We start from the raw sequence: 57671 nt of genomic DNA on the forward strand, positions 1-57671 counted from the left end.
CGATTCTTGATTTAGAATGACTAGATCTTTAAATCGCCGCCGCGTCTACAAACCAAGTCATTCTCGCTGAACCTAGCATCTTGAGGTTACTTGGGTATAAAAGCTCGTCACTACGAGGCTTGGAAGACGGAAGTCGTCAAGATTGATACGGCAACAGACAGTATCGAAACGTCGTTTGCCAAATTGGTCGAAAAGCTTGGTATTTGAATTTAGCATTCCTTTTATGATGGAGATTTGCCATGCACAAGCGAGATAATGGTCTCGATGCCCAGGGCTTTATCCGCAATGACTGTTCACCAGAAAATATTCAAATAGAGTTCCAACCAGTTGTTGAGGTCGTTGTTGGTGAGTTGATAACGCAACTTCCAAAACAAATAGATGGTATCTACTTGTACGGCAGCGTTCCCAGAGGCACAGCAATGCTGGGGCACTCAGATCTCGATGTTTCCGTAATACTGACCGCACCGGTGAGTCAAAATGAACTGGGCATATTCAACAAACTGTCTTCAAGCATCCCCAAAGCTTATCCGCAAATAAGCAAACTTGATATTGACCCAGGTGAGCGTCATCGTGTTCTAGACCCAAAAGAAAAATACCATTGGCAATTTTGGCTCAAACACTGTTGCTGCTGCATTTGGGGAAATGATTTATCAAAAGAGCTTGTGTCACATAAACCCAGCTTTGAAATCGCTGAAGCTCTCAATGGTGACCTCGCGGTTTTTTTGGAGCAAATGAGTGGTCGTTTTGCGCAAATGAGTGACAAAGCGGTAGCAAAAGTGATTGGTAAGAAGTTGATAAGAGCTGCCTACTATTTTGTCGCTGAGAAGGACGGCAGTTGGTACATCAACTTGCCTGAATGTGTCGAAGTAGCGAGAAAATACTACCCAAATCAACATCAAGATATTGATCTTGCTTACCAATGTGCAATAGGCAACATAGCGTCCAAAATAGATGCCATCGCACTTTATCAGCGGTTAAGTCAACACATCAATGCTAGGGCTTTGCGAAGTTGATTGTTTATCAAGAACGCTCAGAATAAAAAAACGCCCACAATATCGAGTATTGTGGGCGCTGAATTTTATCTGTTGTACCTAATCGACGACTTATTGTGTAAGCGGCTTAAGGTCTGCAGGGCGGTAGTAAACCGATTTTAGAACTTTGCCTTTACGTACCGTTTTGCCTTCAGATACAAAATCTTCTGCGCATTTCGCAATGATGTATTCGCCTTTTTGAACCGCCATCAGCTTGATGCCTTGTTCAGCGTAGAACGCTTCTGTTTCTGCGTATTCTTGCTCGTTACGGCACACTTTGCTCATGTTGCTTGAGTGTACTTCGTCCCAGCAAGGGATAAAGTCGATACCACGGTTCACCGCTACGTTAAGCAGTAGATCAATCAGGTAGCTGATCGCTAGGTTATCTTCAACTTTGCTGTCACCAAGGTGTACTAGACGACCCATTAGAACGTAAACGCTGTCAATGATTGCGTCTGCTTGCTCTGTTTTGCAATCCGCTTCCGCTAGTTCAGTAAGCTCTTCGATCGCAAGAGAAGTGTGTAGCGTATCTGCTTGTGCGTCTAGGCTTGCAACATCCGCCACTGGTAGGTCGAAAGTGCTACGGAACTCGGTGATGTCACGGTATAGGTGATCAAAAATCTCTTGGGTTAGCTTTGACAGTTGCATTCTAATGTCCATTGAATCGATTGAAGTCGCAATCATATCAAACCGATCTTTAATCCCCAAGCGATCCCATTCCAACTGGTTAGAATTCTGTCTCTCGGGGAGTAAGTCTTTAACGGAATAGGTAAGGAAAGAGCTTCTTACGTTCTTCTTCTGAAAGCGCTGAGACACGTGCGATATTGGTATCTGGAATGGACTCTGGATCAGGGTAGTGCTTAAGTACCTTTTCCATGCTCTCTTCACGGATCAGATGAAATACTGGGTATGGAGAACGATTAGTCAGGTTTTCATCATCTTCTGGTTCTGCACCGCCAAAGCAGTAATCAGGATGGAAGGTGGCAACTTGGAAAATACCTTCCCAATCTTGCTGTTTGATCAAGCCTTCAACCCAATCAATGAAGAAGTTGTAATCCCAGAAATCTTGCAGCATGTTTGGAACCACAACCAAGGTTGTCTCCAGTTTTTCTGGCTCGGTATTACTGAGCTCGATCAGTTGCAGCAAAATGTCTTCAAGTAGAGCTTCTTCTTGCGAGGCTTCACTAACGAAGATTTTGATTTGTTTATTGCGCTGTGGCTTAGCGGCGAACGGGCAGAGATTTAACCCGATCACGACATCATTGAGCCATTGATCGACTTGCTCTGTGATCGCATTGATATCGGTGTTTGGTGATTCTTGTGTTGAGCGCGTTGGCATACGACTTTCTTGCTTTTATGAATGTGGCGCAAGCATAGCAGACCAACGCCACAACATAAAATCAATAGGGCTTAACGCCTTGCTAAGCAGTTATATCTGCGTTATCGCCAGCGTCAATTCGCTCTGTAATGTGTTTTAAGAATGCGATAGCAGCGAACATGGCAATGTACAGTGTGCTACCGCCAATTAGTACACTCGACCAACCGCCGTTTTGCCAGCAATAGAGCAATAGGAATCCACCTAAACTGCCGCCAATATAGTAATGCACGAGATACAATGCGGTCGCCGTTGCTTTTGCTTGTGTTGCGTTTTGTCCAACCCAGCCGTAAGCAAGTGTGTGAGTGAAGAACGCGCCGAAGCTGATCAATAACAAACCTGTCAACATTGCAGGTATGCTTTCAATTACTGCGATCCACATGCCAGCCATACTGACGATAGAGCCTAAAAACATGCCAAGTATCGGTGAAAAGCGTTTACTCCAATGTCCGGCACAACGGGAAGAAAACGTACCACCCAGGTAGCAAACAAAGATGAGAGAAGCTAACCCGACAGGCACATTATGTGGCGCACTGACTAAGCGGAATCCCATTACCGAATAAAGATTAACGAACAACGCAAAGTTCAAACCGCCAATCAGCATGGCAAACCACACACGTTGATTTTTGAAGTGTCCGATAATAGCTCGATTGTGATGCCTTAAACTGCTCGAAGAAGGGGTGAAGTTTTTCTGTTTTGGCAGCAAGTAATGCACGCTGACCACACCGATAAGGGTGAATAGCATCATGACTTCGATGGCGACATCGATGCTGAAGTTGTCTGCCAACAAACCTCCGCTGATACGCCCTGCGATCCCTCCCAATGAATTGGCTGCGATATAAGTACCGATCGCCATTGAAAATGCGTGTTTATCTAGCTCTTCCGCCATATAAGCAACGGCAACAGCAGCAAACGCGGCAAGCGCAACACCGATCAAAGCGCGACAAACCACTAAGAACAAAAACGAATCGCCAAGCAGCATTAATGCAGAAATTGCAGGGATCGAAAACAGACCAAACATCATTACAGGTTTGCGCCCAATCGATTCAGAGAGCACAGCCATCGGGACCAAGCTAAAGGAGAGAGCCAGTGTGGTGGCGGCGAATAGCCAGTTGACCTGCGTTTCCGAGATCTGAAAGTGCGCCGCAAAGCTTGGCAGCATCGGCTGAAGGAGATATAGGTTCGAGAAAACTAAAAACGAGCCGAGTGCCAGAGATAGCGTAATGCGTTTGTATTCCGGAGTACCGAAACTAACCATGAGTCCTGCCTAATGCGAGCGAGCAAATATAAAGAAACTGTGATCAATCTATCAGTTAGTTGTGGATTGAAAAAATATATTAAAAATATGGTTGGTATATATTTTTGATCTAATGGAATCGAAACAACTCAAACACTTTTTGGCGGTCGCGGAACACGGCAACATTACTCATGCAGCTAAGGCTTTGCACATTGCTCAGCCAGCGTTAAGTATTTCAATTAAGAAGTTCGAACAGTCTCTTGGCGTGACGCTGTTTCGCCGAGAAGAAAAGAAAATCAGCTTAACCAAAGAAGGGGAAACCCTGTTGGTTCACGCTAAGCGAGTAATTCAGCAGTTACACGATGCGCAGTTAGCAATTGATGAACTCAAAGGTTTAGCCAAAGGGGAAGTGCGCCTTGGTACGCCTTCAATGATGGGCAGCTATTTTTTCCCTCGAATTGTCATGGCGTTTAAGAGCCAGTATCCAGATTTAAAGCTGACGCTGGTGGAGGCGGGTACTCAGTCTATCCGCCGAATGTTACTTAATGGACAGCTCGATATTGGCGTGATCAGTTGTGACGATGTACCAGAAGACTTAGAAACTGACCATTTGTTTACTAGCCAAATGGTCGCCGTTGTGGCTCCGGAACATGACTTAGCTCAGCGCAGTGCCATCACATTTGATCAGTTTTTCGAGCATGATTTGGTGATGTTCCAACATGGCTACTTCCACCGAGAATTCTTAGACCACGTCAGCGAAGAGCATGGCTTTACAATGAAGTCCTCATTTGAAACCAACTTGTTGCCGCTCATTCTGAGTATCGTTAAACAAGAATTTGCTATTACCGCGCTTCTAGAACTGGTGACACAACATGAACAGGGTGTGGTGGGTATTCCATTTGAACCGAGCGTTAAGCTCGACCTTGCACTCGCGTGGCGAAAACAAGGCTATCTATCCATTGCCGACCGTACTTTCATTGACTTTGTGAAGCGGTATGTTTGATTTGCATCCAATTAAAACCAAACTGTTCAATGGAAAGCCTCCCTTTAATTGGGAGGCTTTTCTTTTTTATGCAGTTATCTCTTTCTCATTAAGTGGTATCAATACCCCAAGAGCCACCATGGCAGCGCCCCCGATTACGGTGAACAATACCCGCTGCGAAAAGATCAATTCTGCCATTTCCGGATTAAAAGGACCTACCGATACAGTAAGAATAAGCAGCATGATACAAGCCGTGGCAATGGTGTAGTTGTGTTCGAGATACACAAGGATGCCGTAAAGCGAAGCGATGACCAAAACCCACATGGTTATTGTCATTGCGATGTCGGAGTTGAACGAGCCCAATAGCAATCCCACAGGCAAATAAACTAATGCGCCAAGCAAGGTTCCGTTCAAACGTTGCCAAGCTTTCGGTGCTAAGTCTTTGCTGAACGGGCTGTGGATCATCATAAATAGGTAAGCGCCTAAAACGGCTCCTGTGCCACCCCATATACCTAACGACAGCACCAAGCCAATCCCTAGTGCTTTGCGGCTGGAGTACTTGAGATCAACGCGACCTATTTTATGTGTAGTGTTCGTCGAGCCGCTCTGGGCGTTGGTGTTTCTCCAAACCAACGTACTAGCAATGATCGCCACAGTGATGCCAAGCACAACCGATACTGAACGTTGAAGCATAAGTTCTGTGGCAGGGATATCTACTGGCATCATCATCGATAACAACATAAACGTCAGCGGCAGAATGTACTTTGGTACTCCTTGGTGGTGTTTATCGCGCTCTGTTATGACGAGTAAGAAGGCAAACAGCGCACTAGTAAAAGGTGCATAAGTGATAGGCACCGTGGAAAGTGGTACCGCAACTAATGTCATGACCAAAGGATGAAGGCTACCTAGTAGGTTGTCTTTTGTCGTACTGAATTTGAGATTGTATAGGTAGTGGATGATTCCCACTTCCACCGCCACAAAAGCTTCTCCGACATCATAAATATACGCACTGATGATAAGCAGCACGATAGAAAGCAAAAACATGCGGTTGCCCAACACAAGGTAAGGCTTTGGTGGGATGAATTTTTGAGCGAGTGAATCGAGCATGGCGTATTTCCCATCCTTCAGTGAATAACAATATGGAAGGTATGAGATTACCAGTTTGATGAAATATTCATTGCCAGTTTGCGACAATAGTGATGAAAGCTTGAGCAGCATAAAGTGCCCAAGCTTAATGCGACTACGCGGTCTTCTTGTCGCGAGATTCGAAGAAATAGGTCACAAATACCATGTAGGCAACGACCAACACTAACTGCCATATCCGAACGTAAAACTTATCGTCTAGCGCACCGCTGCTCATAGAGGTACCCATTAACACCATAAAGCCCGTAAATGCAGTGGCGTAGACTGGGGCTTTGGCGGGCTCGGTGTAAATCTTGGTCCCAAGTAACGTAATAACCACCAACATCACAAGCATGTAGATATACATATTTGGCACCAGAGAAATGGTAACGAAGGCAGCGAAAGCGAGTAGTCCTCCTAACACATTACTGATAACAAAAAACAATGATGTCTTGCCCGCTTTGTCGCTGGTTGCCATCAGAGAAAGCAGCATGACAAACGCAACCGTGAGCAATATTTGTGACAGTTGGAAATAGAAATAAAAGCAAACCAAGGGAAACGACATCATCCAAGCTCGAATCGCAGCATTCCAACGCACTTCTTTGCTTAAGGGTGAAGGAGGGAAGCCAGCAAATTCAGTCGCATCCTCTTCTGGGAAGTAAACATGCGACACCCCGTAAAGCGCTACGGCGACGATACCAGAAAACGCAAAACCGATGCCCACGTCTAACGCGGCTTGCTTGTCTATAATGGTAACCGATGGAATCAAAATCAGGGCAATCATCAAGAAAGTGGCAAACATTACCCATTTTGGATCGGTAAATAGGTAATAGCTCCACAACATGCCCAACGACAGTACAGCCAGAAAACCTATTTTGTACTCTGGCAAGCCGCTCGATACCAAAAAGCCAATGACCGCGGTGGAGATCAACGCATAGCCAAGTTGTTTGACATGCAGGATATGAAACTGGGGTTTATCGACGATGAATTTTGCCGTCAAAAGAGGCGTACAAAATGCCAAAGGCCAGTTAAACCATAACGCGATAAAAGTAGCCAAACCTACGGTGACAACATAGCGCAGTATTCGACGTTCTTGTGCTTGAGTCAGACTATCTAACATAAGAGAACACGCTCACTAGATTGATCCAAACCTTACCCAGAAAGTTAAATAGAGCGTTGCTCTCTGTGTAGATCACCACATCTGCTTGTCCACCGATGCGCATGAAGTCAGCCGCATGTTTATCATCGAGCTTAATGGTCACGGGCATACGTTGTGTATCGCGCAGCCAACCATTTTGATTTTTCACGGTGGCTAAGGTGCCTGGCTGATTATTCGCGCCCCATGCAACCCCTAAATCTACTGAAGATACTGTGCCAGAGAAGGTTTGTCCGGGAGCATAATCGAGTGCAATTTCAACTTTATCTCCGGCGTTAATGTTGCCCATGCTGTTTTCGCGGAAGAAGGCTTCAAGCCATAAACCGTCGCTTTCAACAAACGTCATCAAGGGAGAACCTGCCGTGGCATAAGCACCTTGCGACAAATTAAAATTGGTCACAGCGCCATCAGAAGGTGCTCGCATTGTCGTGCGTGATAAGTTCAGTTGCGCTTGTTGCAGTTCCAGTAAAGCCGATTGGATCTGAGCGTTCTCTTCACCTGCCGCTCCCACCTGAGCTTTTGCTTTTTCTAGGTTCGCTTTGGCGTTAACGACATCGGCATTTGCTCTATCAATGGCTGCGCGAGTTGTGTCTGCATCTGATTTTGAAACCACGCCTTTTTCTGCCATGGCTAAAACTCGTTGCCCTTGGCGTTTAGCATTTTCTTGTGCCACGAGCGCGGTGGTCAATTGAGCTTGTGCTGACATCACACCTGCCATTTGCGAGCCAACATTCTGTCCTGCGATCTTGAGCTTTGCTTCTGCTTGCTTGACCGCAATCTGGTGATCGGTGGTATTGATTTGCAGTAGCACATCGCCTTTTTTGACTTCGGTATTTGGTTTAATGCTGATGCTGTCTACTTGGCCAGAAACTTGTGGGATCAATGAGACGACATTGCCTTCCACACGGACATTATCGGTTGTCGGAATGATGCGATCTGCCACTATCGCTGTACCAATGGACACCATAGTGAGTGCCAATAATGCATTGGTTGTGCGCTTGACCTTATTAACCGGTTGCGGCGTCTGGCTTACTTGGTTTTCTGCTGCTGTCTCTGACATATAAACACTCACTAATGATGAAGAAAGATGGTCAGAGTTCTCCATCGACGCCAGCTAGGCGCGAATTAAACTGAGACCAGTTCGTTTGAGCGTTAAAATACAATGTGTAAGGAAGTAAAAATTGCCATTATGCGACATTCTGAGAATTTGATGGGGAGAGAAGGTTATAGAGATATGTGTGAGAGGCTCTTATAAATTTGAATTAGCATTCTGAAAATGCAAAGGGCAACAACAAAATTAAGATCCTAAAGCAGAGGTAAAAAGGACAATCGAAAACTAATTGTTTTGAAAGGTGATTCATCCTAGCAATCCGAAAAGAAGTAGTATTCGGTTGACACGAACATGGTTTAGACTTGCGGTTGTAGATAGAAAAGTCATATCTACATGTGGTTGTATAGTTTACTCGTTTAATACTATATGTAGTGTTTTTAGTTTTTTTGACTACTAACAGAAAAACGTGCCAAAAAGAAATGTTCAGTTTTGTGAACCTAGTCACTGCTGTGGGGCTAAGTTACTGATTTATATGGATGTCTAAAGCACTAAGGTGGTTAGTTGTAGACCGGAAAATGAGTAAAAACCTACGTATTTTAAGTAACTTACAACATATGATGGAGTGGGGTCATTTGGCGTGAGAAAACAATACGCTGTATAATGGCTGCGTTCTGATGAAGAACAGAAGAAAGGTTGCCTCAGTAAGTTCTAGTTACTGAGGCATAGATAGAAATCTATATAGGAGAATGGTTATAAGTGAATTAGTTAATCTAGTAAATCTGATTGTTGCTGCAACAGCCCTGATCAGAGCACTAGTCCAATTCGTTGAAGTACTCAAGTCGCTATTCAAGCGATAACCATCCAAACCCGAAAAGCACTGCAATGCTTAGTAGGGTTTTATCAAACTGACATAAAACATGTCATTATTACGTCTGATGCGCACATAGTAACTTAACAAGGAGTCAATTTCATTAAAAACAAGTGGGTCGCAACGTGACTAATCTCACACTTATACCGTTGAGGTAACAAAATGTTTGACTTTTACTAAAAAGTTAATGTTGATAAGTGCTGGTTTATCTGTGGATTGTTTTGTGGATAACGTTTGTTTGTTATTGATTTTTAGGGTTTTTATATTATTTGGCTTTATACATGCGCTCAAAGTTCTTTTGATTCCATCCGATCATTACCTGATCGCCAATCTTTAACACTGGCACTGAACGAGCACCGATAGCGTCCAATTCCTTACGACCTCTTTGCATCTTCGCATTCGTCAATCTGTACTTGTAACCCTTAGAGTCAAGGTAGCGTTGAGCGTCTTTACAGTGAGGGCACTTGTCAGAAACATATAGCACTAGTCTTTTCATATCTAATCTACCTTTCTACCTTTCTACCTTTCGACGTTTACGCATTTGCGTTGCACAAGCGGTAGTTAATATTTTTCGAATCAAGATAGCGTTGAGCATCTTTGCAGTGCGGGCATATGTCTTTGACGTAAAGAACGACACGTTTCATTCAATTTCTCTCCATTATCGTCGGGAGGCGAAGTTTAGCGAGGTTTCGCAACAAAGGAAAGCTCGAAACCTAAGATGAAACTCTTGCTCATCTCAGGTATATTTAGCGCCTTTCTTTTGTCATAGCAGACTTAATACGCATGCATCCGTCACTTCGATATATTCAAGGTTATCCGCAGAACATTGTCGAGCAAGTCAGTTCACTCGTCGACAGTGGTAAACTGGTACCTTGGTTCGAAAAACGCTACCCAGATAGACACCAAATCAAAAGCGAAAAGGCACTCTACGAATACGCAATAGCGATCAAAAACCGCTATATGAAGAAAGCCGCGCCAATTAGCAAAGTGGTCTACGATAAGAAAATTCACGCTGTAAACAATGCGCTTGGTTTGCATAGCGTGATAAGTCGTAACCATGGCGGCAAGCTGAAATCGAAAAATGAGATTCGCATTGCGAACGTGTTTAAAGATGCACCTGAAGCGTTATTACGCATGCTGGTGGTACATGAGCTGGCACACACGCGTGAGAAAAACCACGACAAAGCCTTTTACCAACTGTGCTGTTATATGGAGCCTGAGTATCACCAACTCGAATTTGATGCTCGTCTGTTTATGATTTACCTCGATTTAAAAGCGAATTCGAATGAAGACCAATAATCACAACGCGAAACAAGCTCAGCCAAAAACGGCGAAGTCTAAGCCGAGCAGAGAAGTCACCAAGATCAAACCAAAGCGTGTGAAAAATAAACCAACAGCAAAAGCTGCGAGTGCGGCAAAAAGCACTGGTCTGAAAACTAACGCCGCGAACAAAAGCAGCGATGTGGAAATGATCAAAACTGCCAAAAGTGGATTGCATGAACGTAATGCACATCGAGGTCGCTACGATTTCAAAAAGCTAATCACAGCAGAGCCTCAGCTCAAATCATTTGTGATAAAGAATCCGAAAGGGGAAGACTCAATCAACTTCTCTGATCCAAAAGCCGTCAAGATGCTCAATAAAGCATTGCTGGCGGCGCATTATGATATTGAATACTGGGATATTCCTGATACTTACTTATGTCCGCCCATTCCTGGGCGTGCGGATTACGTTCATCGCGTAGCAGAGTTGCTTGATAGTGAAGTAAAAGGCAAATACGCACACCATAAGGTGCGAGCACTTGATGTGGGTGTAGGGGCAAACTGTATTTACCCAATCGTAGGTGTGACTCAATATGGATGGCATTACACTGGTAGCGATGTTGACGCAACATCGATTGAATCAGCACGAGCAATCACAGAGCGTAATGCCTCGTTAAACGGTAAGATCGAACTGGTACAACAAACCAGTGAGTCCAATATTTACCGTGGTATTATCCAACCAAACGATCGCTACGATATTACGAGTTGTAACCCACCATTCCACCGTTCAGCTGAAGAAGCCGCAATGGGCAGTCAGCGTAAGCTGGATAATTTAAAAGCGAATCAGCGTAAGAAGGGTGTGAAGGTTCAAGCTAATCAAGCGAAAACGCCTCAAGTAAAAGCCAATAAACCCGCGCTTAACTTTGGTGGGCAAAATGCTGAGTTATGGTGTGAAGGTGGTGAAGTTGCTTTCATCCGTAAGATGGCGAACGAAAGCCAAGCATTCAGTGCACAAGTGCTCTGGTTTACCACGTTAATCTCAAAGAAAGACAATGTTCGTCCGATGCGCAAACAACTTGAAAAGTTGGGTGTAAAAGCGATCCGAATCGTGGAAATGAGCCAAGGACAAAAAGTCAGCCGTTTTATCGCTTGGTCCTACATGGACAAATCGCAGCGTAAAGCGTGGATTGAATTAAAGTAGTTATCCAGCAAAGCTGTTCAAATAATTAAAAAATAGCACCACTTTGTTGGTGCTATTTTTTAACAAGAAATTCATTAATTTAATAATTATAACAAGTTTATTTTCTCTTTATGTCAAATTATATGGTAGGGCTATCAAGTTAAAATAACATGGGGTACTATCCAGTAAAGAAATAATATTTATATATGCCCAGCGATGTCCGATAACGAACTGATCATCTTCCCTTGGAATCACAATTTTGAGACAGGGATGAAAAAGATTGATGAACAACATTACCATCTATTTTTATTGGTGAATAAATTAGCTAATACGTTGATTTATGATGACCAGATTGAAGTAGACGGTGTATTTAGTGAGTTAAAAGACTATGCTCAATATCACTTTTCATATGAAGAAAGTGTATGGAATGAATACTTTTCTGATGATATTTGGAATGATGAGCATAAGAAGAGCCATGCCTCTTTTGTTGATGAAGTCATAAAAATCCAAGCGGAGTCGAAAGATCTCAACTGGCAAGAATCTATTGAGCATATCCTACAGTTCTTAGTGCGTTGGCTCGTGTTCCATATTATTGGTGACGATAAAAAAATGAGCGTGGCAGTAAGAGAGTTAGAGTCGAGTGACTCTTTAGAGGCGGCGAAAGTGAATGCTGTCGACACTTTGCAAGGTATCAATGGCTTGGTCGCCGATACTGTACTTAAAATGTATTTTGAGGTATCAAGTCAATCTATTGAATTAGTGAGAGAAAAGCATCGTCGCTTTGTTGCTGAGAAAGAATTGAGATGTCTCAATAAAAAGCTGCAAGAACTCGCTATTACTGATGAATTATCGGGTCTGTACAATCGCCGATACTTCAATATCATGACGCCAGATATTCTTAATAAAGCACAAGACACTAACCAACTCGTCAGCTTTGTATCCATTGATTTAGATTACTTTAAACAACTAAATGATCAGTTTGGTCATCTAAAAGGGGATGAAGCGATCACCAAAGTAGGCGCATTGTTGTCTGCTCACTTTAATGACCTCGATGACATCGTGTTTAGAATTGGTGGGGAAGAGTTTCTAGTTGTGATTGTGGGGTCTGAACATAAAACCTCAATCAACCGCGCAGAGGCTTTTAGAAAAGCCACAGCCGAGCTTTCTATTATTTGTGAAACCAGTGCTCAAAGTCACATATTAACCAGTTCAATTGGTGTGTTCACTCAGTGTCCAGAACCGAATTTGGATATTCGTTATTACTTAGATAAAGCAGACCAGTGCTTATATAAAGCAAAACTCAATGGTCGAAATATTGTCATCGCAGACGAGATATAAACGATATTAACTGCGGTGAATTAAAAGTAGCTAGTTGTCGATTTTAAATTCGATAATTAATATTAAATTGAAAATCAATATAAAATCGATTGAAGTTCAATAACAATCATATTAATTTTTTTTATTGGTGAGTTGTGCGACATATTTTAATAGGTCGCCGTCAATGTCAGGCAGTCCGTCAGAGAAGAAAATTTGTGCTCCAGGAGTACAACGCATTAATACGTTGGTGAGTTCACCATCATCATTAGAAGTATTGATCGCATTGAGCTTAACCAGCTTGTTGTAAACTTCTTCTTCTAGTTGTTGGCGTTGTGCGTTGGTCAAACGAATACGACCGACACAAATCCCCGGACTTACCTCGTGAGATAAGGATTCTTTTTGGAAGCGTTCACGGAATAATGAGTCGAGTTCAGAGCCTTCTTCCATCAAAAAGCGTCGCCCAGAACGGTAGAACAGCCCATCACCAAAATCTTCAACATAACCTAGCATTTCCGCGATCCGCAGATAAAAACGCAGACTGGTTTCTGATAACTGATAGGTTTTCGCAATGTCTTGCGGGTCGAGGTTACGAGACGTCACCATATAGATAAAGTCGAGAAGGTAGGGGTGTTCAAGAAATAACGCGCTTTGCTCTTCAGTCAGCATTTGTTCGTTCTCATGCTGAAGCTGATTGGCGAGGTTGGCTAGTTCAATAAGATCGGTGTTTAAATAGTTGAGATAGACAAGGATTTTATCCAAGCCCAAAGAAGGATTATGAAGGTGGCGTTTGATGCTCGACAAGGGAATACCGCTTTTCTCCGACAAAGAGCTGTAGCACAGCCCCTCATCTTTGATCTTTTGTCGCAGCGCCGCTAATAGAAATTTAGGTCCGACATTCATTTCTTAACACCACCTTAGCTGCTGAGCTTATTTTGATGTGTTTTGTTGTTCCAACAACAAGTTACGAATGGCGGTGCCAGCTTCCAAAATGTGTTTTTTCAGCAGATACTTAGCGCCGTCCACATCGCGGTTTTGACACATTTCGAACAAGGTCAAATGCTCTTGCTCTGCCTTTTGAATGCCCGTAGTGAACAGCAGTTGCATGCGAATGTAGCGGTCGCACTTAGTGTTGAGGCTGTAAATCACATCCATGGTTTCTGGCATGTTTGCTGGGGCATACAGCGCTTTATGGAATTCGTAGTTGTAGTTGCTCCATTCTTCTACTTCATCGCCGCTGTTGACTACCGCTTCAAAACGTTCACGGACTTTACGTGCGCGTTCGAGATCTTCGTCAGTCATGTTCTGAATCGCACGCTCTAAAATGTGGCATTCCACTACGGCGCGCAGTTCGAACAACTCGTCGATTTTATCTGGAGAGAGCTCGGTTACTGTTGCCCCTTTATGAGGCTCAAAACTCACTAATCCTTGTGCTTCCAATTGCACTAACGCTTCACGAACGGGAATGCGGCTAACATTAAACTCTTTTGCCAACGCGTCCTGACGTAAAGGTTGACCAGTTTTTAACTCGCCCTTAAGGATCTGAGTTCGAATCGCTTCCTCAACCAGTTGAGTGCGGGTCTTAAAAACAGGTTTTTGTGACATTGAAGTCTCCCGTCAAAAATAAATATTGTATCCAATTTCTTTAGTTTATTGTTTTTCTGGATTAAGCCAACTGCAAGCGAAGGTTTTGAGATGTGGCGTGAAATAAAAGGCACCAACTGGTGCCTTTTTGAGCCAATGACTTAACTGTGAGCTGCTTTGCCATCTGCTGCGCGCGCGATCTCCAATGGATTTTCTGCTTTTAACGAATCGGGCAGTAAGCTTTCTGGTAACGCTTGATAAGCCACCGGACGTAGCCAGCGGTGAATGGCTTCTGCACCAACAGAAGTCGAAGCCGAATGGGTCGATGCGGGATAAGGGCCGCCATGCACCATGGCATAACCGACTTCTACGCCTGTCGGCCAGCCATTAAATACCAGTCGTCCGGCAATCTCTTCCAAACAAGGGATGAGCTGCGATACTTGTGGGTAATCTTCTTCTGTTGCATGAATTGTCGCGGTTAGCGAGCCTGCCAGCGTTTCACTGAGCGAAAGCATATCTGCCACATCTTCACAAACGACGATCAACGATTGTGGACCAAAAATCTCTTCTTCCCACGCAGGATGTTTGCGCCAGTTTTTACTGCTTGTAACAAAGAGAGCCGAGGCAACACAAGGGGACTCCGCTTGAGAAAAAGTGACGTCAATTCCGTCGTCAGAGCCTCGGCTGATGACCTGTGATTGGTAACTATCACGGATTCCGGGAGTAAGTAGAGTAGAAGGGGATTGTTGGCGAATGAGGGATTGCGCGGTTTCAATAAACGCTTGTGTTTCCGGTGTGTTCAGCGCGAACACTACGCCAGGTTTTGTACAAAATTGCCCACATCCCATGGTCATTGAGGCAACAAATTGATCCGCTAAATCTGCTTTGGCTCTCATTGCAGAAGGGAAAATAAACGTCGGGTTAATCGCACCAAGTTCACCATAGAACGGGATTGGCTCAGGTCGCTGCTGCGCTAGGTTGAACAGGGCGCGTCCACCACCAACCGATCCAGTAAAGCCCACCGCTTTTATTTCAGGATGGCTGACTAGAGCTTGTCCTAAAGCACGCTGATTTCCTTGCAGCAAGGTGAAAATCGCTTGTGGTAGTTGCTCTTGTTTCAGCGCTTGCTCGATACACTCTGCAACGATTTGGCTTGTACCTGGGTGCGCAGTATGACCTTTTACAATCACCGGGCAACCCGCTGCGAGGGCAGAAGCAGTATCTCCACCAGCAGCAGAGAAAGCCAACGGAAAGTTGGATGCTCCAAATACCGCGACAGGACCCAGCGCAATTTGTTGGCGACGAATATCTGGCTTAGGTAGTGGGGCGCGAGTTGGGTTTGGCGTATCAAGAATGGCTTGGTGATAACTGCCAGAATTGACTACGTCAGCGAATAAGCGAAGTTGATTCGCTGTACGAGCGATTTCTCCTGTCAGGCGTACTTCGGGAAGCGCCGTTTCTAAATGGGCTCGGGCGATAATGTCATCACTTCTTGCCTCTAATTCACTGGCAATCGTGCGAAGCAGACTAGCGCGCTTACTGTTATTTAAGCGGCGAAAATCGCGTGCGACTTTTGCCGCTGCAGTAGCGGCTTGATTGACCTCAACTTCCGTATGAACAGGAAAAGCTAAAGGGAGCGCCTCACCGGTAAAGGCGTTGGTCGCGTAAAAAACGTTGTCGGTTTGCGGGTTCATTGTGATTCCTTACTGTCCTTATTTCACTTCAAATCCATACGCGTATGGGTCTTCGTCATCCACCCAAATGGTGTTGTGTCCATACACTTGCGCCCAACCTTCGATGCTAGGCAGAATGGCTGCTCGCCCGTTCACTTCAGTGACGCCTTCAATACGTCCGTTAAACAGGCTGCCGATAATACTTTCGTGGACAAAGCCCTCACCTTGTTTGAGTTTGCCTTTGGCATGCCACTGCGCCATACGGGCACTGGTGCCTGTGCCGCAAGGGGAGCGGTCGAGGGCTTTGTCGCCATAAAACACCGCGTTGCGAGCGGTTGCGTTTTCATGAGTAGGGCTACCTGTCCAAAGCACGTGAGAGACGCCACACACGGTTGGATCATCTGGATGCACACATTCCACCGATTTTGAAACGGCTTCACGAACTCGGGGGGAGAGCATCAAAATCTCATCAGGTGAGTAGTGCTCAAGACCGGCATAGTTGGTTTGTGGGTCGACAATCACGTAGTAGTTGCCTCCATAAGAAACATCGACAGTGATTTCTCCCAGTCCTTCTACTTCAACGGTGACATCTTGGTGAGCAAGGTAAGCAGGAACGTTAAAGATCTTAACTGATGTGACCCTGTCACCTTTTGTTTGGTAATGCACTTCGATTTGTCCAGCAGGAACGTCAAGGATCAAACGACCTTCTTCCTTTGGTGTGATCAGCCGATTCTCAATTGCTGTGGTGACGGTACCTATTGTGCCGTGCCCACACATTGGTAAGCAGCCGCTGGTTTCGATAAACAAAATCGAGGCATCAGCATTGTCACTACAAGGCGGTAAAACAACAGAACCTGACATCATGGAGTGACCACGAGGTTCAAACATCAATGCCTGACGAATCCAATCATAGTGTTCCAAGAAATATTGGCGCTTCTCACTCATGGTATTGCCCTTAAGCGGAGGAACACCGCCTGCCACTAATCGGACAGGGTTGCCACAGGTGTGGGCATCGATACAGAAAAAGGTTCCTTGTCTCATTTTTCGCTCCTTGCTGAAAAAATGGGTTGAATCGAACGGGCTTAATGTTATCGTGATGTAAAATATATTGTATACAATCTGCTTTTTCAAATGTGACTTGGAGCATATTCATGTTGGTCAAGGAAGAAACTGGAAATCAAAATATAGCGATAGTAGGCGCGGGGATCATCGGCTTGGCAATTGGCTTAAAATTGCAGCAACAAGGGCATCAGGTGACGCTATTCGACCCGAATGGCGTGGGAAATGGTTGCTCGAAAGGGAACGCAGGACACATTGCCACTGAGCAAGTTTTTCCTCTCGCAACACCGGGTCTTATTCCTCAGTTACCTAAGATGCTATTGAACCCAAAAAGTCCGGTTTCTATCCGATGGCAAGATCTCCCTTCCACTATGGGTTGGATGCTTCGATTCTTATCAAAAGCCAAACCATCGTCGACAGAGCCTTCGACCAACGCCATCAAAAGTCTCAATTCAAGAGCAGTAAAAAGCTGGCAACAGTTACTCGATTCCATCGAGAAAAAAGACCGGATCAAAATGGATGGCTCGTTATTGACCTTTGAAAGTGAACGGCTGTTCGAACGTTATCAAAGTACGCTGGAAGAGCTAAAAAAACACGGCGTGAAGTATCAAGTGTGGACGCAGAAAACCATCCGTGAACAGCTTCCAGAGATCACTCACCAGGTTCGCCATGGTGTGTTTTTTCCTGAAACGGGACATACGTTAGACCCTTATTCCATCTGCATTGAGCTCTATGATGCATTTGAGAAGCAGGGTGGAACCATTGTTAATAAAACGATTGATGCTCTAAGTAAATTCGGGCAAGTGTCGGTGGAATCAAGTCAATATTCATTCGACCGTATCATCGTTGCTGCCGGGGTACATTCCAAGCTTTTAGTGAAGCAATTAACTGGTATCGCAGTGCCCATTCAAGCCGAGCGAGGGTACCACTTAATGATGGATGATAAACGGCAAGCGTTGCCGTTTCCGATCAGCTCTGCCGACCGAAAATTCATCATGACGCCGATGGCGAGTGGGCTGCGTTTAGCGGGAACAGTGGAGTATGCGCATGTAGAATCTCCCCCGAATATGAAGCGTGCCGAGATGCTGTATCAGCAAGGCGATGCAATGTTCGAAAGTGGATTAAACCCTCTCAAACAACAAGAAAAGTGGATGGGAAACCGACCTTCAACAGTGGATTCGTTACCTGTGATTGACCAGATTTGTGAAGGAAAAGTGCTGCTGGCATTTGGACATCAGCACCTTGGATTAACCCAAGCTGCAATTACCGCCGATCTCATTTTGGAGCTTGTCGAAGGCAAAAAACCATCGGTTGATCTTTCACCATTTACGCTCAAGCGATTCGCTTAAAAAATTTAAGATTGAATATTGTATAAAATATATTTAATGCTAATGTTAACGAAAATTTAACAACAAGGTGTCCAGCAGCCGTATCCGGATACCTCCAGAAAACGACCAAAGGAGTAAAACATGTCACGAATGACGAAAGCACCACTGGCGATGTTGATTTCAGGAATGCTGTTGGGGACCTCTGCACACGCAGAAGAGAAATTAACGATTGTGTCTTGGGGCGGTGCGTTTACCAAGAGCCAGGTTGAGGCGTACCACAAACCTTTTATCAAAAAGACGGGCGTTGAGATTGTCTCAGAAGACTTCAGTGGTGGTTTAGCCGAAATCAAAGCACAAGTAGAAGCCAATAATGTGCGCTGGGATCTGGTATCACTAGACAAGCCAGACATTGTACGCGGCTGTGCAGAAGGGCTGTTGGAGCCTGTTAATCCAAGTATTTTGCCGCCGGGTGCGGATGGCACGCCAGCAGAACAAGACTTCATTGAAGGAGCGATTCACGAATGCGCAATCAACTCGATTGTGGTTTCGACGGTACTCGCGGTAAATGAAGAGGCATTTAAAGGTAAAGCCGCACCAAGCAAGTTGACCGACCTTTTTGATTTGCAGAACTTTCCTGGTCGACGTGCGCTACAAAAGCAGCCTCAAGGTAACTTAGAGTGGGCGCTGTTAGCGGATGGCGTGAAGCCTGAAGAGGTTTATGCCTTGCTAGAGACCGAACAAGGGCGCGAGCGAGCATTTGCCAAGCTCGATACCATCAAATCACAAGTGTTGTGGTGGACCACAGGTGCTCAGCCACCACAAATGCTCGCCGACAAAGAAGTGGTAATAGCCTCGGCATTTAACGGTCGTATCCATAATGCCAGACAAGATGAAGGTCAGCCATTTCGCATCATTTGGGATCACCAAATGGGATACATGAACGGCTGGGCGATTCCAAAAGGCAGTGCGCACACCAAGTTAGCGCTCGATTTCATCGCCTTTTCGTCGGGTACCAAGCCTTTAGCTGACCAAGCAAAATACGTTGCTTATGGTCCAACCCGCAAGTCGTCTTCGGCACAAGTAAGTCCTGAGATTTTGGCAAACCTGCCTACCGCACCGCAGAACTTTAAAACAGCCTTTTTGATTGATGACGAGTGGTGGTCGGATTATGCCGATGAACTCAATGAAGAGTTTAATACGTGGCTGCTTAATTAGGCGTTAACTAAGCGCTAACTCAGTTGAGTGTTACCTCTGAAGGGGCGGGCTTGATAATCAAAAGTTCCGCCTCTGATGTCCCCCCCTTATTTGCTTTGGAGAAGCCATGAACGTTATCGATGCGCAGCAAGTTGCCACGTGTTTGAGCATGAAGTCATTGATTGAAACCATGCGAGAAACTTATGCCCAGCCAGCTGCTATTCCCCAACGAAGAGTGATGCCTTTGGAAGAAGGTAAGTATGAGGCATTCGCTTTGCTGCCCGCATGGAACCAAAACTTAATCGCGGTTAAAGCTTTTACCTATTTTCCGCAAAACCCAGCAGATGGCAAAGATACGCTGGCTTCCAAAATCTTGGTGTTTAAAAGAGAAGACGGTCAACCCGTCGCATTGGTCGATGGAAAAGTGCTGACTTTTTGGCGTACAGCGGCGGCGTCTGCATTAGCTGCGGATTACCTAGCGCGTGAAAACGCCTCTCGGTTGCTGATATGCGGAACTGGCAATCTGGCACCATATTTTGCGTGGGCGTATGCTGCGGTTCGCCCCCTTATACAGGTTTATGTTTGGGGACGCAACTTGGACAAAGCGATGGCTACCGTCGATCGCATTGTCTCTTCGCCAGAGTATCAATCCTTGCCAATCGAGCGTCAGTTTGCGGTATCGGTGGTTGAGAGCGTCGATGAGACTCTTGAACACGTTGATATCATTAGTTGTGTAACCGCTTCCGCTACACCACTGTTTGATGGTGCAAAGGTTCTACCCGGCACACATATCGACTTAGTGGGTAATCATGATTCGGATAAACGAGAGTGTGACTCGACAGTTGTCCAACGCGCACAGGTGTATGTTGATAGCCGTATTAATGTGTTAGCGGAAGCAGGGGATTTACTGCTCCCAATCCAAGAGGGCGTGTTTAACGTCGAGCAGATTAAAGGAGAGTTGCCACAGCTTTGCGCCAAAGAAGTAAGAGGGCGTCAGAGTGATGAGGCGATCACCTTATACAAATCGGTGGGCAGTGCCTTAGCCGATTTAGCCGCCGTACAAGCGGTATTGAAAGAAAGCGGCATCAGCCTAGTTTGAGCGTTTTCGCTCGCCTTCTAAAATTGCATACAATATACATATAGGGAAGAAAGTTAATGAAAGTAGAATGGAAAGGTGTCTATCCAGCGGTCAGTACTCAGTTTCGTCACGATCAGTCAATTGATTTAGATGCAACACAAACCGTTATCGATAACCAAATTAAGGATGGCGTCAACGGCATCATCTGTTTGGGTACAGTAGGAGAAAACTGCGCCTTGTATCCAGAAGAAAAACGTCAGGTATTGCAGGCAGCACAAGAAGTGGTCAATGGTCGTGTACCTTTGATTGCTGGTACGGCAGAGTCCATTACCACTGCAGCGATTGACTATATGAAAGACGCTCAAAAAATCGGTATTGATGGCTGTATGGTGATGCCTGCAATGGTGTACCGCACGTCAGAAAGCGAGACCTTTGATTACTACCGCACTTTGGCGCAAGCAACGCCAGAAATGCCAATCATGATTTACAACAACCCAGTTTCTTACGGTGTGGATGTCAATCTCAACATCATGGCGAAGTTGGCTGAATTTGAAAGCATTGTGGCGGTGAAAGAGTCCACTACCGATACGCGCCGCATTACAGAACTCTACAATCAATTTGACGACCGCTTTACCGTATTCAGCGGCGTAGATGACATTGCGCTTGAATCACTAATGCTAGGTGCAACAGGCTGGATCTCCGGCTTAACCAACGCATTCCCTGAAGAGTCAGTAGCGATTTACAAGTTGGCAAGTCAAGGTCGTTACGCAGAAGCGTTGGAGATTTACCGCTGGTTCCTACCATTGCTGCGTTTAGACACCATCCCAACTTTGGTTCAGTGCATCAAGTTGGCAGAGCAAGTGTGTGGACGCGGCTCTGAGCAAGTTCGTGCCCCTCGTCAAATCTTGCAAGGCGCAGAGCGTGAACAGGTGATTCAATTGGTCGAGCATGCGCTTGCTACTCGTCTAGATCTAACTAAATACAATCTATAACTAAGCTGCTTAGCAGGGCGTTAAGTGACGCTCTGCTTATTCTTGATGTTCAAAAAAGTGAGAGGAGGGAAGCCATGAATTCGGCGAACAAGGACTATGTCAGCTTTCAACACGTTAAGAAAACTTACGATGGCACCAACTTGGTTGTAAAAGATTTTAACTTAGATATTGCCCCTGGCGAGTTTGTCACCATGCTTGGACCTTCCGGTTCGGGCAAAACCACGTGCTTAATGATGCTGGCAGGGTTTGAAACTGCCACTGGCGGCGAAATTTATATTGATGGCGTGCCGGTGAACAACCTTGCTCCGCATAAGCGAGACATCGGCATGGTATTTCAAAACTATGCGCTCTTTCCCCATATGACCATTGCTGAAAACCTTGCCTTCCCGCTGAAGGTTCGCAAGCTCGACAGGGAAACCATTGAAAGTAAAGTGCAAAGCGCATTAGACATGGTGGAGCTAGGGCACGTTGCCAGTCGTTATCCCAAGCAGTTATCTGGCGGTCAGCAACAGCGCGTCGCCCTCGCCAGAGCCTTGGTGTTCGAGCCAAAACTTGTGTTGATGGATGAGCCGTTGGGTGCGTTGGATAAGCAGCTTCGCGAGCAAATGCAGATGGAAATAAAGCATCTTCACGAAAAGCTCGGCATCACCATTTTGTACGTGACGCACGATCAAGATGAAGCGCTGACGATGTCTGATCGCATTGCGGTATTTAACCATGGCGAAGTGCAGCAATTGGCGCCGCCAACTGAGTTGTACGAATCGCCAAGCAATGCGTTTGTGGCGCAGTTTATTGGTGAGAACAACCAACTTACCGGTATTGTAAACACGCTAGATGATGCTCGCTGCCAAGTGCAGGTCGGGAAAGCGGCATTCAATGCGAAACCTGTAAGAGTCAAAGAGCGAGGGCAGCGCACCACACTTTCTATTCGACCGGAGAAAATCATCCTTCAGTCTGATGGCGATCAGTGTGATAACCAAGTTTCCGGTATCTTGCGTGAGCTCATTTACCATGGTGATCATTATCGTTTAGTGGTTGACGTCGAGACAGTCGGCAAACTCGTCGTCAAAGTACCAAATGACAATCGCACCCATCTCTCACTTACTCCCGGCGCACAATGCCGCATCGGCTGGCAAAGTGAAGATTGCCATGCGCTTGATTGCTCACAACCTCAATCTCAACCGCAAACGGAATGCAATGAGGAGGCAGCATGAGTCGAGAGCTAACCTCGTTGGACTCGGTATTGGAAATCGAGCGCCAAGTTCATGAGCAAGAACACGATCTCAAAGCTCAGCTGCAAAAAGCAGAACGGAGAAAAACCATCCGTTCGATCATGCTTACTGTGCCCTTGGTGTGTTTCATTTTACTCACCTTTGCATTTCCCATCTTAGAAATGCTGTATCGCAGTGTCGACAATCGAGCCATACCTCAAGCATTACCAGACACTATTCAAGCGCTGGAAAGCTGGGACTATCGAGGTCAGCCGCACCCAGAAGTGATCACTGCGTTTTCTAATGAGCTATTGGCTTTGTATCAGAGCAAAACGCTGCCAAAAATCGCCAATCGCATGAATATTGAAGTTTCCGGAATGCGCAGCTTAATGATGAAAACCGGAAGAAAGTTATCTCGCCTTGAGTCATTGCCAGCATCGATGACTGAGTTATCCAAGCTCGATAAACGCTGGACAGAAACTAAGTATTGGGCGGCGTTTAAGAACCTCAGCGGTGCCATTACATTGAGCCACTACTTAGCGGCATTAGACATGCAAGTGAATGAGTTTGGTGAAATTGAAGCGCAACCAGAAAAACGCCAGATCTACGTCGACCTTTTCTTTAAAACCTTTTGGATGTCGGTCTTAATCACGCTCATTTGCTTGGTAATGGCATACCCCGTAGCGTACTTGTTAGCAAACTTACCAGACAAGCGCGCAAACCTATTGTTGATCGTTGTTCTTTTGCCATTTTGGACTTCGCTACTTGTTCGGACTACGTCTTGGATTGTGTTGTTGCAAAACCAAGGTGTGATTAACGACTTACTGATTTGGTCTGGCTTAACGTCGGAACGGATTCAAATGATCCACAATACGTTTGGCACCGTGGTATCGATGGTTCACATCCTTTTGCCGTTTATGATTTTACCGCTTTATAGCGTGATGAAGGGCATTAGTCCGACATACTTCCGCGCAGCTCGTTCACTCGGTGCCACGCCTTTAGTCGCATTTACCAAAGTTTATATGCCGCTGACGCTACCCGGTATTGGCGCAGGCGCGCTGTTGACCTTCATTCTTTCCATCGGCTTTTACATCACGCCAGCATTGGTAGGTGGGCGAAGCGGACAGATGATTTCCAACATGATTGCTTATCACATGCAAACCTCACTGAACTGGGGCATGGCAGGGGCTTTAGGCGGATTATTGTTGTTTGTGGTGTTAGCGCTGTTTTATGTGTTCAACCGCGTCGTGGGCATTAATAATATCAAGGTAGGGGGGTAATTATGGGTTTGCCGAATTATGCATCCAAAGGCGAGAGAGTTGCGTACGCTTGGTATTTGGTTTTTTGCGGTTTAGTGCTGTTTTTCCTTATTGCACCGATTTTAACCATCATTCCTTTATCGTTTAATGCCACACCTTATTTTACCTTTACTGAGGACATGCTTAATCTCGATCCCGAGGCATATTCAGTGCGTTGGTACCACGAGATGTTCACCAACGAGCAGTGGTTGTTAGCGCTCAAAAACAGCACTTTTATCGCTTTGATGGCAACTTTGATTGCCACAGCGCTTGGCACATTAGCGGCACTAGGATTAGCCAGCAGTAATTTGCCGTTTCGCAATGCTATTATGGCGCTACTGATCTCGCCAATGATTGTTCCGGTGATCATCTCGGCGGCAGCTATGTATTTCTTCTATACGCGCTTAGGACTTTCCCAGACTTACATCGGCATCATTTTGGCTCACGCTGCACTTGGTACACCGTTTGTGGTGATCACGGTAACGGCAACACTGAGTGGTTTTGACCACAGCTTAGTTAAAGCCGCTGCTAGCCTTGGAGCTAATCCGGTGTATACCTTTAGGCACGTGACGTTTCCTCTAATACGCCCGGGTATGATCTCCGGCGGCTTGTTTGCTTTCGGCACTTCGTTTGATGAAGTGGTGGTCGCGCTGTTCTTAACGGGGGCGGAGCAAAAAACCGTACCAAGACAAATGTGGTCTGGCATTCGCGAGCAAATCAGTCCGACGATACTTGCCGTCGCGACACTGTTGATTTTTATGTCGGTGTGTCTGCTCGTCACGCTAGAAATACTGCGCAGACGAAACGTGCGCATCCGCGGCATTCAAGAATAAATCTAGTTAAAGCAACAAGCCATTTTGCGGTTACCCTGAGCTTTCTCTGCAAAGAATTACTCACTTTTTTGACCGAATGCGCCTCCTTGTGGGCGCTTTTTTCGTTGAATACTGACGCTTTGCTCAGTTATGAGAGCTCGTACTTTCAAACCGGACTTTTGTCCTGAAACTTTGTCCTGCTTCCTCATTATGATTGCGCCATCAGAACGAACGAGGAAAACATTATGACTGCTCATATCGCAGGTTCTGCAGAAGATTTTGCTTCAACTGTTATCATGCCGGGCGATCCGCTACGCGCGAAATACATCGCTGAAACCTACCTAGATGACGCCAAACTGGTTACGGACATTCGTAACATGTTGGGCTACACCGGTTATTACAAAGGTCAGCGCATTTCAGTGATGGGGCACGGCATGGGCATTCCATCAATGGTGCTTTACGGTCACGAGCTGATTAATGACTTTGGTGTGAAACGCATCATCCGAATCGGCAGCATCGGCGCGACGCAAAAAGACGTTCACATGCGTGACGTTATCCTAGCCCAAGCGGCAGGCACAGATTCACCGACGAATGCTAAGCGCAGCAGTGGCTACCATATGGCAACGTCTGCAACGTTTGAACTGCTGCACAACGCTTACATGTCTGCGAAAGAGAAGGGCATTGATGTAAAAGTGGGTAACATCTTCACTGGCGATCTTTACTACGATCCGGATGAAGACATGATCCCAGCCCTAGAGCGCTTTGGGGTGCTTGGTGTGGATATGGAAGTGGCGGGCTTGTACGGCTTAGCACACCAATTCGGCATTGAATCGCTGGCGATTTTGACCGTGTCTGATCACTGCATTACTGGCGAAGAAACCACAGCAGAAGAGCGTCAGCTTTCTTTCAACAACATGATTGAAATTGCGCTAGAAACTGCGATTAAAGCTTAACCCTACAATTAAGTTTTCTTTGAGAGCTGGTTAGTCGGCTCTCTCTAATACTAAGAACATCTATCTCATGAGCCCTTGGAGTGAATTATGAAAAATAAAATAACACTCACCGCAATTAGCTTTCTCGCCAACTTCATCATGGCGGGTTTTGCGACCCAATTTGGTATGTTGGTTGAACCGCTTGCCAACACCTTTGATGCGAACGTTAACGAAGTCGCATCGATTTTCTCGCTATTAAACGGCGGCGCACTTGCCGGTACTATCGCGGCTTTCTTTTTGATTGAAAAAGTCGGCATCAAACGCATGACCGTATTGTGTTACGGTGCGATTGCCGCAGCAGCACTGAGTCTATACGTCGCGCCATCTCTGTTTATCGTGATGCTTGGCATGACTGTGATTGGCTTCTGTGGTGGTGTCGGTCTTTGTATCGCGGGTACTATCGTTGTATCGGTATGGAAAGACAAAATTCAAAGCACCATGCTGGTGGTTCAAGACGCGACCTTTAACATTGCTGGCGTCGTCTTCCCATTGATCACCACTTACGCGCTGACGAACGCAATGAACTGGAGCATCAGTTACCTAAGCGTGGGCGTTGTGGCGTTGGCAACCATGTTTGTTGCTTTGCTGACTAACTTTAACCAATGTGGTGGTGAAAGCGGCTCTGAACAAGAAGCAAAATCTGAATGGAACTTCGGCATCATCAGCGGTGGCGTAGGTTTGTTCCTAGGTATGCTTGCGTTGTACACCTTCTTAACTTGGGCGCCAATGTTCGTGAAAGAGAAGTTTGATATCCCATTTGAGCAAGCGGGCAACATCATCACTCAATACTGGTCTGCGGCTCTGGTTGGCGCATTAGTTTCTACCGTGATTGTTTCACGTATGAAGATTCAAACTTTCTTACTGACCATCATCTCTGTTGCTATGGTGATCACCAGCGTTATCGTTACTACGGATAAACTAGAATGGCTCTCATACCTGACTTATGGTTACGGCTTTGCTTGTGCAGCGCTTTACAATGCTTTCATCGCTTATGGAGTATCGTTTGTGCGCAATGCAACTAGTAAAAACGTGTCTTACATCTTAATCAGCGGCAGTGCGGGCGCGATGTTCAGCCCAGCTATCAGTTCGGTAATGGAAAGCGTGGTTGGTCTGCAAACCGTGATGTACGCTATCCCAGTTATTTACGCAGTGGTCGTCGCAATGCTGGTGGTTTCAATGAAGTTTAAGACAGTAGAGCAAACGCAAATCGCTTAAATGAAATTAAGTAAGAGAACAAAAAGGTCTGCACCATGCAGACCTTTTCTCATTTACGATTGAAGAACTTAGCTATTCTTCAACAAAATTACGCAGTCCTTCTAAGTTGAGAATACGTAATCCTTTCTTTTCTTTAGCGATAAAGCCTTTGTTCTCTAGTTCTTTCACCGCGCGACGATACACACGATCTGAGGTGGCAAATCGCTCCGCTTCCAAATAGTTCTTTTGGAACCCATCCACTGGCAGGTCATTTAGATACTGATGATAAATGTCGTACGCTACGTTATAGGTGATTGGGTAGAGTAATCGGCGAGAAAGAATCTCCACCGTATCTTGGTAATCAATCGCGATGGCGCTGGCAAAGTAAAGCGACAGTCGAGGCTGTTCTAACAAGCATTTTTGCAGCTTTTGCGCGTCAATAATCGCAACTTCAACCGGTTCTACCGGAACGATGTCCATTTGGCAGCGGTAGCCAGTAAAGAACTCCATCTCACCAAAGACTTGTTGTTCACACTCAAGCGTACCAAGCAGAAAGGTTTTGCCGTTTCTTGCTGTAACGCCCATAGAGATGCGTCCTGAATCGACCAGATATAAGTTTTCGACATGCTCACCTTGGGTGAGGAGCTTTTCGTTTTCATCAAAAATTCGGCGCGTACAGATGCAATCTCGGATCGTTTTTTCGATGAGATGTTTATCGTCACTCCATTGCGCCTCAAAGCGTCCTTTACCTAGGGTTTGTAATTGCATCGACGTACCTTAAATGACAATACCCGCGAGTTCAAAACGAGCCATTAATGGCTTGTTCTCTAGCTGATACCAACTTGCCGGCATGTTGGGTTTAAGCTGGGCTTTTTCTTGTTTGCTGATCACAACATAGCGCAAAAATGTGTCGAGTGTGCTCGCCATTATTTCAAAGCTCATGTCGCCATCTTTACTGATGGTTTTTAATAGTCCAAGGACCGTATCTTCCGGTATCAATGGTTCGATAACCGCATGTTTGCGCTCGGTAATCGTTTTAGAACAAGGTAGTGATGCACGGGCAGTTTCCCAACACACTTTATTGGTTTTACTCACGAGGTTGTGTTTGTAGCAGTAATAGCTAAACAAAAAGCGTGACAGGTTCTGCCAGCGCTCAGCTTGGACTTCCAACCAAAGGTGTTGCAGCTCGATATCAGCGTCAGTCATGGGAATGAATCGGAAAAAGAAAAGAGTGCGTAGTGTAACTGCGTTTAAGGTATTCGAAAAGTCACACGCATGTCGCCCTCTTTACGTTATTGCCTGATATTGCTTGGTCTCTTAACCCTGTCTTAACCAAGCCGCTGCTAGTTTCCGTTCTCACACTGCTCCATCCTTGGGAGCGAATTCAAGTTAAGTGACGAAAACGTGTCATCTGATTGTGAGAAAGAAACATGTACAGAAAGTCTTTGGTTGCGGTGATGATTGCCGCCGCTCTTATAACTACAGGGTGCAATCCATCTTCCGCTTCTGAAGAAGCCAGTCAAGAAGGTCCGGCAGCATTTGCTCAGGTTGTAAAACTCTCTACTGTTGTTGCCAAATCCACGACGACGGCGTTGTATGAGCAAGTGCAAGGGCGCGTAAATCCCATCAAAATTGCGCAAATACGCCCTCAAGTCGAGGGGATCATCGAAGCAAGGTTATTCACCCAAGGGGACTTTGTGAAGAAAGGCACACCCTTATATCAAATCGATGCTGACTCCTACCAAATTGAAGTCGAAACCCAGCGTGCTAACGTGGTTGAAGCTGAAAACGCTTATAAAAAAGCACAAGCGCAATATGAGCGATTGAAAAAGCTCAGTGAGACCGATTTTGCCAGTCAGCAGAACTTAGATGATGCGCGTTTTAGTGTTGGTACAACGAAAGGGCAATGGATGAGCCGCAAAGCGCAGCTTAATAAAGCCAAACTCGATTTAGAGCGTACCGTCGTAACCGCTCCAATTGACGGTGTGATAGGTGAAGAGCTGATCACTGAAGGTGCGTTGGTCAAGCCGAGTGACTCGTCGCCGCTAGCGGTGATTCGTAAGGTTGATCAAGTGTATCTCGATGTTCAAGTGCCGGCGTCTATGGCTTCTCGCTTAACCGATGACATCCATCAATCCGATCGCAGCTTAAAAGTGATATCGCCCAGCGGTCAGATCCTCTCCGGTAAGGTGGTCTATTCCGCTGTGTATGTGGATGAAGAAACCAGCAACGTGACATTACGTGCCGTCGTAGATAACACATCACGCGGATTATTGGTTGGGCAATTTGTACGAGCACAGATCCCCGTTGGCGAAGTTGAGGCTTTTGCTATTCCCAATTTAGCCGTGAAACACAAATCGACGGGCGAGGCTTACTTGTTGGTGGTGAAAAATGGGCAATTGGAAGAACGGCTTGTTACGACCGATGGTAATACTGGCGGCATGACCTTAGTGACCAGTGGTGTCAATGAGGGAGAGCAAGTGGTGGTCGTTGGTGGTGAGAACGCTTTTCCCGGTACCAGTATCGAAACAATGGAATGGCATGACAATACTAAGCAGTTGAATGGGTAATCACTATGTCGCACTTTTTTATTCGCCGCCCCATCTTTGCGTGGGTGATCGGCATCCTTATTACGCTTTTGGGTTTAGTGTCGATTACTCAACTCGCAGTGGAGCGATTTCCGTCAGTGAGTCAGCCTCAGGTTGACGTCTTTTTTAGCTACCAAGGAGCCTCGCCGGAAACCATCAATGACACCGTTATTTCGATCATCGAACGTGAGTTGTTTGGTACTGATGGCATTGAATCGTTTACATCCAGCTCTGATTCGACTGGGAATGGGCAGATCAGCGTGAAGTTTGCCTACGGGACTGACCCTGAACTGGCGCAAATTGCGGTGCAGAACAAAATAAAAACCGTTGAGCCTCGTTTACCTCAAGACGTAAGACAAAGTGGTTTGAATGTTGAGTCGAGTTCAAGCTCCGATCTGATGTATTTAAGCGTGTACTCCAAATCAGGCAAGATGACAGAAGGGGCTCTGAGTGACTTTTTAGCGCGTAATGTGACCGATGAAATCAAGCGTATACCTGGGGTTGGTAAAGTGACGGTTTACTCTGCCGAGCACGCGATGCGTATATGGGTTGATCCACAAAAGCTAGTTTCTTATGACCTTACCATGTCTGACGTGACGGGCGCCATCAGCGCGCAAAACGTACAAATCGCTTCGGGGCAAGTAGGGCAAGAGCCTGCAAAAGTAGGGCAGAAAACCGTAACGCCGTTGACCGCGTCGGGACAGCTCAAAAACGTCAAAGAGTTTGAGAACATCATTTTGCGCTCTTCGACTGATGGTAAACAACTGCGACTTAAAGATGTGGCGCGCGTTGAATTGGGGCAAGAAAGCTATAACTTTGGCAGTCGCATCAATAGCAAATCGTCGGCAAGTATCGGGATTAAGATGATGTCAGGCGCGAATGCGGTGGCGACGTCGAACCGCATTCATGCGCGGATGAAGGAGCTCAAGAAAACCTTTCCTGAAGACATCGACTACATGGCGTCGGGTGATGCAGCACCATTTGCGAAAATCTCCATTCAGAAAGTGGTTAAGACGTTGGTTGAAGCGATGATCTTGGTGTTTATCGTGATGTACCTATTTTTGCAGCGATTTACTTACACCTTTATCCCCGCCATTGTCGCACCGATAGCCTTGTGCGGTGCGTTCGTGATCATGAAGTTGATGGGCTTTTCGATTAATGTTTTCACTATGTTCGGGATTGTTCTATCGATCGGTATCATTGTGGATGATGCGATCATTGTGGTGGAAAACGTCGAACGCTTGATGGCAAAAGAAGGACTATCACCTTTAGAAGCGACTAAAAAAGCGATGAAAGAAATCTCCGGTGCCGTAATTGGGGTAACGGCGGTCATGGTGGCGGTGTTTGTGCCAATCTCTTTCGCTTCGGGGACGTCTGGGCAAATCTATCAGCAGTTTGCACTGTCGATCGCTGTTGCGATTTTGTTCTCTGCATTTTTGGCGCTAACCCTGACGCCAGCGCTGTGTGCGACCATGTTAAAACCCATTAAGGAAGATGCGCACAAGCGTACGGGTTTATTGGGTTGGTTTAACCGCGCGATTGAATCCTCCACCCAGCGTTATGGCTCGTTGGTGGCGAAGACAACCAATAAAACGATGCGCATGATGGGGATTTACCTCGTGTTATCGGTGGGTGCGGTGTACATGTTCCAGCAACTCAACAGCACTTTCTTCCCAGAAGAAGATCAAGGTTACTTCTTTTCGTCGATCCAACTGCCAGCCGATGCGAGCCGAGAAAGAACCTTAGAAGTGGTTTCGATTGCTGAAAAGTTCCTATTAGCTCAGCCAGAGGTGCGCGCTTCCAACGTAGTCTTAGGCTTTAGTTTTGCGGGTTCCGGCTCCGGCTCTGCACTCATGATTACAGACTTAGTCGAGTGGGATAAGCGTAAGCGTTCAAGTGCGGACATTGCCAATGCATTTAACGCGTACATGAGTGAGCACTCTAATGACGGTGTGGTGTTTGCGGCTTTACCTCCTGCAATCCAAGGGTTGGGCGCAACTAACGGTGTTAGCTTTCAACTGCAAGACCGAGCAAATAGAAGCGCAGCTGATTTTGAACAACTGAAACAGAAGTTCAACCAAGCATTGACGGATCGACCAGAAGTGACAGGGCTGTTTTATAACGCAACTCCTTATACGGTAGGGCTGGCGTTAGATATTGACCGTGAAAAGGCAATGACGTTGGGTGTTTCGTTCTCTGACATTAGCGAAACTCTGAGCACCGCTATGGGGTCAAACTACGTCAATGATTTTCCAAACCATGGGCGGATGCAGAAGGTGATTGTGCAGGCGGACCAGAAATACCGCATGAACATCGAAGATGTTTTGGGCATTGCGGTGCAAAACAGCAGTGGAAAATTGGTCTACTTATCCGAGCTGATCAAAGCCGATTGGAAGTCCATGCCGCAACAGCTGACGCGATATAATGGTATGCAAGCGGCTGACACTTCTGCGATGGCGGCTGAGGGCTACAGCTCCGGACAGGTAATGAACGCAGTGTTAGAAGTCGCTAGCCAAGTCGATGACAGCGTGAGTATTGAATGGACCAACTTATCCAAACAAGAACGTCAGGCAGAATCTGAAGTGGAGATCTTGTTGCTGTTCTCTTTGCTGGTGGTGTTTTTAGTGCTTGCCGCGTTATATGAGAGCTGGACCATACCAATTGCGGTTGTCTTGGTCGCACCGCTTGGGCTATTGGGTTCTGCGTGGGCGGTATCATTAAGTGGGCTGCAAAATGATATGTTCTTTAAAGTGGGGTTAATTGCTCTGATCGGTTTATCGGCTAAAAACGCGATATTGATTGTTGAGTTTGCCAACCAACAACGCAAGCTGGGATTATCGGTTGCTGAAGCGGCAATTCAAGCGGCGAAATTGAGATTACGACCAATCTTGATGACCTCTCTGGCGTTTACCTTTGGTATTGTTCCACTGATGTTCGCAAGTGGGGCAAGCTCAGAGATCCAGAATTCACTTGGTACAGGCGTATTTGGTGGCATGGTATCAGGGACGTTATTAGCCTTGTTGTTTGTGCCGACCTTCTTTGTGTTTGTGAACAAGCTAACCAAAACTAAGCGTTAAGTCGCGTCAATGGTTAGCCAAGTAGGAGCGATGCCAAAGCAAGCTCTTGTCTAACAAGGTATTGCTACGCTAGGCGATTCAAAAGTAATAGGGGCGAGTGAATTCGCCCCTTTTTGCGTTCAGTTAAAGTCGTCTTAACCCAACCTTAACCCGATCCTTTTTAGTATCCACTCTCGAAAAAAGCGAAAATAATAACGAGCATGGAGAGTGGTAGCATGACGGTTCTTATCGGTAGTCGATTTGTTTACTCATTTCTTGATGGCACCATTGTGGATACTGAGCGAGAAGAAGAGACAAAAGTGCTTGGCAAAAACAGCAATCAGTTACTTAGTATGATGATTGAACACCCAAACCAAACTCTATCGAGGCAAACTCTGTTTGATAGAATTTGGACGGATAATGACGTTAAAGTCACTGAAGCGAGTTTGACCCAAGCCATTGCAACGCTAAGAAGGACCTTGTGCGACAATCGTCAAAAGTCTGAGTATATTCTTACTGTGCCTAAGTGCGGTTACCGTTTCATCGCTTCTGTAGAGCGTTTGCCTTCAGATAAGCTCATTGTTGAAGAGAGCCTCAAACAGCAAACACAAATCGAGATGCCTTCTTTGCGTCGTGAAGAGACCACTTATGCGGTCGAGTTTTATCAAAATACCAAAAGTTGGTTAAGTAAAATTAGGGACGCTTTTGCGATATGGTAAAACACAGTCCAAAGCGTTCATTCCACCAACTAAACAACATTTAAGGGGATTTCATGTCATCCAATCACTTACAGCTTCTCATCGTAGAGGATGATCACGACCTTGCGAGCGCTGTGATTGACTATCTCGCCTTGGAAGACATCCATTGCGACCATGTGGCGAACGGCGTGGCATGCTTGCAGATGATTGAAAAAACCGACTATGACGTGATCATTTTGGATATCAATTTGCCAAGAATGAACGGCTTAGATGTATGTGAAAAACTGCGAGAACAAGGGTTGGAAACGCCAATCATCATGCTCACAGCATTAGACTCGCTGAGCGACAAACTTGCGGGATTTTCGCGCGGGGCAGATGACTACGTTATCAAACCTTTTGCGATGGAAGAGTTGATTGCCCGAACTATTGCCTTATCTAAACGACGTAGCGCGCAAAACACCAAGTTAACCATTGCCGATCTGACCATCGATGTACAAAAGAAGACTGTGAATCGAGCAGGGCAGTCCGTTTTACTGTCTCCGATTTCTTTTAAGATATTAGAAGTGCTGATGCGTGAGAGCCCTAATCCTGTCACTCGTGAGCAGTTGATGTACAAAATTTGGGGTGAAGAACAGCCCGACAGCAACAGCCTTAAAGTTCACATGTTTAACCTGCGTCAGCGCGTCGACCAAGGGCACCAGAAAAAGCTCATCAAGACCGTGGTGAAGCAAGGCTTTGTTATCTCAGAAGGAGATGTGTCGTGAAGATCAGACCCAGTATCCGTTTATACAGTTTCTTTGCAGTATTACTCACAGGCATTACGACCATTGTGGTGTTGTCCATTTTAACGATGCACTATTTTTTCTCCGGCATGGACATCGCACTAAGAGACTCGATGTTCTCTCACGCGATCTCTATAGAGACCCAGCCAGGAGAACCAGTAAAAATCAGCGACTTTACCATTGCTTCACGTTGGCGCGATCTGCCCCAAGATGTGCGTGAGAATATTCCTCGTGATAGCTTGGAAACGAATACACTTACCAACTATTTTGTTGATGGTTCGATCTTCTCGCCACCCAAAATGGCATTGTTTGCGATGAAAGTGCAGCATAATGGCATGCTGAAATATGTCTCAGTGTCTTTCTACGACAGCACTGAGCAGTTCCCCGTTGATGATGAATTTCCTCACTTCTTCATTATTTTTTCTACCGCGTTGGTGGCGATATTGCTGTTCTATTTGGTTTTGATCATCATCTTTCGCAAGGTCACAACACCTGTTGAACAGTTAAAGAATTGGGCAAAGAACATGACGACGGATCAGCTTAGTCAGCCTATTCCAGATTTTCACTACAGCGAGCTCAACGTGCTGGCGAATATCGTTAAATCAAGCATGGAGTCAGTGCAGCAAAGTGTTGAGCGTGAGAAGAAATTTCTTGCCTACGCGAGTCATGAGCTGAGAACACCTATTGCGGTCACCAAAACCAATACCGAACTGCTAAAGAAGATGTGTGAAAAGCAAGTTGAGGTGGAAAAACAACAGGAGGTGCTCAGACGGATATCGCGTGCAAATGCGACGATGACCGACTTAACAGAAGCAATACTGTGGCTCAACCGAGGTAACGCGCCTCAAATCCCTGCCAAAGAAGTGGTGTTGGGAGATTTATTAGCCCAAATCATTGATGAATTGTCCTATTTGCTGCAAGGCAAGCAAGTAACCGTCGATATTATTACTGATCGACAACAAGTGTTATTGGTTGAACCGTTAGCGCGAATGGTTTGCACCAATCTGGTTCGCAACGCTTTCCAACACACGGCAGATGGTTTTGTGCAAGTAAAGCAAGACGGCAGCTCGGTGGTGATATTCAATCAAAGCGCAACTCAAGATGCAGAAGAGAACAATCTCGGTTTTGGCTTAGGGCTTGAATTGACTGAACGAATCATCAAGCAGAACAATTGGCTGTATAAAAACCGAGCCATTGATAATGGTCATGATGTCTTTATTGATTTTCTTCCAAATTAAGTTCGACGCTTTTTGATAATACAACCCCTCGATTTACCGAGGGGCTGTTTTAAGCAAAGTACAAACGTGGAAGCTTAACGATAAATGATCTTGATTGAACTGATCTTATCTTCAAAGCCATCGGCATTGTATGAGCCATGATCGCGGGTGTAGTAATCACCTCGGAAGTTTTTATCGACATAAAAGCGGACACGCCATCCGCGAGGGATAGAAAACGAGCTCATTTTGTCATCGAATTTGTACATACTGAGGTCGGAAATGTCATGGCTAAGCATCAGTGATGGACCTGTTTGGTGTCGATACTGATAAATCACGGCTGACGCATTATCATTCACATCACTATCACTACTGCCACGAAGAGAGGAGCCTTCGCATTTCGCATCAGACGTTTTACAAAAGATACTGCCTTCCCCATATTGCTTTTCACAACTGCTTCGTACGTTTTGTCTTGCTTCTGCTTCAGTTCGACCTGCTTGAGAAAATGTATCCATAAAAGGTTTTAGAGAGCAAACGTAAACAAAATCACCGCCATAGCTAAGCGACGGTAAAAACAGCAATGTTCCTAACATAAATCTCTTAACCAAAGTCATATTGATAATCCTAATTTAAGTCGATCAAATAATCGCAGAATGAATACCACAACTTTGTGTTTAGGTAATGAGAACGGAGTGTTATGGCTTGAAAATTCACCTTAAAATTACACAAGCGCATGTTGTTGCTCATTATTTCGGCGATTTATTGACAAGTGCATTTCTGAGCGGAAAGAAAGGCAGCCAGAAAGCTCAACGAAAGTGAAACCATTTATGGTAAGTCACGTCGTTAAGTGATCCTGGTGAAAAAGCGCAATAGGTGAGAAATCCTTATCAAGCAAGTGAATTTTATAAAGTTCGTCTTCTGGCAGATTGAGTACTAGAAACTGAGACCAAAGCGTTTGATTGTTAATGAATTGTTTCTTTTAAAGCTCAAGGCGCTTTATATGAGAGTGCTCTTTGTCGTGAGAAGAGTAAATGGTGATGCCTAAGTGGTAACGGCATTTAAGGAACTCATCATATAGAAGAATAAAGATGGAACTAAAAAATCTCACCGTCGCAATAGCGACCTTCTTTGCTAGTACGAATGCGCTTGCTTTAAGTGAGCCATCGCAGCAAGTCACAGAAATATATCAACATCACGCTCATCAAAGCGGTAATGATAGAGCGTTGCCAGATTATGCACCAACTAAGCTGCTTCCCCAGCAACCGAAACCGACCCTTCGTACCCTTTCTACTCGGTCTGCGGAGCAGGCCGCAAACGTGTGTGATGTAGAGGCTTTCACTTCGAACAGTAGCAATGATGTGCTCAACGCAATCAAAACCCAAGGAGCAAGTTGTGTTAATGCGCTTTTCTCAGCCGAGAGTCGAATACAAGAAGCGGCGTTCGAATCTGGGCACATGTACAACATTGCAAAGCACACGACCAATTTAGCGAAAGCCTACGCTGGGGGCGGCAGTGATGAGCTTGAAGCTTTGTTCCTGTATTTACGAGCAGGTTATTACGCTGAGTTTTACAACAGCAAGGTCTCGTTTCTTTCTTGGGTGACCCCTGCAGTAAAAGAAGCCGTCGATGCCTTCGTTAACAATGCGAACTTCTATGAGAACAGTGACCCCCATGGCAAGGTGCTCAGTGAAGTAATTATCACTATGGACAGTGCAGGGCTCCAGCATGCCTACCTACCACAGGTTACGCAGTGGCTCACTCGCTGGGATAGTCAATACGCTCAGAACTGGTACATGCGGAATGCAGTGAATGGCGTATTTACCATTTTGTTTGGTGGTCAGTGGAATGAGCAATTTGTGCAAGCCATTGGTAATCAGACTGAGCTTGTTAAAGCACTAGGGGACTTTGCGCTACGCTCGTCAGCTATCGGTGCTAGTGATGAGTTTATGGCAGCGAATGCTGGTCGTGAGTTAGGACGATTAACCAAATATTCCGGTAGTGCTTCCAGTACAGTGAAAAGCAAACTGACCGAGATCTTTGCTCAATACGAGATGTACGGTAGAGGCGATGCCATTTGGCTTGGCGCTGCCGATACGGTCTCTTATTACGCGGATTGTAGTGACTATGGAATTTGTAACTTTGAGTCCCAGTTGAAAGGTTTGGTGCTTTCTCAATCGTACACGTGTAGTCCTACCATTCGTATTTTGTCGCAGAACATGACGCAAGAGCAGCACGTCGCGGCTTGTTCGAAGATGGGGTACGAAGAGGGGTATTTCCACACTTCACTTGAGACAGGAAGACAACCTGTTGCGGATGACTACAACACGCAATTGCAGGTCAACATCTTTGATTCAAGCGATGATTACGGCAAATACGCTGGACCGATTTTTAACATCAGTACCAACAATGGAGGAATGTACCTTGAGGGCGATCCATCAACGCCGGGGAACATCCCTAATTTTGTTGCTTATGAAGCGCCTTACGCCAATCCGGATCACTTTGTGTGGAACCTAGAGCACGAGTATGTTCATTACCTTGATGGACGATTTGACCTTTATGGTGGCTTCGGTCATCCAACTGAAAGAATCGTGTGGTGGAGTGAGGGCATTGCCGAATATGTGTCGAAGGAGAACGATAACCAAGCTGCGATAGATACCATCAAAGATGGGTCAACGTTTACGCTCAGTGAGATCTTTGAGACCAGTTATGATGGCTTTGATGTCGATAGAATTTATCGCTGGGGTTACTTGGCGGTCCGATTCATGTTTGAGCGACATAAAGACGACGTAAATCAAATGCTGATAGAAACTCGTCAGGGTAATTGGGCAAATTACAAAGCAACCATCAATCAGTGGGCAATCTTATACCAGAGCGAGTTTGAACAGTGGCAACAAGCGCTTGTTTCTGGTGATGCTCCTAATGCAGTCATAACCGCAAACAGTGAGGGTAAAGTCGGTGAAAGCATTACATTTAGCAGTGAAAACAGCACGGATGCAAACGGGAAGATCGTCAGCGTCTTGTGGGATTTCGGTGATGGCACGACCAGCACACAAACCCAGCCGTCGCACCAATATGGCAGTGAAGGGCAGTACACGATCAGCTTAACCGTGACTGATAATGATGGGCTAACCGCAAGCACGACACACAGTCTTACTATTACGGCGCAGGGCGGTTCTGATGCGCTACCACAAGATTGTGCAGTGCAAAGCAAAATCAGTGGTGGACGCTTAACTGTGGGACAAGCAGCATGTTTGGCGACGCAACAAACCATTTGGTTGAGTATCCCAGCGGTCAATGAGCACACCAGCATGGCAATTACCACGGCAAATGGAATAGGCGACCTGAAAATTGAGTACAGCAATGATGGTTGGCCAAACGGTTCCAATCACCATGCGTGGTCAGACAATGCGGGTAATGCTGAGTGTATTACCTTGTCCAATCAGCGCAATTACTGGGGGTACGTTAAAGTCTCTGGTGAGTTTGAAAATGCCGCGATTGTAGTGGACTTTGATACCTCAGGTTGTCGTCAGTAAACATTGTTTCTGTTAATTAAGATCAACTGGTCCTAGTAACAACAGAAAATGAAACGCCCAGCACGAGTTTACATTGTGCTGGGCGTTTTTATTCATATTGAACATCGGTTAAGGCTTAGAAGTGCCCCAAGTACTGCCAATCAGCGTTGTTTGGGTTGGCCTCCGTTGGCCAAGGGAAGTACCAGTACTTGCCGTCAATGAGGCGGTAGTAATGGTAACCACCACGGAAGTGGTAAACGTAAATATCGTTTATCGTTCCCGTGTTGTTGTTCTCGCCCCAAACTCCCATGCGATCTTGCTTGTACCAGTTTAAGATTTCGGCTTCAAACTTAGCTAGGTCACTGTTGAGCTCAGCAATGTACTGTTCAATATTCGTATCGCTACCAATAAAGCGCCAATTAGCGTCAGAGGTGTTTTGAACTGGCAACGCGCTGTTCACTCCCGGACGTTTTTGCATAAAGTAACGGCGCTCACCACTTTCATCGGTATCAATGAAAATAGCGTTCTCAGATTGTCCCCATGCCGTTGAACTCGCTTGTTCCCAAGTTAGCAATTGAGGTTGATTGAAGTAGCTGGCAACACGCTGTGCATTGTCGATGTTACTACGATCGACTTTCAGTGGGTTAAAACCAAACTGGACATGGTTTTCCGCTGAGCCTAGGTACTTCCAGCCTTCATTGTCTGCTTGGTTGGTTGGGAAATCCGCCGCAGAGATATCACGCATTAGGAAGTAATCGCGAGTGCCGGTGGCTGGGTTAGGGTACACGTAAAGTGCACCAGCGCGGCGTTCGGCGCTTGTTTCACCATTGTTCAGCACACCCGCTCCGTAGTTGTCTGCTACGAACTTGTCGAAGTCAGCCACAAAGCCAAAGTCGATGCGGTTTAACGCTGCGTTGTCGGCAAACATGACTTGTTCATCAACGTATTGTTTGTAACCGTGCTCCTGACCAACAAAGATAGGACCAACAAGCTTATCGATCGCTGGGTTTTGAGCAGGGATCAAGCTATCTAGCACTTGTTCACCATTCACGTCAGTACAACTTAAGGTGACACGAGTCGGTAGTGGCAGTTGCTCTAGGTTAAAGTGGAACTTATTGCTTTGTGAGTCGTTTAATCGGCTACTTGCAACCGCAATGTTCTGTACTGAGCCATCTTGGCGCTCCACAGTAACTGCGCAGCTACGTTGAGAGATCATACTTGGCTGATGCATTCCACCTTGATGTCGCGCGTAACGCCAATCTGCACCGTTGTTGTGTTTCACGCCACTAAACTGCTGGCAATGGGAAGAGGTAAAGTAACCCGCACCATCATGGCTCGTGCCAGATTTATCAAGCACGCAAAGCGGTACTTCGCCAATTTCGGCGTTCGGCGTGTAAGTCACAGCACCTTCACCGTATTTAGACAGCAATGAGTAGTCATGATCTTGAGATATCATGCGCTCACGCTGACCATTGATGTTCCAGTACATGTCTTCGCTGCTTTCACAGCGCGCCATATCCGTACTGACTGTACCGACGAAGTTTGCACTTTCGCCGTTGCTTGCCGTGTAGGTGAACTGACAAATACGAGCTTGCTGATTGTTGACCTTCATCGTCTGCCACAAATCTTGTTGAATTTGTTCGTCAGACAAAGAAGACACCGCTTGCCAGCCTTCCGGATGATAAGTTACGTCTGGTGCAGAAGGCAGCTCAAACACGTTGCCGTAGTTGGAGTAAATCAGCGGGTAAACTTGGCTTGCAAGTTCGTTACGCGGATCGTAAATGCCCAACATAGTGACAACAGGCACGCCTGCCGCGCTAGGTACTGGCGTGTCGGTTTGTGCTTCTTCGTAACTTTGGCTTTCTTGATTCCAACGAACATAACCAGTCGAGCTGTTTAAATTGACGTTAAAGCCGTTATTGAGCCAAGTTTGTACACGGCGAGACTGAGAAGGGTGCTCTAACGTGTAATGACTAATGGTGCCCAATAGCGCGGCTTCGCCACCGGCTTGAGCGTCACGCATAAAGCGGAATTCACCCGCAAATGGTGGCACCACTTCACCACCCACATCGTTTGTCGTGGCTTCACCTGTCCAGTGTAAGTTACCGATAAAGCGGCGATGCAGAGCATCCCAACCCCAACCAGATTCCAAATCGTGTGTGGAAGCATACCAAGGGTAGTGACCGAGACCATAGTTATGACCCAGCTCGTGAGACCATTCGTTACCGGTTGTCGCTGTTAACGTCACGATGCCACCGCCGCCACTGCCGCCATGGTCAATAATGCCGTTGGTGTACACGCCGCGGTTGGTGTGCGCGGTAATATGGTTGAAGCGTTTATTGTAAGCTTGCGAATAGCCAGCACTATCGGTAATGCCGACGTTCGCATTATTCACACCTGTAGATACCAGTGCTTTACCAATGGCTTCACGCATGTCACCGCCGTGCCAGCCACCTTCACCATCGGAGCTTGTGGTGTAAACCTTACCATTTGGCAGCGTCACTTTCGGGAAATAAGCGGCAGTGTAATCTGCCATCACCAGTTTAGATGCTGGGATTTTCTGGAAGTAATCGGCGCTGAGTTTTGCCATGTTTTTGATCATGGTGTTGCCATCACGCGGCGCCGTGAGCATACCCATGTCGATGTTTTGAATGATAAGCTCCGGCGCGCCGCCAAAGACAAGTTCATTGGCAGCTAAGTTGCCTTGTCGATCTGTGTTATCGGTTAAGCGCAGCGACAAGCCTGGCTTCATCCAATCCCATTGCAGCGGCAATGACCACGCGTGATGGGAGAATACCACTTTAGAACGTCCATTATCTGGCTGATCAGAAGCCGCAAGCGCGCTTGGCGGCAGCATTGGGAGACGAGTGATGGCAGTGCCTTCAAAGCTCACTTCTACCCAAACTTGCTGAACGGTTTTGTCTTCTGGCGTGAATAAAAGCAGAGCTTCCCGGTCGATCACCAAGTCAGGGAACAGGTTAACATCGTTTTGATTCGGGGCGGTGGTCGTATGGGTTTGAGCAAAATGGATAGAACCCGTCAAATCGCCATTCAAGTGATTTACTAGCGGCAATTCGTCTGCGTAACCAAGGCGTGCTGCACTTGTCGTGAACTCAATCTTTTGTGGCTCGATACAATCAATCGCATTACACGAAGAAAGCTCCACCGTGTAACGAGTGTCTGGTTTCAGGTTGCCAATGAACAAGCCAGATTGAACGTTATCATAACGAACGGGCTCTGAACCCGATTCGGTCAACGTCAAAACCGCATTGTCATTCGCGTTTTGCGTAGCCCATTTTAGTTGAACACCTTGATCTGAAACGCTGGCTACGTTCAATGCATTGATGCTTGGCGCAGATAGGTCGCCACAATCAGAAGTCTCGATGTTTTGAATCATATCTGACTGCCAAATATATTCGCCACTTGGACGCTTCGAGCCTCGGGCTGCAGGGATATATTCTACGTAGCAACCCGTGTCGTCTGGGTTCATCACGCCAAACTCTTTGTGCATCAGGTAGAAGCCACCGTTGTACATGATGAATTCCCATTCAGGACCGACGAAGTCCACCACATTGCGGTAGGCTTGGTCTTGATCGCTGAATAAGAATGGGAACTTAGGGTAGCCATCAAAGTTAACCCAGTATTCATAGCCTTGAAAATCAAGGTAGGTTTCGCCATCACGTAGAGACGTGCCTTGACCTTTGTCTGCTAACTGCTTGAGCATTTCTATGCGTTCAAAGGTTTGGTTACCAACTTCGACCAAGGTTAGGTCGTGGTTCGCGTTTGCGAAAGCGGCTGTACTTCCTAATAAGGATGAGATCAGCCAAGCGAGCGTGTTTTTCTTCATATTAGACTCTACTTTTGCCAATGGAATAGACATTTATGTGTCGCCAGAAGCTCGACACAGTATGGAGGGGATTACATAAGCAATCTCAATGTGAGTGGCTTACGGATTTGATTATCTGATGGGAATTGACGGCGAAATAGATAGCATGAATTGCGCTTGTGATTTTGCTTCCAGCTCTGATGTGATCGCGAAATTAGATTGGTATCTTATGTCCAAATTCGTATTTATCTATCTATACAAAATGATGTTTCCTATGTATGCGAATGGCATGTTGTTCTAAGAAAAAAGGGATTTGTAGCGAGGATTGAATCAACGAGAAGAAAAAAGCCAGCCCGAGGACTGGCAATCAAACTGAGTTATTTGAAGTTAACAAGAGTTTGAAATGAAAATGAAATTGGAGATGAAGAAAACGCTATTTTTCAACCATCTGGGTTGCACCTTGTAACCAAGTTTTGTCATGCGCATCTAATGATGGGCTGAGCGCTTTGTAAACCTGCGTGTGATAGTGATTTAACCAATCCACCTCGTCTTGGCTAAGTAAGGTGACATCGAGCATGTTGGTGGCAATCGGGGCGAGGGTAATGGTCTCAAAACCGTAAAATGTGCCAAATTCGTTTTGTTCGACTTCCACGACTTTCATGATGTTCTCGATACGAACGCCGTATTCACCTTCGCGATACACGCCCGGCTCGTTGGTGATCACCATGCCTGGTTTCAGTTCCACTTCGCGATGGCTTTGCGAAAAATTTTGTGGCCCTTCATGAACATTTAAGCAAATACCAACGCCATGTCCCGTGCCGCATTTATAATCAATACCATGCTGCCACAACACACCGCGAGCCATGATGTCGAGATTGGCACCCGTAGAGCCTTTCATAAATCGAGTCTGAGTCAGTCGGATGACCGCTTTGAGCACTAAGGTGTAGTCTTTGCGCTGTTTAATGGTCGGTGACCCGAAATGGAAAGTACGGGTGATATCTGTAGTGCCGCCAAGGTACTGACCGCCAGAGTCGACAAGAAAGAAGTTGCTCTCGTTGATGACGGCATTGCTTTCTTCATCGGCAGCGTAGTGCATTTTGGCACCATGGGCAGCAAAGCCTGCGATGGTGCGAAAACTGTCGCTCACATAATGGCGAGTTTGACGGCGATAACTTTTTAACTGCGCCTCAGCAGACAATTCAGTAACAAGCCCACTTGGGACTTGGTCTTCTAGCCAACTCATGAACCGCACTACTGCCACACCATCGTCCTTCAATGACTGCTCGAGATTGGCTAGCTCGGTCGGGTTTTTGCTGGCTTTCATGTCGGTGACCGGGCAAGCCATTGGCTTTAGTGAAACGTTTTGCTCAATTGCACTGACCAATAAACTGTCGGTGTAGCTTGGGTTAAACGCGAGAGACAGCCCTTCACATTGCTGATTCAAATATTGGCTCACGTAGTCGTAATGACGAACGCTGACACCTTGCTCATTGAGCTGCTTTTCTATCTCAGCTGGTAATTTCGCTTTGTCGATAAATGCGGTAGCACGCGTTTGTTCCACCACAAGATACGCTTCAGATACCGGGCAGTAAGGAGTATCTGCACCGCGAATATTTAGCGTCCACATTACATCGTCTAACGTTGACACCAACAAACTGTCAACGCGGTTGTCGCCAAGCCAAGAGCGAAGGTCTGCCAGCTTTTGCTTGGTCTCTATGCCGGCAAAGGCGACAGGGTGTTCAAAGATCTTTTCAGTTGGTCTGCTAGGGCGGTCATGCCAGATTGGCGTCAGTAAGTCGAGGTCGAGGATAATCTGGATGTTTTTGGGCTCAAGCGCCTGTTTGAGTTCTTGGTGAAATGCATAGCTGATAGAGCGCCCATCTACTGCGATGGTACTGTCGGCCTCTAACGTGCTGGCTAACCATTTGGGAATACTTGGCGTCTCTGGTTGACGCGCTTTAAATAGGTTGAGTCCAGTACCATGAAGTTGTTCTTCAGCTTGAATGTAGTAACGACCGTCGGTCCATAATCCACCGCCCTGAGTAGTGATAACAACATTGCCTGCCGAGCCGGTAAAACCAGAAATCCATGTTCGACCAGCCCAATGATCCGCAGAGTATTCACTATTGTGAGGATCGTTATTCGTTACGATATAAGCTGCAACGTGATAAGTTGCCATCGCATCTCGCAGCGATGAAAGGCGTTGATTTACCGAGTTTGTTGTATTCATGAAAGACTTCCTGAAATCATGTTTGAACAATAGATATGATGTTGCTCAGAGCCGATTTTTGCAGGGCTTTGTTGCCCGCAGAGTTGGGTTGCTTCTGGGCATCGGGTTCGAAAGACGCAACCGCTCGGAGGGCTGAGCGGGGAAGGGAGATCGCCGGGCAGCAATTGGATCTCGCGGTTGCGTGCTAATTGAGGGTTGGCGATTGGCACAGCAGAAAGCAGCGCTTTGGTATAAGGGTGCTGCGCATCATCAAATACTTGGTCGTAGCGTCCGACTTCCATCGGCTTACCCAGATACATCACCATTACGCGATCACTAATATGACGTACCACGCTAAGGTCGTGAGCAATCATTACCAGTGTCAGTCCCATTTCTTGTTTGAGGTCATCGAGTAGATTGATCACTTGCGCCTGAATGGACACATCAAGTGCGCTAACAGGTTCATCACACACCACCAAGTCTGGGTTAAGAATCAACGCACGTGCGATGCCTACACGTTGACACTGCCCACCAGAAAACTCATGCGGATATCGGTTACGTTGGCTTGCGAGCAGTCCTACTTTGTCCATCATGGCGATGACTCGTTTTTCGACTTCGGCGCGTTTGAGCCTTGGTTCGTGCGTTAGTAGTGGTTCGGCAATGCATTCTGAAATGGTTAAGCGCGGGTTTAAGCTGGCTGATGGGTCTTGAAATATCATCTGGAACTCGCGACGACGAAGGGCGAGTGCGTTTTTGTCAAAGCCACGCATATCTTCACCTTTCCACGTCAGGGTGCCATGTGTTGGTTCAACCAAGCGAAGTAGGGCTCGCGCCAATGTGGACTTTCCGCAACCGGATTCGCCGACAATGCCGAGGGTTTCGCCTCGGTACACGTCTAAGTCAATGCCATTCACCGCTTTGACGATCTTTCTTCGACTAGGAATGATATGGCGCGATACTGGAAAGTGGACTTTCAGGTCGCGGGCAGACAATAACACTTCTTGCTTGGTCATAACGTTTCCTTAAGCCGATTGATGAATAAGAGAAATACTGCCTTGCGCTTTGACATGACAGGCGATGGATTGGCGTCCGTTAAGGGGAGCGAACCGAGGTGTTTGTGTTTGGCAACGTGGTTCACGATAGTCACAGCGATCTCTAAACGGGCAGCCTTTGTGATTGATCAGAGCGCTCGGCGGGTTACCGGCAATGGTTGGCAAACGAGGCATATCTTCTGTAATCGATGGGATCGCCTTTAGAAGCCCTTTTGTATACGGGTGAGCTGGCTGGGCGAACAAGGTGTCCGTATCGGCTTGTTCCATTTTCTGTCCGCCATACATGACTAAAACTCGGTCGCACATTTCAGCGACTACGCCCATATCGTGAGTGATGAGCAAGATGGCGGTGTTGAACTCTTGTTGTAACTCACGCAATAGCGTCAGGATTTGCGCTTGTACTGTCACGTCGAGTGCTGTTGTGGGCTCATCGGCAATAAGCAGTTCCGGTTTACACAGCAACGCCATGGCAATCATCACACGTTGGCGCATACCGCCAGAAAGCTCGTGTGGATATTGGTTCATGCGCGTTTCCGGAGAAGGAATCCGCACTGCATCTAGCATCTGAATGGATTCTGCAATGGCTTGTTTTCGGCTCATTCCTTTGTGCACCATCAGCACTTCACTGAGCTGTTTGCCAATCTTCATAAATGGGTTAAGAGAGGTCATCGGATCTTGAAAGATCATGCCGATTTTCTCTGCGCGAATGCGGTTTAGTTGCTTCTTCGACATCGCGAGTAAGTTCTCGCCATGAAAACGCGCCTCGCCAGAGACGTTCCCGTTATCAGCTGTTAGCCCCATTAGCGCAAACACCGATTGGCTTTTGCCTGAGCCGGACTCGCCAACGATACCTAGCGTTTCTCCCGCTTGAATCGTGTAGGAGAGGTTGCTGACCGCTTGCACTTGTCCGTCTGGCGTATCGAAGCGCACGTTCATGTTTTCAATGGATAGCATGGGAAGTCCTTATCGATCTTTCGGGTCAAGGGCGTCGCGTAAGCCATCGCCGATGAAGTTAAAACAAAACAGGGTTGCGACCAAAAACAGCGATGGGAAAAGTAGCATCCACAATGCCACGTCGATGGTTTTTGCGCCTTCTGAAATCAAGATTCCCCAACTGGTATCTGGCGGTTGAACACCTAAACCTAAGAAACTCAAGAAGGATTCGAACATGATGAAGCCGGGCACCATTAAGGAGGAGTAGACCATCACGATCCCAAGCACGTTTGGCAGCACATGACGACGCACAATGGTGAACTTTGAGACGCCAATGGAGTGCGCTGCTTCAATAAATTCGCGCTTTTTGATGCCGAAGGTTACGCCACGTACCACTCGGGCAATACCCAGCCATGAGACCATGCCAATCACGATAAAGATCAGATAGATGTTGTTGCCAAATAAGGTCACGAACAGGATTACCATGAACATAAATGGCACTGAGTCGAGCACTTCGATGATACGCATCATTACGCTGTCTACCACGCCACCTAGATAGCCGGAAATACTGCCCCAAATGGTGCCAATCACAACGGCAACTAAGGCACCAACAAAGCCAACCAAAATCGACAGGCGACCACCTTGCATCGTGCGGGCAAACAGGTCTTGTCCTAGGTCGTCGGTACCAAAATAGTGCCCGCTGCTCAAAGAGGGTTTCCCTAACTCGTACGGGTCAGCAAGGATGTTCCAATCAATCTCATCATGTCCAAAGGCAGCAAGTGAAGGACCAAAGGTGATACACAAGATGATGAACGCGAGAACGTAAACGGAGGTCATTGCCGCGCGATTTCGGCGAAAGCGAGTCCACGCGTCTTGCCACAGACTGCGGCCTTCTACGGCTTCGATATTATCAACAACTCGGTCTTGTAAGGATTGAGTATCCAGCTTTTTAATCGATAACATGCTCGGCTCCTAAACTCGGATACGCGGGTCGATAACGGTGTAGAGCAAGTCGACCACAAGGTTGAAAAAGATCGTCAGTGAAGCAACGATGAGAGTAATACCCATGACTAAGCCGTAATCGCGATTCAGTGCGCCGGAGACAAAGTGTTGCCCCATACCGCCAGTACCAAAAAAGATATCGATGATGACCGAACCTGTGACAACCGAGACGAAAGCTGGACCCAGCATGGCGACGACGGGGATTAATGACGGTCGCAGTGCATGGTGGAACAAGATGTATGCGGTCGATAACCCTTTGGCTTTTGCAGTACGAATATAAGGTTGATTCAGTGTTTCAATCATGGCGCCGCGCATAACACGAGCAATACTGGCGATAGAGCCAATCGCAAGACTTAGCACTGGTAGAACGAGAAAAGCAAGTTGTCCTCCTTCCCAACCACCGGCAGGTAGCCAATCTAAATGAATCGCAAATATCGTCACCAATACTGGCGCGAGGACGAAAGCTGGCACAACAACACCCGTCATGGAAAGAGTCATCAACCCGTAATCTAAGCGGCTATTGCGCTTTAACGCAGCAATGGTGCCGAGCAACATGCCAATTGACACTGAGATACAAAAAGACAGAACGCCGAGCAGGGCAGAGACTGGCCAAGATTGAGCGACCAACTGAGTCACCGTAAAGTCTTGGTAGACAAAGCTTGGTCCTAAATCGCCTTGAGCGAAGTTGGTAATATAAATCCAGAACTGAACCAAAAATGGTTCGTCGAGGTGAAATTTGGCTTCGATGTTAGCGCGAACCACTTCCGGCATAGGACGCTCCATGTCAAACGGTCCGCCGGGTGCGATATGCATCAACCAAAAAGAGACCAAAGCGATAAACAACAACGTCGGAATCGCGATGGCTAATCGTCTGAGAATGTACCAAATCATGATCCATCATCCTTTGGTCATTCGACGTCACATGTCGTCACGTCGAGAAAGAGAAAAAAATTGGCCTGAGCTCATCACCGAGAGAAGAGAAGTTCGACGCGATATGCCATGTACTCGCAATGTCAGTGCGTGTTACCGAGCCGACTCAGGCCGAAAGCATGCCATTAGTGGACTTTCACATAGACATTCTTGCGGTAGTACGAGGACTCGGGGTTAGTACGCTCGTAGCCACCAACATAAGGCTTGATCAAATATTGATCGTTGCCTGGACGGTAAACCGGGATAATCGCCATATCTTCAATCAGCATGCTTTCTGCTTGTAGATACAGCTTTGAGGGATCATTCATGGTTTTAGAACGCGACATCAACTCATCATATTTGGGGTTGTTGTAGCGTGAATCGTTGTACTCGCCATTGGAGACGAAGATATCGAGCCATGTTGAAGCTTCGTTGTAGTCTGCGGTCCAGCCGCCACGAGTGATTTCAGTTGGCTCTTTTAATGCGTAGAACACTTTAGGCTCGAGTTGTTTAATGGTGATTTGCGCACCTAAACGGCTTTTCCACATGCCTGCCATTGCTGTTGCCATTTTCACGTCTTTAGAGAAGGTAGGAACAGTGAAAGTGAGTTTGAGTGGATTCGCTTTGTTATAACCAGCCTGTGCCAATAAGCGTTTGGCTTTGTCGATACGCTGATTTGTTGTCCATGTCGCGTATTCTGGGATGTGTGATTGAAAGCCATCGGTTTGTGGCGGCACCAAGGTAAACATTGGGATACCACCGTTTCTTAAAATCGCATCGGTTAAGATCTTGCGATCAATGGCATAGGATAGGGCTTGTCGAACACGCAGGTCTTTAGTTGGACCCTGCTGGGTGTTGAGGTAATAAAACGTCGAGCCAAGTGACGCACTAGTGTCTGCGACTTCTTGTGGCAGCTTGGTGATCAGCTTTTTCTTTTGCGCAGAAGGAATCGACATCACTTGGTCTATTTCCCCCGCTAAATAGCGATTGAGCACAACATTGGCATCACCAATCGGCAGCCACGTGATTTTATCCAACACGACGTTGCTTGCGTCCCAATAATATGGATTTTTCACCATCACCATTTTTTCGTTTACCTTCCACTCAGAAACGGTAAACGCGCCATTAGTAACAATGTGTTTTGGTTGCGTCCAGTTGCTGCCGTATTTTTCAACCGTGGCTTGATGCACCGGAGCAAGAACAGGATGACTAAGCAGCTTGATAAAAAATGGAATTGGCTTTTCAAGCGTCACTTGGAAGGTTTTTTCGTCCAGTGCTTTTACGCCAAGTGTTTGCGGTGTTGCTTCGCCTTTCATAATCGCTTGTGAGTTTTGGATGTTTGGAATCGCGGCAAACCAAGCATAAGGGGAAGCCGTATTGGGGTCGAGTAGGCGCTGCCAACTGTAGACAAAGTCTTGTGCAGTGACATTGTCACCATTCGACCATTTTGCATCACGAAGCTGAAAGGTGTAGACCGTATTGTTGTCGTTCACCGACCAAGATTTCGCAACGCCGGGAATAGTTTTTCCTTGTTTGTCTTGAATGGTTAACCCTTCGAACAAGTCTCGACCAAGGTTAAATGCGGGCTCAGCTGCTTGCTTCGCCGGATCGATAGACGTCACTTCTGCACCGTTATTAAGCGTGATCTCTTGTGCTTCGGCGAGTGTCACGCCCGATGGGTACGGCACGGCGTAAGTCGGAGCGGCAAACATTGGGCTCATGATAGATGCCAACAAAAGTAGCTTGGGTAGTTTCATCCTTTCCTCACTCGATTCATCCTTGAAGGTGAGTTGAATGTATATTGTATAAATTGTTCAGACAATCGAGTTTTAACATACCTGTAACAGGGTGTTGAAAGCTGAGCTTTTTGGTCTCAAAAAGTGAGCCAATAGAATTTCAATTCGTGAATTTATACCGACTTGGCACAGTCAGATTATCTGCCAAGAAGGCAGGGTAAAGAGAGAGTGAAGAGAATAAAGCGGATAGAAACGAAAAATCCCCTTCATGCTCGAAGCAAGAAGGGGATCAGTGTTAGCGTTTCACATTCAGCGTAAGTTGCGCTCTATTCTCTAGATTATTTCACTAGGAAGTGCTTAACGAATTCCGTGATTTTCACCATGTCGTCAACGGCAATGAATTCTTCAGTGGTGTGTACTTTCGCCATACCAGTAGAAAGGTTTACCGTTGTTAGACCTTTCTTGTTGAAGTTGTTTGCGTCGCTACCGCCACCAGTGCCTTTTGTAAATGCATCGATGCCCATGTCAGCGAATGCCGCTTTGATTGCTGATACGTGAGCATTGTCTTCTTCGATAACAAATGCGTCGTACGCGCGGCTTGATTCGATTTCAACTTCTGCGCCGTGTTTTTCACATACTGACTCAAAGGTAGAGATCATGTGGTTCACTTGCGCTTCTAGCTTCTCACCGTTTAGAGAGCGTGCTTCAGCAACGATCTTCAGTTCTGGCATCACGATGTTTGTCGCTTGACCGCCGTTTACCATACCGATGTTTGCTGTGGTTTCTTCGTCGATACGAAGCAGTTTCATCTGGTTGATTGCATCTGCCGCTACCATGATTGCGCTGATGCCTTCTTCAGGTGCTAGACCCGCGTGTGCAGGGCGGCCTTTGATTGTCGCAACGATTTTTTGCTGACCAGGTGCCGCAGTCACGATAGTGCCGATAGGACCGCCTGTATCCAGTACGATCGCTTCGTTAGACGTTACGTGCGTCATGTCGAAGTACTCAGAGCCGAACAAACCGCCTTCTTCATGCACAGTGAAAGCAAGCTCTAGCGTTTTGTGCTCTAGGTTTTCAGCTTGGATGCAGCGAACCGCTTCCATGATCGCTGCGATGCCTGATTTGTCGTCACCACCTAGGATCGTATTGCCTTTAGAGCGAATAATGCCATCTTCGATGATCGGCTCAATGCCGATGCCAGGCGTTACTGTATCCATGTGGCAGCTCATTAGGATAGAGCCTTCTTTCTTACCTTCTAGACGTGCGTACACGTTAAAGCCGTTGGAAATGTGTTCTGGTACAGGAAGCTTGTGAACCGTAAAGCCTAGTTCGCCCAGTTGCTCAGCCAGAGTTTCTGCAATTTGTTTTTCATTCATAGATTCGCTGTCGATGCGAACCAGTTGGCAGAAATGTTCAACTAGACGTTCTTGATTAATTTGTGTCATTTGGATGTCTCTTTCTTTCTTGGTCGAGACCGCAGCGGTATAGAGTGCGAGCCCGAAAGGGAACAGAACACCTCTTATTACACAGCTAATCCGAGTGAAAGCTGTCTTGAATCAAAAAACGCCTCTGCCTGACATTATTCTGACCTGCTAATTACCGGATCTGATGCGGCGGTCACGAAAGTACACAATGAATGTAGAAATATGCGAAAGCGAGTTAAAAGCGAGTTTACTTAGTCAATCAATGTTTAGACCCACTAAGCCTTCAAATCGCCGCCGCATCTACAAACCAAGTCATTCTCGCTGAACCAAGCATCTCGAGGTTACTTGGGTATAGTATGAGCTTTTGACGAATTTAATGAGAGATGGAAAGTCTATGATTCAACAGAATTGATGCTGCATTTATGTACAGAGTCGAGCTATTTTTGTAACTGATGAAAAGTTACCAATATATCTGTAGGGTGGATTGTAATTTACTGTCTATTTATTGAAGCAATATCACAAATGTGGATTAATACAGTCTCTGTTTATTCATGTCCTCTCGCACTGCCTTTCTGGATAGACCGAACTCTGCAAAGGGTTCGGTCGCTTTAATTAGAATTCTATTAACGGATTATTCTTGATAACTAAAAAAACAAAAACAAGAAAGCCGGGCAGGGTGCTCAGCTTTTTTGATGGTTCTTTTCTATTTGTCACTGTGAAGAGTCAATAGGGTTAATCCGATCAGCCATTCAATAGTGCGTTGACTGTCTTTGCTTAGCTTAAAAGAGGTAACCGCTTCTACCTGACTTTGGAAGTCACAGAGATAAGGTGTGTGATGCTCACAAACTGTCATCAAGAATGCCAAACGCCAAATCGCCATGAACTCGGCGTCTTCTAAGCGAATTTTCCAACTTTGGATAAAAGCGACTTCGTTGTTAGAGAGGTCGAGTTTATCCATCATCATCTTAAGTAGTCTACCTTGCAAGGCGCGCGGGATGTCGGCTTTCTTTGCAAAGTGGTGGCTTATCCCCGTCCTCGATATACCTGTTTGTTCACTCAACGTTGTGTAAGACATTTTCTCGTAACCAAGCGTGATCAACTGCTCTGTTGCCACATCGAGAATGGTGTTGATGGTGATCTGGGTATCTTCGTGTGTTCGGCGTGCCATAACTATTGCCAGTATTGTGATTAAAAAATCATACTAACACTTATCGTCTACCATTCCATATAAACAAACTAATATTGACGTTGTTTGCATGATAAATGCGCGTTACTGCCCATAAATTTAGCTATGGTAACAAACTATTTACATTTGGATGGAGTGTGTAAATTGATGAGAGATATGATAATGCATTGATATAACATGCTTTCCTTATGGTTGCCGTAAACGTTTGCGATGTTTAAATTTACTGTAACATAAATTTTACAATCAATAGCTAAAACTGCGTAAAGTCAGATTTCCATTCGTGTATTCCAATTTTTCTCCTCCTGCGCCAAGTTAGAAATATCGAACGAGAACGCATGTTCAAACACAACAATGACATAAGGAGAAAGTCATGGTGGACACCTACAACCCATTAGGCACGGATGGATTCGAATTTGTGGAATACACAGCGGCGGATAGCGAAGGTATTGAACAACTGAAAGCGCTGTTTGTTTCGTTGGGTTTTGCAGAGATCGCAAAACACCGTTCTAAAGAGGCTTGGCTGTACCGACAAGGTGACATCAGCTTTATCGTTAATGCTCAGCCGCACAGCCAGGCAGAAGGCTTCGCTAAAGTTCATGGCCCTTCAGTTTGTGGCATGGCTTTTCGTGTGAAAGACGCGAACGTAGCACTCAAGCAGGCGCTGGATAACGGCGGTGAAGAGTACAAAACAGAAATCGGTCCGATGGAGCTGAGCATTCCGGCAATTTACGGTATCGGTGAAAGTCTTCTGTACTTCGTGGATCGTTATGGCAAACAAAGCATTTATGATGTCGACTTCCGTTTCTATGACGATGCTGACGAGCGCTTAGCGAAAGCAGACGTTGGTATGTACGAAATCGACCATCTGACTCATAACGTGAAGCAAGGTAACATGGACGTGTGGTCTGGATTCTATGAGCGCATTGGTAACTTCCGCGAGATTCGTTATTTTGACATTGAAGGTAAGTTGACAGGGCTTGTTAGCCGCGCAATGACTGCTCCGTGTGGCAAGATCCGCATTCCAATCAATGAGTCTTCTGACGACAAATCCCAGATTGAAGAGTTCATCCGTGAATACAACGGTGAAGGTATTCAGCACATCGCGATGACCACCGATGACATCTACCAAACCGTTCAAACACTGCGTGATCGCGGAATGGACTTTATGCCAACACCAGATACGTACTACGAGAAAGTCGACGAGCGTGTGAAAGGGCACGGCGAAGACGTAAGCAAACTGCGAGATCTGCAAGTCCTTATCGATGGCGCGCCAACCAAAGACGGCATCTTGCTGCAAATCTTCACCCAGACTGTTATTGGTCCGGTGTTCTTTGAAATCATTCAACGTAAAGGCAACGAGGGCTTTGGCGAAGGTAACTTCAAAGCCTTGTTTGAATCAATTGAAGAAGACCAAATCCGCCGAGGAGTACTAAGCGATGCATAAATGGATCACATTCCCTCATCGGGAGGGAGTGTGCTCCAAGCAAGCACATGCTGATTTCCCGGAAGAGGCAATTTACGAACGTGAAGCAGGTCGAAGTGGATTTTTCGGTCCTGCGGCACACTTTCATCATCAACACGCACCGACAGGTTGGTCTGAGTGGGAGGGCGATTTACGTCCGCGCGCTTTCGATTTCAACCTAGTCGAAACGGCGAGTCAGATTTCGCCTTGGGTAGTGCCGCATCTTCTACACAACGCCAACTGTAAGATCCGTGTATGGCGTATGGACGAGAAGATGGACTTCTTGGTGCGTAACGCCGATGGCGATGAGCTGTTATTCATCCATCACGGAACTGCCGACCTTTACTGCGATTATGGTCATCTCAAAGTGAGCGAAGGTGATTACGTGATGATCCCACGCTCGACCAGTTGGCGATTAGAACCAAGTGAACCAATGTTTGTTCTGATGATTGAAAACACCGATGCTGCTTATTCTTTGCCAGAAAAAGGCATGGTGGGCAATCATGCCGTGTTCGACCCGGCGGTTTTGGAAACGCCGTCAATTAACGACGAATTCCGCGCGCAATACTCAGAAGATCAAACTCAAGTTCATGTGAAGCGCCATGACAAAGTCAGTGTGATTACTTACCCATTCAACCCGCTTGATGCGATTGGTTGGCACGGTGACTTGGCTGTCGTGAAAGTGAACTGGCGTGATATTCGACCTTTGATGTCGCATCGTTATCACTTGCCACCTTCTGCCCACACTACATTTGTTGGTGCTGGATTCGTGGTGTGTACGTTTGTGCCACGTCCAATCGAGAGCGACCCTGGCGCACTGAAGGTGCCGTTCTATCATAACAATGACGATTATGACGAAGTCTTGTTCTACCACGCAGGGGATTTCTTCAGCCGTGACAACATCGAAGCTGGCATGGTGACTTTCCATCCGGCAGGCTTTACTCATGGCCCTCATCCGAAAGCGTTCAAAGCGGGTCAGGAATATAAGAAGAAGTTTACCGATGAAGTGGCAGTGATGATTGATACACGCCATGCGCTCGAGTTCTCTGATGAGCTCGATAAGGTTGAAAACAAAGAATACGTCTATAGCTGGCAAGAGAAGTAAGGGGCAAGGATGAAATTAGCAACCAAGAAAAATGGCACTCGCGATGGTCTGTTGATGGTCGTGAGCAAAGACTTGAAACAATGTGTTCCGGCAACCGAAATTTTCCACGCGATGCATCTCGCGCCAACCATGCAAGTGGCATTGGATAACTGGGATAAAGTCGCTCCACAACTGGAAGAGCTTTATAACGCGCTAAACAATGGTTCGGTTTCAGGAAGTGAAGCGTTTGAATCCCACTATCTAGCATCGCCATTGCCTCGCGCCTATCAATGGGCGGATGGTAGTGCTTACGTCAATCACGTCGAATTAGTCCGCAAAGCGCGTGGTGCAGAAATGCCAGAAAGCTTCTGGACCGATCCTTTGATGTATCAAGGCGGCTCAGACGCATTTATTGGTCCTTGCGACAACATCGAATTTGCTAGCGATGAGTGGGGCATCGACTTCGAAGGTGAAGTTGCCGTGATCACCGGTGACGTGCCGATGGGAGCAAGCATTGCAGAAGCACAAGAATCTATTCGCCTTATCATGCTCGTAAACGATGTATCGTTGCGTGGTTTGATTCCGGCAGAGCTGGCAAAAGGTTTCGGCTTCTTTCAATCAAAACCGTCATCGGCGTTTTCTCCTGTTGCAGTAACGCCAGATGAGCTGGGTGAAGCATGGTATGAGAACAAAGTGCATCTGCCGCTTGTTTCAACCTACAACAATGCACCATTTGGTTGCCCGAATGCAGGCATAGATATGACGTTTGATTTCGCTGATTTGATTGTTCATGCCAGCAAAACCCGTCCACTTTCTGCGGGCGCAATCATTGGCTCGGGCACAGTATCGAATAAGCAGGGCACGGAGCATGGCACCTCTATCGAGGAGGGTGGCGTAGGCTATTCGTGCATTGCAGAAGTGCGCATGATTGAAACCATTCGTGATGGCAAACCGTCAACGAGCTTTATGTCGTTTGGTGACTCAATCAAGCTAGAGATGTTTGACGCAGATGGCAACTCGATCTTTGGTGCGATTGATCAGCAAGTCAGCCAATACCTAAAACACTGAGAGTGAGAGGTAAGGGAAGTATGAGCGATAACATCACCCTCTATGGCTATTGGCGGTCTTCTGCGGCTTATCGAGTTCGCATTTGTTTAAACTTAAAAGCCTTGAGTTACGAGTCTAAATCGGTCCACTTGGTTCGTAATGGCGGCGAGCAGCATAGCGCGGAGTACCATGAGTTAAACGCCTCTGAGCTTGTGCCAGTGCTGGTGGATGGTGATATCCAACTCAACCAATCTCTTGCCATCATTCAGTATCTCGATGAGCAATATCCGCAAGTTCGAGTGGTTCCAGAACCATCGCCGCTTCGTTACCAAGCTTTGGCTATGGCTCAGGATATCGCGATGGAGATCCACCCACTCAATAACTTGCGCGTGTTGCAGTACCTAGAAGGGCAGATGTCGTGTGATCAAGAGACGAAAGTTGAGTGGATTCATCATTGGGTTAACCAAGGCTTTATGGCATTAGAAGAGAAGCTAAATCAGCATCGACAACAACATGGAAACTGTATCTACAGTGTGACTGACTCTCCCTCTGTTGTTGATATTTGCTTAGTGCCTCAAGTGTACAATGCATTACGTTTTGGGGTGGATATGACTCCTTATCCGGTAATTAGCTCGATTGTAGAAGCATGTAATCAACTGCCAGCGTTTATTGATGCCATGCCAGAAAACCAACCCGACGCGAACAGCTAGTACTTTCTCTATATTTTAACGAATAACAAACGGGCTCTTAATGGAGTCCGTTTTTGTTCTCTCAACTTGACGTAAAAATCGTGTTCAAAACGTTCGCTACTGTTATCATCACCCCGCAAAATTTATCGGTTTTGTTGCTCTGGTTAGAATTTCCATTTAGGCTTTGAGCAACTAGTTGTTTTGGGCGCACTTTATCTATGACCAACATCTTTATCATTGTTGTTCTTCTTGTTGTTTTCTTCTTTATCAT

Annotated in this window: 49 protein-coding genes (1 of these 49 running past the window's edge); 25 read left to right on the forward strand and 24 right to left on the reverse strand. The window is 46.3% G+C overall.

Annotated elements, in window-relative coordinates; genetic code table 11:
* The first annotated feature begins 239 nt into the window (after nucleotides 1-239).
* Nucleotides 240-1013, forward strand: coding sequence for a nucleotidyltransferase domain-containing protein (locus MHO32_RS05520; protein ID WP_239210829.1), 774 nt, complete (start codon nucleotides 240-242; stop codon nucleotides 1011-1013).
* Nucleotides 1014-1103: 90 nt separating this feature from the next.
* Here the strand turns inward: MHO32_RS05520 and MHO32_RS05525 are convergent, their stop codons facing one another.
* From MHO32_RS05525 to MHO32_RS05535, 3 genes are all read right to left on the reverse strand, one after another.
* Nucleotides 1104-1679 carry a nucleoside triphosphate pyrophosphohydrolase family protein gene (locus MHO32_RS05525; protein ID WP_005445519.1) on the reverse strand — a complete coding sequence of 192 codons (576 nt, stop codon included), beginning with the start codon at nucleotides 1677-1679 and terminating at the stop codon, nucleotides 1104-1106.
* A 109-nt stretch (nucleotides 1680-1788) separates the two neighbouring features.
* On the reverse strand, nucleotides 1789-2370 hold the full coding sequence (locus MHO32_RS05530) for a DUF1415 domain-containing protein (protein WP_009697385.1): 582 nt from the start codon (nucleotides 2368-2370) through the stop codon (nucleotides 1789-1791).
* 82 nt (nucleotides 2371-2452) lie between these two features.
* The gene (locus MHO32_RS05535) at nucleotides 2453-3664 is read right to left on the reverse strand and encodes an MFS transporter (protein WP_017190306.1); all 1212 of its coding nucleotides are present in this window, start codon (nucleotides 3662-3664) and stop codon (nucleotides 2453-2455) included.
* A gap of 112 nt (nucleotides 3665-3776) precedes the next feature.
* Between MHO32_RS05535 and MHO32_RS05540 the strand changes: the two genes are divergently transcribed.
* Nucleotides 3777-4646 (forward strand): LysR family transcriptional regulator, encoded by an 870-nt coding sequence (locus MHO32_RS05540; protein WP_009705912.1) that lies wholly within the window; start codon nucleotides 3777-3779, stop codon nucleotides 4644-4646.
* Between the two features lie 66 nt (nucleotides 4647-4712).
* Here the strand turns inward: MHO32_RS05540 and MHO32_RS05545 are convergent, their stop codons facing one another.
* The 5 genes from MHO32_RS05545 to MHO32_RS05565 all read right to left on the reverse strand — a co-directional run bounded on the left by MHO32_RS05545 (nucleotide 4713) and on the right by MHO32_RS05565 (nucleotide 9466).
* Nucleotides 4713-5732: an FUSC family protein gene (locus MHO32_RS05545; RefSeq protein WP_239210830.1), complete on the reverse strand. Its 1020-nt coding sequence runs from the start codon at nucleotides 5730-5732 to the stop codon at nucleotides 4713-4715.
* A 133-nt stretch (nucleotides 5733-5865) separates the two neighbouring features.
* On the reverse strand, nucleotides 5866-6867 hold the full coding sequence (locus MHO32_RS05550) for a DUF2955 domain-containing protein (protein ID WP_199454269.1): 1002 nt from the start codon (nucleotides 6865-6867) through the stop codon (nucleotides 5866-5868).
* On the reverse strand, nucleotides 6857-7963 hold the full coding sequence (locus MHO32_RS05555) for an HlyD family secretion protein (protein WP_239210831.1): 1107 nt from the start codon (nucleotides 7961-7963) through the stop codon (nucleotides 6857-6859). The genes MHO32_RS05550 and MHO32_RS05555 overlap by 11 nt, the downstream gene beginning before the upstream one ends.
* Nucleotides 7964-9087: 1124 nt before the next feature.
* Nucleotides 9088-9318, reverse strand: a complete 231-nt coding sequence (locus MHO32_RS05560; protein ID WP_069218059.1) for a glutaredoxin family protein — start codon at nucleotides 9316-9318, stop codon at nucleotides 9088-9090.
* 37 nt (nucleotides 9319-9355) lie between these two features.
* Nucleotides 9356-9466, reverse strand: a complete 111-nt coding sequence (locus MHO32_RS05565; protein ID WP_419184204.1) for a glutaredoxin family protein — start codon at nucleotides 9464-9466, stop codon at nucleotides 9356-9358.
* 139 nt (nucleotides 9467-9605) lie between these two features.
* Between MHO32_RS05565 and MHO32_RS05570 the strand changes: the two genes are divergently transcribed.
* The 3 genes from MHO32_RS05570 to MHO32_RS05580 all read left to right on the forward strand — a co-directional run bounded on the left by MHO32_RS05570 (nucleotide 9606) and on the right by MHO32_RS05580 (nucleotide 12600).
* Nucleotides 9606-10121, forward strand: coding sequence for a M48 metallopeptidase family protein (locus MHO32_RS05570; RefSeq protein WP_005528224.1), 516 nt, complete (start codon nucleotides 9606-9608; stop codon nucleotides 10119-10121).
* Nucleotides 10108-11283, forward strand: coding sequence for a 23S rRNA (adenine(1618)-N(6))-methyltransferase RlmF (gene rlmF, locus MHO32_RS05575; protein ID WP_239210832.1), 1176 nt, complete (start codon nucleotides 10108-10110; stop codon nucleotides 11281-11283). Before MHO32_RS05570 ends, rlmF begins: the two co-directional genes overlap by 14 nt.
* A gap of 195 nt (nucleotides 11284-11478) precedes the next feature.
* Nucleotides 11479-12600, forward strand: a complete 1122-nt coding sequence (locus MHO32_RS05580) for a GGDEF domain-containing protein (RefSeq protein WP_038897583.1) — start codon at nucleotides 11479-11481, stop codon at nucleotides 12598-12600.
* Nucleotides 12601-12711: 111 nt separating this feature from the next.
* On the opposite strand, the gene MHO32_RS05585 is transcribed toward MHO32_RS05580, so the two are convergent.
* The 4 genes from MHO32_RS05585 to MHO32_RS05600 form a co-directional block, all read right to left on the reverse strand.
* Complete coding sequence (locus MHO32_RS05585) at nucleotides 12712-13479, reverse strand: transcriptional regulator (protein ID WP_239210833.1); 768 nt, start codon at nucleotides 13477-13479, stop codon at nucleotides 12712-12714.
* Between the two features lie 27 nt (nucleotides 13480-13506).
* Nucleotides 13507-14181 carry a GntR family transcriptional regulator gene (locus MHO32_RS05590; protein WP_199479789.1) on the reverse strand — a complete coding sequence of 225 codons (675 nt, stop codon included), beginning with the start codon at nucleotides 14179-14181 and terminating at the stop codon, nucleotides 13507-13509.
* Nucleotides 14182-14321: 140 nt separating this feature from the next.
* Nucleotides 14322-15854 (reverse strand): aldehyde dehydrogenase (NADP(+)), encoded by a 1533-nt coding sequence (locus MHO32_RS05595; RefSeq protein ID WP_239210837.1) that lies wholly within the window; start codon nucleotides 15852-15854, stop codon nucleotides 14322-14324.
* A gap of 18 nt (nucleotides 15855-15872) precedes the next feature.
* Complete coding sequence (locus MHO32_RS05600; RefSeq protein ID WP_239210839.1) at nucleotides 15873-16874, reverse strand: 4-hydroxyproline epimerase; 1002 nt, start codon at nucleotides 16872-16874, stop codon at nucleotides 15873-15875.
* A 110-nt stretch (nucleotides 16875-16984) separates the two neighbouring features.
* Between MHO32_RS05600 and MHO32_RS05605 the strand changes: the two genes are divergently transcribed.
* From MHO32_RS05605 to tsgA, 9 genes are all read left to right on the forward strand, one after another.
* Complete coding sequence (locus MHO32_RS05605) at nucleotides 16985-18241, forward strand: NAD(P)/FAD-dependent oxidoreductase (RefSeq protein ID WP_239210840.1); 1257 nt, start codon at nucleotides 16985-16987, stop codon at nucleotides 18239-18241.
* A gap of 120 nt (nucleotides 18242-18361) precedes the next feature.
* A complete protein-coding gene (locus MHO32_RS05610; RefSeq protein WP_239210841.1) occupies nucleotides 18362-19435 on the forward strand; it encodes a polyamine ABC transporter substrate-binding protein in 1074 nt (357 codons plus the stop codon).
* Nucleotides 19436-19541: 106 nt separating this feature from the next.
* A complete protein-coding gene (locus MHO32_RS05615) occupies nucleotides 19542-20513 on the forward strand; it encodes an ornithine cyclodeaminase family protein (protein WP_239210842.1) in 972 nt (323 codons plus the stop codon).
* 56 nt (nucleotides 20514-20569) lie between these two features.
* The gene (locus tag MHO32_RS05620; protein ID WP_239210843.1) at nucleotides 20570-21484 is read left to right on the forward strand and encodes a dihydrodipicolinate synthase family protein; all 915 of its coding nucleotides are present in this window, start codon (nucleotides 20570-20572) and stop codon (nucleotides 21482-21484) included.
* 74 nt (nucleotides 21485-21558) lie between these two features.
* Nucleotides 21559-22698, forward strand: a complete 1140-nt coding sequence (locus MHO32_RS05625) for an ABC transporter ATP-binding protein (RefSeq protein ID WP_239210846.1) — start codon at nucleotides 21559-21561, stop codon at nucleotides 22696-22698.
* On the forward strand, nucleotides 22695-23975 hold the full coding sequence (locus MHO32_RS05630; RefSeq protein ID WP_239210848.1) for an ABC transporter permease: 1281 nt from the start codon (nucleotides 22695-22697) through the stop codon (nucleotides 23973-23975). The genes MHO32_RS05625 and MHO32_RS05630 overlap by 4 nt, the downstream gene beginning before the upstream one ends.
* Before the next feature lie 2 nt (nucleotides 23976-23977).
* On the forward strand, nucleotides 23978-24826 hold the full coding sequence (locus tag MHO32_RS05635; protein WP_239210849.1) for an ABC transporter permease: 849 nt from the start codon (nucleotides 23978-23980) through the stop codon (nucleotides 24824-24826).
* 221 nt (nucleotides 24827-25047) lie between these two features.
* Nucleotides 25048-25758, forward strand: a complete 711-nt coding sequence (gene deoD, locus MHO32_RS05640; RefSeq protein ID WP_370445480.1) for a purine-nucleoside phosphorylase — start codon at nucleotides 25048-25050, stop codon at nucleotides 25756-25758.
* Nucleotides 25759-25845: 87 nt separating this feature from the next.
* Entirely contained in the window at nucleotides 25846-27012 is a 1167-nt protein-coding gene (gene tsgA, locus MHO32_RS05645) for an MFS transporter TsgA (RefSeq protein WP_239210851.1), read from the forward strand.
* A gap of 72 nt (nucleotides 27013-27084) precedes the next feature.
* Here the strand turns inward: tsgA and MHO32_RS05650 are convergent, their stop codons facing one another.
* Complete coding sequence (locus tag MHO32_RS05650; protein WP_038897574.1) at nucleotides 27085-27759, reverse strand: Crp/Fnr family transcriptional regulator; 675 nt, start codon at nucleotides 27757-27759, stop codon at nucleotides 27085-27087.
* A 9-nt stretch (nucleotides 27760-27768) separates the two neighbouring features.
* Nucleotides 27769-28197, reverse strand: a complete 429-nt coding sequence (locus MHO32_RS05655) for a hypothetical protein (protein WP_038897573.1) — start codon at nucleotides 28195-28197, stop codon at nucleotides 27769-27771.
* A gap of 224 nt (nucleotides 28198-28421) precedes the next feature.
* Between MHO32_RS05655 and MHO32_RS05660 the strand changes: the two genes are divergently transcribed.
* The 5 genes from MHO32_RS05660 to MHO32_RS05680 all read left to right on the forward strand — a co-directional run bounded on the left by MHO32_RS05660 (nucleotide 28422) and on the right by MHO32_RS05680 (nucleotide 35353).
* Entirely contained in the window at nucleotides 28422-29561 is a 1140-nt protein-coding gene (locus MHO32_RS05660; RefSeq protein WP_239210853.1) for an efflux RND transporter periplasmic adaptor subunit, read from the forward strand.
* A 5-nt stretch (nucleotides 29562-29566) separates the two neighbouring features.
* Nucleotides 29567-32656: a multidrug efflux RND transporter permease subunit gene (locus tag MHO32_RS05665; RefSeq protein ID WP_239210854.1), complete on the forward strand. Its 3090-nt coding sequence runs from the start codon at nucleotides 29567-29569 to the stop codon at nucleotides 32654-32656.
* Nucleotides 32657-32871: 215 nt separating this feature from the next.
* Nucleotides 32872-33354, forward strand: a complete 483-nt coding sequence (locus tag MHO32_RS05670; protein ID WP_239210858.1) for a winged helix-turn-helix domain-containing protein — start codon at nucleotides 32872-32874, stop codon at nucleotides 33352-33354.
* Nucleotides 33355-33407: 53 nt separating this feature from the next.
* Nucleotides 33408-34097 carry a response regulator transcription factor gene (locus tag MHO32_RS05675; RefSeq protein WP_239210860.1) on the forward strand — a complete coding sequence of 230 codons (690 nt, stop codon included), beginning with the start codon at nucleotides 33408-33410 and terminating at the stop codon, nucleotides 34095-34097.
* Nucleotides 34094-35353: a sensor histidine kinase gene (locus MHO32_RS05680; protein ID WP_239210861.1), complete on the forward strand. Its 1260-nt coding sequence runs from the start codon at nucleotides 34094-34096 to the stop codon at nucleotides 35351-35353. Before MHO32_RS05675 ends, MHO32_RS05680 begins: the two co-directional genes overlap by 4 nt.
* A 74-nt stretch (nucleotides 35354-35427) precedes the next feature.
* Here MHO32_RS05680 and MHO32_RS05685 read toward each other — a convergent pair whose 3' ends face one another.
* Nucleotides 35428-35922, reverse strand: a complete 495-nt coding sequence (locus MHO32_RS05685; protein WP_009697415.1) for a beta/gamma crystallin-related protein — start codon at nucleotides 35920-35922, stop codon at nucleotides 35428-35430.
* A 495-nt stretch (nucleotides 35923-36417) separates the two neighbouring features.
* On the opposite strand from MHO32_RS05685, the gene MHO32_RS05690 reads away from it, so the two are divergent.
* On the forward strand, nucleotides 36418-38862 hold the full coding sequence (locus MHO32_RS05690; RefSeq protein ID WP_239210865.1) for a collagenase: 2445 nt from the start codon (nucleotides 36418-36420) through the stop codon (nucleotides 38860-38862).
* A gap of 115 nt (nucleotides 38863-38977) precedes the next feature.
* On the opposite strand, the gene MHO32_RS05695 is transcribed toward MHO32_RS05690, so the two are convergent.
* The 9 genes from MHO32_RS05695 to MHO32_RS05735 all read right to left on the reverse strand — a co-directional run bounded on the left by MHO32_RS05695 (nucleotide 38978) and on the right by MHO32_RS05735 (nucleotide 53100).
* On the reverse strand, nucleotides 38978-42688 hold the full coding sequence (locus MHO32_RS05695) for a M66 family metalloprotease (RefSeq protein WP_239210964.1): 3711 nt from the start codon (nucleotides 42686-42688) through the stop codon (nucleotides 38978-38980).
* Between the two features lie 412 nt (nucleotides 42689-43100).
* Entirely contained in the window at nucleotides 43101-44897 is a 1797-nt protein-coding gene (locus MHO32_RS05700) for an aminopeptidase P family protein (RefSeq protein WP_239210866.1), read from the reverse strand.
* Complete coding sequence (locus MHO32_RS05705) at nucleotides 44894-45889, reverse strand: ABC transporter ATP-binding protein (protein WP_239210871.1); 996 nt, start codon at nucleotides 45887-45889, stop codon at nucleotides 44894-44896. The genes MHO32_RS05700 and MHO32_RS05705 overlap by 4 nt, the downstream gene beginning before the upstream one ends.
* Nucleotides 45890-45898: 9 nt before the next feature.
* Complete coding sequence (locus MHO32_RS05710; protein ID WP_239210873.1) at nucleotides 45899-46882, reverse strand: ABC transporter ATP-binding protein; 984 nt, start codon at nucleotides 46880-46882, stop codon at nucleotides 45899-45901.
* A 9-nt stretch (nucleotides 46883-46891) separates the two neighbouring features.
* Nucleotides 46892-47824: an ABC transporter permease subunit gene (locus tag MHO32_RS05715; protein WP_005439955.1), complete on the reverse strand. Its 933-nt coding sequence runs from the start codon at nucleotides 47822-47824 to the stop codon at nucleotides 46892-46894.
* A gap of 9 nt (nucleotides 47825-47833) precedes the next feature.
* Nucleotides 47834-48754: an oligopeptide ABC transporter permease OppB gene (oppB, locus tag MHO32_RS05720; protein WP_239210876.1), complete on the reverse strand. Its 921-nt coding sequence runs from the start codon at nucleotides 48752-48754 to the stop codon at nucleotides 47834-47836.
* 164 nt (nucleotides 48755-48918) lie between these two features.
* Entirely contained in the window at nucleotides 48919-50529 is a 1611-nt protein-coding gene (locus tag MHO32_RS05725) for a peptide ABC transporter substrate-binding protein (RefSeq protein WP_061065082.1), read from the reverse strand.
* Nucleotides 50530-50846: 317 nt separating this feature from the next.
* Complete coding sequence (locus MHO32_RS05730; protein WP_005445476.1) at nucleotides 50847-51953, reverse strand: M20/M25/M40 family metallo-hydrolase; 1107 nt, start codon at nucleotides 51951-51953, stop codon at nucleotides 50847-50849.
* 682 nt (nucleotides 51954-52635) lie between these two features.
* On the reverse strand, nucleotides 52636-53100 hold the full coding sequence (locus MHO32_RS05735) for a TetR family transcriptional regulator (protein ID WP_045490118.1): 465 nt from the start codon (nucleotides 53098-53100) through the stop codon (nucleotides 52636-52638).
* Nucleotides 53101-53488: 388 nt separating this feature from the next.
* Between MHO32_RS05735 and hppD the strand changes: the two genes are divergently transcribed.
* The 5 genes from hppD to MHO32_RS05760 all read left to right on the forward strand — a co-directional run.
* Nucleotides 53489-54562 (forward strand): 4-hydroxyphenylpyruvate dioxygenase, encoded by a 1074-nt coding sequence (hppD, locus tag MHO32_RS05740; protein WP_005445472.1) that lies wholly within the window; start codon nucleotides 53489-53491, stop codon nucleotides 54560-54562.
* Entirely contained in the window at nucleotides 54555-55685 is a 1131-nt protein-coding gene (locus tag MHO32_RS05745) for a homogentisate 1,2-dioxygenase (protein WP_239210879.1), read from the forward strand. Before hppD ends, MHO32_RS05745 begins: the two co-directional genes overlap by 8 nt.
* Before the next feature lie 9 nt (nucleotides 55686-55694).
* Nucleotides 55695-56732, forward strand: coding sequence for a fumarylacetoacetate hydrolase family protein (locus MHO32_RS05750; protein WP_239210881.1), 1038 nt, complete (start codon nucleotides 55695-55697; stop codon nucleotides 56730-56732).
* A 20-nt stretch (nucleotides 56733-56752) separates the two neighbouring features.
* Nucleotides 56753-57421 (forward strand): maleylacetoacetate isomerase, encoded by a 669-nt coding sequence (gene maiA / locus MHO32_RS05755; protein ID WP_239210883.1) that lies wholly within the window; start codon nucleotides 56753-56755, stop codon nucleotides 57419-57421.
* 197 nt (nucleotides 57422-57618) lie between these two features.
* Nucleotides 57619-57671, forward strand: the start of a protein-coding gene (locus tag MHO32_RS05760; protein ID WP_009701558.1) for a DUF2726 domain-containing protein. Its footprint extends 610 nt past the window's final position; the window shows 53 of its 663 coding nt (coding positions 1-53); the start codon lies at nucleotides 57619-57621; the stop codon falls past the right edge of the window.

This window comes from Vibrio sp. MMH1-50 (assembly GCF_022347645.1).
Lineage (GTDB): Bacteria > Pseudomonadota > Gammaproteobacteria > Enterobacterales > Vibrionaceae > Vibrio > Vibrio harveyi.

Coding starts and splice junctions, on each gene's coding strand:
- MHO32_RS05520 (WP_239210829.1), top strand. CDS start 240: ATGCACAAGCGAGATAATGGTCTCGATGCCCAGGGCTTTATCCGCAAT.
- MHO32_RS05525 (WP_005445519.1), bottom strand. CDS start 1,679: ATGCAACTGTCAAAGCTAACCCAAGAGATTTTTGATCACCTATACCGT.
- MHO32_RS05530 (WP_009697385.1), bottom strand. CDS start 2,370: ATGCCAACGCGCTCAACACAAGAATCACCAAACACCGATATCAATGCG.
- MHO32_RS05535 (WP_017190306.1), bottom strand. CDS start 3,664: ATGGTTAGTTTCGGTACTCCGGAATACAAACGCATTACGCTATCTCTG.
- MHO32_RS05540 (WP_009705912.1), top strand. CDS start 3,777: ATGGAATCGAAACAACTCAAACACTTTTTGGCGGTCGCGGAACACGGC.
- MHO32_RS05545 (WP_239210830.1), bottom strand. CDS start 5,732: ATGCTCGATTCACTCGCTCAAAAATTCATCCCACCAAAGCCTTACCTT.
- MHO32_RS05550 (WP_199454269.1), bottom strand. CDS start 6,867: ATGTTAGATAGTCTGACTCAAGCACAAGAACGTCGAATACTGCGCTAT.
- MHO32_RS05555 (WP_239210831.1), bottom strand. CDS start 7,963: ATGTCAGAGACAGCAGCAGAAAACCAAGTAAGCCAGACGCCGCAACCG.
- MHO32_RS05560 (WP_069218059.1), bottom strand. CDS start 9,318: ATGAAAAGACTAGTGCTATATGTTTCTGACAAGTGCCCTCACTGTAAA.
- MHO32_RS05565 (WP_419184204.1), bottom strand. CDS start 9,466: ATGAAACGTGTCGTTCTTTACGTCAAAGACATATGCCCGCACTGCAAA.
- MHO32_RS05570 (WP_005528224.1), top strand. CDS start 9,606: ATGCATCCGTCACTTCGATATATTCAAGGTTATCCGCAGAACATTGTC.
- rlmF (WP_239210832.1), top strand. CDS start 10,108: ATGAAGACCAATAATCACAACGCGAAACAAGCTCAGCCAAAAACGGCG.
- MHO32_RS05580 (WP_038897583.1), top strand. CDS start 11,479: ATGTCCGATAACGAACTGATCATCTTCCCTTGGAATCACAATTTTGAG.
- MHO32_RS05585 (WP_239210833.1), bottom strand. CDS start 13,479: ATGAATGTCGGACCTAAATTTCTATTAGCGGCGCTGCGACAAAAGATC.
- MHO32_RS05590 (WP_199479789.1), bottom strand. CDS start 14,181: ATGTCACAAAAACCTGTTTTTAAGACCCGCACTCAACTGGTTGAGGAA.
- MHO32_RS05595 (WP_239210837.1), bottom strand. CDS start 15,854: ATGAACCCGCAAACCGACAACGTTTTTTACGCGACCAACGCCTTTACC.
- MHO32_RS05600 (WP_239210839.1), bottom strand. CDS start 16,874: ATGAGACAAGGAACCTTTTTCTGTATCGATGCCCACACCTGTGGCAAC.
- MHO32_RS05605 (WP_239210840.1), top strand. CDS start 16,985: ATGTTGGTCAAGGAAGAAACTGGAAATCAAAATATAGCGATAGTAGGC.
- MHO32_RS05610 (WP_239210841.1), top strand. CDS start 18,362: ATGTCACGAATGACGAAAGCACCACTGGCGATGTTGATTTCAGGAATG.
- MHO32_RS05615 (WP_239210842.1), top strand. CDS start 19,542: ATGAACGTTATCGATGCGCAGCAAGTTGCCACGTGTTTGAGCATGAAG.
- MHO32_RS05620 (WP_239210843.1), top strand. CDS start 20,570: ATGAAAGTAGAATGGAAAGGTGTCTATCCAGCGGTCAGTACTCAGTTT.
- MHO32_RS05625 (WP_239210846.1), top strand. CDS start 21,559: ATGAATTCGGCGAACAAGGACTATGTCAGCTTTCAACACGTTAAGAAA.
- MHO32_RS05630 (WP_239210848.1), top strand. CDS start 22,695: ATGAGTCGAGAGCTAACCTCGTTGGACTCGGTATTGGAAATCGAGCGC.
- MHO32_RS05635 (WP_239210849.1), top strand. CDS start 23,978: ATGGGTTTGCCGAATTATGCATCCAAAGGCGAGAGAGTTGCGTACGCT.
- tsgA (WP_239210851.1), top strand. CDS start 25,846: ATGAAAAATAAAATAACACTCACCGCAATTAGCTTTCTCGCCAACTTC.
- MHO32_RS05650 (WP_038897574.1), bottom strand. CDS start 27,759: ATGCAATTACAAACCCTAGGTAAAGGACGCTTTGAGGCGCAATGGAGT.
- MHO32_RS05655 (WP_038897573.1), bottom strand. CDS start 28,197: ATGACTGACGCTGATATCGAGCTGCAACACCTTTGGTTGGAAGTCCAA.
- MHO32_RS05660 (WP_239210853.1), top strand. CDS start 28,422: ATGTACAGAAAGTCTTTGGTTGCGGTGATGATTGCCGCCGCTCTTATA.
- MHO32_RS05665 (WP_239210854.1), top strand. CDS start 29,567: ATGTCGCACTTTTTTATTCGCCGCCCCATCTTTGCGTGGGTGATCGGC.
- MHO32_RS05670 (WP_239210858.1), top strand. CDS start 32,872: ATGACGGTTCTTATCGGTAGTCGATTTGTTTACTCATTTCTTGATGGC.
- MHO32_RS05675 (WP_239210860.1), top strand. CDS start 33,408: ATGTCATCCAATCACTTACAGCTTCTCATCGTAGAGGATGATCACGAC.
- MHO32_RS05685 (WP_009697415.1), bottom strand. CDS start 35,922: ATGTTAGGAACATTGCTGTTTTTACCGTCGCTTAGCTATGGCGGTGAT.
- MHO32_RS05690 (WP_239210865.1), top strand. CDS start 36,418: ATGGAACTAAAAAATCTCACCGTCGCAATAGCGACCTTCTTTGCTAGT.
- MHO32_RS05695 (WP_239210964.1), bottom strand. CDS start 42,688: ATGAAGAAAAACACGCTCGCTTGGCTGATCTCATCCTTATTAGGAAGT.
- MHO32_RS05700 (WP_239210866.1), bottom strand. CDS start 44,897: ATGAATACAACAAACTCGGTAAATCAACGCCTTTCATCGCTGCGAGAT.
- MHO32_RS05705 (WP_239210871.1), bottom strand. CDS start 45,889: ATGACCAAGCAAGAAGTGTTATTGTCTGCCCGCGACCTGAAAGTCCAC.
- MHO32_RS05710 (WP_239210873.1), bottom strand. CDS start 46,882: ATGCTATCCATTGAAAACATGAACGTGCGCTTCGATACGCCAGACGGA.
- MHO32_RS05715 (WP_005439955.1), bottom strand. CDS start 47,824: ATGTTATCGATTAAAAAGCTGGATACTCAATCCTTACAAGACCGAGTT.
- oppB (WP_239210876.1), bottom strand. CDS start 48,754: ATGATTTGGTACATTCTCAGACGATTAGCCATCGCGATTCCGACGTTG.
- MHO32_RS05725 (WP_061065082.1), bottom strand. CDS start 50,529: ATGAAACTACCCAAGCTACTTTTGTTGGCATCTATCATGAGCCCAATG.
- MHO32_RS05730 (WP_005445476.1), bottom strand. CDS start 51,953: ATGACACAAATTAATCAAGAACGTCTAGTTGAACATTTCTGCCAACTG.
- MHO32_RS05735 (WP_045490118.1), bottom strand. CDS start 53,100: ATGGCACGCCGAACACACGAAGATACCCAGATCACCATCAACACCATT.
- hppD (WP_005445472.1), top strand. CDS start 53,489: ATGGTGGACACCTACAACCCATTAGGCACGGATGGATTCGAATTTGTG.
- MHO32_RS05745 (WP_239210879.1), top strand. CDS start 54,555: ATGCATAAATGGATCACATTCCCTCATCGGGAGGGAGTGTGCTCCAAG.
- MHO32_RS05750 (WP_239210881.1), top strand. CDS start 55,695: ATGAAATTAGCAACCAAGAAAAATGGCACTCGCGATGGTCTGTTGATG.
- maiA (WP_239210883.1), top strand. CDS start 56,753: ATGAGCGATAACATCACCCTCTATGGCTATTGGCGGTCTTCTGCGGCT.